Below are 57671 nucleotides of genomic sequence, written 5' to 3'. Positions count from 1 at the left end.
CAGGCGTCGTCCGGAGCTGCGATAAGTGCCTTGCCTCCACACTGAATCAGGAGACTGCCTCGCGATTTAGCGGGGTAGTTTCTCGCGTAGGTCCTCGACCTGACGTTCGAGTCGGTTCACCGCGTTCTCGTTGTTGAGGAAGGTGGTGAGGCCGGCGGCGAAGGCGATCGCGATCAGGACGGCGACAATGTTGAGGACGAGTGCGCCGACGGCGAGACCCCAGCCGGTCACGTTCGGTCGGCGGGCCATCCGTAGGCCGATGATGCCGAGAATGATCCCGATGATGCCCAGCACCAGCCCAACTGAAGCCAGGATCGCGGTCAGTACGCTGATCAGGGCAGCGACCCCGAACACCAGGGCGAATGTGGCGGCGGCGCTGGTCTTTGCGGTAGTGTCACGTCTGCCCGACCGGGAACCCACCTGCGAACTAGACTCAGTCATCTCTTTCCTTCCGCCCACTGGCCATCAGGTACTTTCGGCGACGCGTTTCCCCTTCTCCCTGCGCTTACACGCGCTCGTCACGCCGACAGGCCTGATCGCATGGGTAACCGCCGAGTGAGGTGGGCTGCAGGCCAGCGATTTGCCGGTCGGTGCCCCAGCGTCGTTCGCCGGTGCCGCTGAATTTGCCGGAGCTGGCTGCGACCGTGCACGGGAGCTTTGCCGGCCTAGGACCGGCGGCTGTGGGATCAGGCTGCCGAGCGGCGCCACCCGGTACCGGGTGGCGCCGTACACGCGTGTCTGTTTTCCGAGTTTCCCGCCGCTACTGGCGGCGGATGTTCTCCTTGGCTTCTTCGGCTTGCCCACGTAGTTCCCCGGCGGCGGACTGTCCCTGCTCGCGCACCGTCGAGGCGCCCTTAGCCGCCCGGTCTTTCACCGCACCGGCTGCTTCCTGCGCGGGCTGACGCAGGCTGTCCTGCATCTGGTGGGCAGTGGTGTTCACTTGCTGCTTGATGTCCCCGGCGTGCTCGGCGACCTTGCCTTTCGCCTGACCCGCCACCCGTCGTTCCGCCTCTGACGAGGGCAACAGGGACGAGATGAGAGCACCCAGCCCGAATGCGATGAGTCCGGCAGCCAGCGGATTGCCCTGAGTGGCTTCGCGTTGCTTTTGCGGGAGTGTCTGCACCGTCTCTTTGGCCTGGGAGCCGGCAGCGGCCACTTGATGGGCGGCCGATGAGGTCTTCGCCCGGCCGGTTTCTCCCGCGTGGGACGCGCTGCCCATGATCCGGTCCTTGATCGCGGATAGCCGGCCCCGCGTCTCGTGCATCTTCCGGTCAGCGACCCGACGTGGATCGACCTTGTCGGTCAACACGTCGACGTCGCTGCTGAGGCGGGTGCGGGTGATCTCGATGTCGGCGCGAATGTCATCTGGATCGACTGTCACCGTCATTCCTCCCTGCGTTTCGATGGTGGGTGAAAGCGCTCGGTGCCTGGCGGACCGTTTCGGTGGTACGGGGCAGACCGGCCTTGACCCGACGAACTCGGCCACGCGCCACGCTGAACAGGACGGCACCGACGACTGCCCACACCGCGGCGGCTGCCGTCGGAACCACAAGCGCCCGCCCTGGGTCAACCGATTGGTTGATGCGAGGGTCGACCGACCTCGGCACCGGCTGGGTGATCCGGCATCCAGCGGCGGCGGCGAGGCTGCCGCTATGGGGATCATCGAGGTGACGAACCTCCACAAGCGGTACGGGAACACGGTCGCTGTCGACGATGTGTCGTTCGTGGTCGAGGCGGGCGAGATCTTCGGGATTCTCGGTCCGAACGGCGCCGGCAAGACGACCACGGTCGAGTGTGTGAGCGGCCTGCGTACTCCCGATCGTGGCGGGATCTCGGTGCTCGGCCTCGATCCGCGGCGGGATCGGGCGGAGGTGCGGGAACGGGTCGGGGTCCAGCTTCAGGGGCACCAACTGCCGGACAAGCAGACGGTGGCCGAGGCGATGAATCTCTACCGATCGTTCTACCGCGTACCGGCGGATGGGAAGCGGCTGCTGGAGATGCTGGGACTCGCCGAGAAACGCCACACCCCGTACCGGAAGCTCTCCGGTGGGCAACAGCAGCGGCTGTCGGTCGCGCTGGCCCTGGTGGGTAGTCCCACCGTCGCGGTGCTGGACGAACTCACCACCGGGCTCGATCCACAAGCCCGGCGCGACACCTGGGATCTGGTCGAAGAGGTACGCGACTCCGGCGTGACGATCGTTCTCGTCACGCATTTCATGGATGAGGCGGAGCGGCTCTGTGACCGTCTCGCGCTGATCGACTCCGGGCGCGTGGTCGCCCTCGACACGCCTGCCGGCCTGGTCGCGCGCGCTGCCGCCGAGCAGCGGGTGCGGTTCCGGCCGTCGACACCGCTGGTGGAGCGGCTGCTGACCGACCTGCCGGAGGTGACCGGCGTGCAGCGCCACGGGCAGCAGGTGGTGGTGACCGGCACCGGGAACCTGCTACAGGCTGTCACCTCGGTCCTGATCCAGCAGCACATCATCGCCCAGGAACTCCGGGTCGAGCAGGCCAGCCTGGACGACGCCTTCGTCACCCTCACTCGAAAGAAGCTTTCATAGTGTCCGCCCTGTACAGACTCACTGTTGCCGAGGCGAAGCTGTTCCTGCGGGAGCCGATGGCGGTCGTCTTCGGGGTGCTGTTCCCGACCGCGATCCTGCTCGGGCTCGGCCTCGTCCCCGCACTGCGCGCGCCGTCGGAGGAGTTCGGCGGGGTACGGTTCGTAGAACTCTGGGCACCGAGCGCACTCGTGCTCGGGCTCGGCATCGTCGGGCTGCAACACATCCCGTCGGCGGTGGCCACCTATCGCGAGCGGGGCATCCTACGGCGGATGTCCACCACGCCGGTCCACCCCGGCACGGTGCTGGCGGCGCAGCTCATCGTCGCCCTGGCCGCTGCGGTCACGGCGGCGACACTGCTGATCGTCTCGGCCCGGCTGGTGCTCGACGTGCCTCTGCCTCGGCACCCGTTCATGTTCGCGGTCGCGTTCCTGCTCGGTTTCGGCGCGGTACTGGCGATCGGCATGCTGATCGCTGCGGTCGCGCCCACCTCTCGGGCCGCCACCGGACTGGCGACCGTCGTCTACATGGTGACCATGTTCGCCGGAGGGGTCTTCCTTCCGCGCTTCCTGCTGCCGGACTTCCTGATGCGGCTGGGCGACTACACCCCACCCGGCGCGCAGGCGCTCCTGCTCGGCTGGTCGGGTGATGCGGTGGCCGGCACGGCGGCTTCGCCGCAGCTCCTGCAACTCGGGATAATGGCGCTGGTCGCGGTCGTGGCCGGTGCTGCGGCAGCGAAGCTGTTCCGCTGGGAATGAGCCGAAGGTGCGAGCGTCGATGAGTGGTGACGCCGGTCCCGACTGGGACCGCTGGTACGAGAAGCTGCTCGTCCTGGTGCCCTGGCTGCTACTCCCCTGCTCGACAGCGATCGCCATGGCCCAGCCCAGCCAGACCTGGCACGACCGGGCGATCACCCTAGGACTGGTGGGGGCGGCGGCCGGGTGGGTGTATCTGGGACACACCCGAGTGCCGCGCGACCACCGCAAGCAGACCCTGCCGATGCTGGTCTACTTCGCCGGACTGCTCGCACTCTGCATCGCACTGATGGCTCGCGACGCGGTCTTCCTGCTCTTCGCCATCACCGGGTTCCTGCACGCGTACCAGCTACGACCGTGGCCGTTGGGGGTGGCCGGTGTGTTCGGCACCTCGGTCGCCATCAACACCATGGCGTCCGACGCACCGGCCGCGACGGTGCAGTCCCTCGGCACCTATCTGGGAGTGATCGTGGTGCAGACTGCGGCGATCAGCGCCGGCATCGTGCTGGCCGAGAAGAGCGCCGAGCAGCACGAACGACGCCAGCAGATGGTCGCCCGGCTGGAGGCGGCGCTGGAGGAGAACGCCGGGCTGCACGCCCAGTTGCTGGCCCAGGCCCGCGAAGCCGGTGTGCTGGACGAGCGGCATCGGATGGCCGGCGAGATCCACGACTCGCTGGCGCAGGGCCTGACCGGCATCATCACCCAGATGCAGGCAGCCCAGCGTGTCTGGCACTCGCCGCCACAGGCGCGTGAGCACGTCGACCGGGCGTTGGCCCTGGCCCGGGACGGCCTGGACGAGGCCCGCCGGTCGGTTCAGGCGTTACGGCCGCGCCAACTGGAGGCGGCCCACCTGCCAGACGCCCTCGGTGACCTGGCCCGGCGATGGGAAGACGACACCGGCATCACGGTACGGTTCGAGATCACCGGCGAACAGGTCGCGCTGAGCCCGGCCATCGATGTCACCCTGTTCCGGGTCGCGCAGGAAGCGCTGCACAACGTGGTCCGACACGCCCGCGCATCCCGGGTGGGACTGACCCTCTCCTACCTGACCGACGTGGTCCTGCTCGACGTCCGTGACGACGGGCGGGGTATGAACGGTGGCTCGGCTCAGGGGTTCGGCCTCAGGAGCATGATGCAGCGGGTCCGGAGTGTGGGAGGTGTGGTGGAGATCGAGAGCGCCCCTGGCGAGGGCTCGGCGATCAGCGTACGGGTGCCGGCGATCCCGATGGCGGCACCATGATCCGCATCCTGATCGCCGACGACCATCCGATCGTTCGTAACGGGCTCCGGGGAGCCTTCGCGGACCTGCCCGACGTCGAGGTCGCCGGCGAGGCCGCCAACGGTCGGGAGGCGGTGACCGAGGCGGTGCGGCTGGACGTCGACGTGGTGCTGATGGATCTACGGATGCCCGAGATGAACGGCGTGCAGGCCATCGCCGCCCTCGCCCAGACCGCACCGTCCATACACGTGCTGGTACTCACCACCTTCGACAGCGAAACCGACGTACTGCCGGCGGTCGAGGCCGGCGCCACCGGATACCTGCTCAAGGACACACCACCCGAGGACCTGATCCGCGCCGTCCGCGCCGCCCATCGCGGCGAATCCGTCCTCGCACCCTCGGCCGCAAGTCAACTCATCGGCCGGGTCCGCAAACCAACCGGATTGGCGCTGAGCAACCGAGAACTGGAGGTACTCCAACTGGTCGCCGACGGCGCCTCCAACCGGGAGGCAGCCAGACTCCTGTTCGTCAGCGAAGCAAGCATCAAAACCCACCTCCAGCACGTCTACGACAAACTCGGCGTCCGAGACCGAGCCGCCGCCGTCGGCGAGGGCTACCGACGCGGCCTACTGCGATAGCGCACCTCCCAGCGAAGAGGTCCCGTCACCGCCAGCCGGAGACCAGGGCGCAGAGAACTTGATGATCTTATAAGCCGGTCAGGCGCGTCTTGCTGCCACCACCCACGGCGCTACCACTCCAGTCCGTTGTATCCGAGATGACCCGCCGGGAGCACGCTTCTGGGGTCTCGGTCGTCTGAGCCGGCACCGGGACGGGGCGACAGGTGCCGTGTCGCCCCGTCCACGGCGGCGGTGGCGGTCGGTGCGGCATCAACGGCACCGACCGCTGTCATCAGGTCGGCAACAGGTTCTCGGGGAGGTCCTGGTAGGCGACCGGGCGGAGGAAGCGGTTGATCGCCATGGTGCCGACGGAGGTGGAGCGCGCGTCCGAGGTGGCGGGGTACGGGCCGCCGTGCACCGTCGCCGGTCCCACCTCGACGCCGGTCGGCTAGGCGTTGTAGACGATGCGGCCGGCACGGCGTTCGAGTACCGGCAGCAGGGTCGCGGCCAGCGCGTGGTCGTCGGGGTCGGCATGCAGGGTGGCGGTGAGCTGCCCGGCAAGGCGCCAGGCCGCCTGGATCAGATCGTCGGGGTTGGCGCAGCTCACGAGGACGGACGTGGCGCCGAAGACCTCTTCCTGCAGACGCGGCTCGGTGAGCAGCGTCTTGGCGTCGGTGTGATAGATGGCGGGTACGCCGGCGGCGGGGGTGGGGTTCGCGGTTCCCTGGGCGAGCAGACTGACCTGGGGGATTCCGGCCAGTTCCGTCTGTCCGGCCCGGTACGCCTCGGCGATGGCGCTGGTCAGCATGGTCTGTGCGGGCTGCTCGCGCAGCATTTCGATCAACGTCTCGCGGAAGGTGTCGAGTTCGGGTCCTTCCACGGCGAGCACCAGGCCGGGGTTGGTGCAGAACTGGCCGGCGCTGGCGGTGAGCGAGGCGACGTATCCGGCGGCGATGTTGCCGGTGCTGGCGGCGAGGCGGTGCGGCAGGAGGAAGACCGGGTTGATGGCGGACATCTCGGCGTAGACCGGGATCGGGATGGGGCGGCGTTGGGCCAGGCTGGTCAGGGCGGTGCCACCGGCACGGGATCCGGTGAACCCGACAGCGGCGATCCGTGGGTCGCTGACCAACTGCGCGCCGGTTGCGTTGCCGTCACCGAACACCAGAGAGAACACGCCGTCGGGCAGGTCGGCCTGCCGCGCGGCGTCGGCGACGCAGGCGCCGACCAGCTCACTGGTGCGGAGGTGGGCGAGGTGTCCCTTGACCACCACAGGGCAGCCGGCAGCCAACGCCGATGCGGTGTCACCGCCCGCGACGGAGAACGCCAGCGGGAAGTTGGAGGCGCCGAAGACCGCGACCGGGCCGAGTGGTATGAGCCGCGACCGCAGCTCCGGTCGGGGCAGCGGGGTCCGGTCTGGCTGGGCCGGAACGTGTCGGGGATCGCGCCATTCGGGCGTGTTGAGCAGGCTGGCGAACATGCGTAGCTGGCCGGCGGTGCGGGCCAGTTCGGTGCGGGCACGTGCCTCGGCGAGGCCGGTCTCCAGGACGACGGCGCTGACGATCTGTTCGCTGTGCTCCTCCAGGTTGGTGGCGATGCCGGTGAGGAAGTCGGCCCGGTGCCGGTCAGGCGTGGCGCGGTAGGCGTCGAAGGCCGCCTCCGCCCGCCGGCATGCCTCCGTCACGGCGGTGCCGTCGTCCATGCCGTACGGCGGATCGAGTTCCTCGCCGCTGTGCGGGTTCCGCGAGCGGCGGGGCGGTGCCTGGCCCCGGGCGCGGTCGGCACCGATGAACATCTCGCCGGTCAGCTGAATCTTCTTGGGCGCGGTCACGGCTGCTCCTTGCCCTCGGCGAGGCGGGCCGGGTCGGGCAGCAGCTCGCGCTCTCCGGTGTCGCGGTGCACGGCGAGCGCCCAGAACAGGAGGGCGATGCCGACGGCTCCGGCGTCCGGGGTGCCGACGGCGCGGTCACCGACGTAGCTGGCGCGTCCCATCCGGGGCCGCAGTCCGGCGGTGGCGTGGGCGTGCCGCGCCGCCGACCTGGCGACGGCGGGCCAGTCCAGCGGTGCGGGCATGTCGCGGATCTCGGCGAGGGTCGGCGCGAGGCAGTCGACCATGGTGCGGTCGCCGACCTTGGCCTCACCGACACGCTCGATGGCGGCGAGCCCGTCGGCCAGGCCGTCGCGGAGCGCGGTGTCGGTGTCGCCGTGTTCGGCGAGGTGGGGGGCGGTCGCCTGTAGCAGCAGCCCGATGAGTGGGCCGCTGGTGCCGCCCACGTGGTCGAGGAACCAGGTGGCGGCGATGCTGACCTCGGTGGCGAGGTCCGCGTCGTCGGGTATCCGGGCGACGGCGCCGCGCAGGCCGTCGCGGAGGTTGTCGCCGAAGTCGCCGTCGCCGGCGACCTGGTCGATTCGGGTCAGCTCGGCGTGTGCGGCCTCGGCCGCGTCGAGGTAGGTCCGCATCAGCATCGTCGGTCTCATTTCCGAAGGGCGGCGGTCCACGCTGGGGCGTTCCAGAGTTCGGCCCAGTCGTGGTCCAGCAGCGTGACGGTGATGGAGAAGCCGCGCATGTTTGCCTCCGACCCGGCCGGGAATGCGCCAAGCCGGAGGTTGGAAGGCGAGGAGAGGTGATGATCGAGGTACACCGCACCATCCGCACCCCTCCCGAACGCATCTTCGCGGTGCTCGCGGATGGTTGGAGCTACGCCAGCTGGGTCGTCGGCGCCGCCCACATACGGGCCGTCGACGCCGGCTGGCCCGCAGTGGGCACCCGCGTTCACCACCGGTTGGGCCCGTGGCCGCTGCAGATCAACGACCGGACCGTGGTAGGCGAGATGGAACCGAACCGGCTACTCGAACTCGAGGCGCACGCCGGGCCACTCGGCATCGCCCGTGTCCGCCTGACCCTGGAAAACATCTCCGACACCACCACCCGCATACGGATGGGCTGGATGGCGGTCTCCGGAGCCGCCCGCTACATCCCGGAAGCCGTACTGTCACTGATGCTGCGCCCCCGCAACTCGGAAACCCTGCACCGCGTGGACGACCTCGCCGTACACCGCGAACTCAACCCACCCCACGTCCGGCACTGACTGCCCCTTCGGTTACAGCCACTCCCCGCCGGGCTTCGTTCCATGAGCGGGCACCAGCCGGTGGGCTGGCCGTAGGCTCTTTGGTGTGAACCGGGTCGTGGGGCTCCTACTAGGTGGACTGCTGACCGGCTTCCTCGGTGCCGCCGTGCTCGCCTCCACCACTGGAGGGTACGGCGTCGGCGCGTTCGGTTTACGCTCCGAGACGTTCAGCCGGATCGAGTGCAAGGAGCATCGCGTCGAGAAGGGCGGCCGGGTCTGGCACTGCTTCGGTCAAAGCCCGGCCCAAGCGGCGGCGAACGACGAGGCGAAGCGGCGCGCGACAGTGGCCTGGGTCGCCGCCCACCCGGAGGAGCGCGGCCAGCCACCTCGGCCGCAGCAGCGAACCCGCATCAGCTTCGCCGCGCACGACGGCCAGAACGCCCCCGACCGGATCACCGCGACGCACGTAGCCGCTTTCGGCGATCGATGGATCGCACACTCCGCCGGTATCCGTGCCGCCGCTGTGGTACTCCTCCTCACCGGCGCTGCTCTGACGGCGTGCGCCTTCCGGAGAACGACATAGGTCACCTCGCGGAGGGCGTGCATGTTCATCCGAACCTTGAACCGCAGCAACTCGGTCCACTCGGCGACCGCGCGCCCGTGCGTGCTCGCCGCGAGCAGGAAACGACTGAGGTTGAGGGTGGGTGTGTGGCCAGAGTCCCGACGTTGCCGATGGTGGCGGTCATGACCATGTGCGCCAACACGCCCCCAAAAAATCGGCATGCTCCCGGGTGAGAGCTCAGTCGTGTGCGTTCGCCTCGAGGATCAGGTCTTGTAGGCCGGTGAGGATCAGGACTGCTTCGGCGGGAGCGCCGGGCGACACGGTGACGCGCAGGGTGTCCATGTCGTCGGTGAGGCGGTGTAGGAGCCGCACGCCGGCGCTGCTGAGGTGGCTGACGGCGGTGAGGTCGATGGTGAGCGGTAGGCCGCCGCCTCGGCTGAGTTGCAGGATCTCGGCGTGTAGTCGTTCGGTGGTGGCCATGTCCATCGGGCCGTGTACCTCGAGGGTTCTGCTGTGTGAGGTGTCGATAAGTCGCGTCGACATTTTCTCGGCCGTCGACGGGTGTTCTCCGGTGACGGTGGGACGTGTCGTGGCGTCGGCCACGACGGTCGGTCTTGCGAGGCGGCGGCGCATGCGCAGGTCGGTGCCGGTGTCGGTGCGGATGACGTCGAGGTGGTCGACGAGGCCACGGATCATCGCCAGGCCCCGTCCTCGCGTTCCGGCGTCGGGTGCCGGAGGTCGCCATCGTCCCCGGTCGGCGCAGCAGAGGTGCACGATTCCCTGCTCGTCGAGAGTGCCGTCCACGGTGAAGGTCGCTGGCGTGTGCGGGGAGTAGGCGTGTTCGATGGAGTTGCCGGCGGCTTCTCCGAGAGCGTGGATGAGGTCGCTGACGTCGGCGGCGCTGGCCCCGATCGTGGTCAGCCAGTCGGTTGCCTGCCGACGCAGGGTGCGTAGGGCGCTCGGGTCGGCGGGCAGCGTGAGGTGCAGGGATGGCACGGGTTGGGGCCGCCGGTGCGCGGCCAGGAGGGTGATGTCGTCGCGGTAGCCGCCGTCGGCGAGGGTGAGGCGTTCGGTGACCAGGGTGCAGATCCGGTCGGGTAGCCGGTCCGGCACGGTGGTGTTCTCGTGCAGGGTGTCACGTCGGGCCGCTGCCGCTGCGGCTGCCAGGGCGCGGGCGCCGTCGTCGAGGCTGCGGTGCGGCCGCTCGATCAGCCCGTCGGTGTAGAGGAGCACCACGTCATCGGCGTTGAGTGCCGTGGTGTGCACGACGGCCGGCTCGGAGCGGATCCCCAGCGGACCTGCCGGGGTCACCGGTATGTAGGTGGCGGCGCCATCAGCGTCGATCAGGAGCGGTGGGGGGTGAGCGTGGCTCGCGACCTCCAGCGTCCCGACGGCCGGGTCGAGCACGGCGATGCAGGTGGTGGCGGCCCGGGTGGCGATGCTGTGGCCGGCGAAGTCGTCGAGGGCGGTCAGGGTGTCGGGCAGGCTGCCGCCCGAACGCAGCGTCTGTAGTGTGACCGTGCGCAGTTGCCCCATGGCGGCGGCAGCGGCGGCGCCGTGCCCGACGACGTCACCGACGGCCAGGGCGACACGGCCGCTGGGCAGGGTGACGACATCGAACCAGTCGCCTCCAGCGACGAGGTCACTGTCGGTGACGAGATAATGAGCGGCGACCTGGACCTGGGGCAGGACGGGCAGCGTATCGGGCAGCAGGCTGCGTTGCAGTTCGAGGATGAGACCGGCGGCGTGACGGTGACGCCGCGCGGAGGTGGTGGCGGCGGACTCGGCGGCACGCCGAGCGACGACCACGTCGGTGGAGTCGACCGCCTGCACGACGACTCCTCGGACCGTGGTGTCCGCGTTGCGCCACGGCGCGATGTCGAAGGTGTAGAAGGTCTCTTCCAGCCGTCCGTCACCATGCCGGTCGGTCAGGATCCGCTGCTCGTAGCCGCGGGTGCGGATGCCACGCAGAGCCTGGTCGAGAAGCTCGAAGATGTGCTGACCGGCGAGTTCCGGCACCGCCTGCTTGAACGGCGCGCCGATCAGATCGCGGCGGTTACCGACTGCGGCGCGTACCTCGAAGTTCGCCGCCACCACCCGCAGTTCAGGACCCTCGAACACCCACACGAACCCCGGGAGCTGCTCGAACGCGTCGAGTACCCTGCCGAGGTCGCCGGAGGACCATGGCGACTTCGTGTCTGTCACGGAATCCGCGCCTCCTCACCCGGACAGAACCCTCCCCACGGTTCTTCCCTACCCAGGTGCGGTGGCTGACCCACCCATACACCCTGTCCGAGAGGCGTCACCGTCCGGCCTCCGCAGCAGCCTCGACCCCCGGTCCGCGACGACGTGACGGCCCGGCTGTCCGGAGCGCTGACCACGCGAGACCGGTGAGCCGGTCGACGCCGAACGCGTCCCCCGGCCGTACCAGGACATCGGTGATGTCGTCGGAGTACAACAGGACCGGTCACCAGCCTCCACAGCCTCCTCCACCAAGGTCGGTGGATCACCGCCATGGTGACGGGCAGATCAAGCTACGGTCAACCCAGCCCAGGAACGTCAGCAGGCGGCGTCAACGAGACGCATGCGCAGCTTGGTCAGGGCGCGACTGAGAAGCCGCGACACGTGCATCTGCGACACGCCGATCTGTTCGGCGATTTCGCTCTGCGTCAGGTTGCCATAGAAGCGCAGGGTCAGGATCGTGCGTTCGCGTCGGTCGAGGGTCGCCAGCGCGGGGCCGAGGGCGACGCGCAGTTCAGCGAGGGCGAGTTCGTTGTCCTCGCCGCCGAGGGTGTCGCCCAACTCCACGCCGCTGGTCCCGTCGCCGATGGGGGTCGACAGTGACACCGCGTTGTAGGCGCGGGCACCCTCCAGCCCTTCCAGGACCTCTTCCTCGGTGACCTGGAGATACGCGGCAATGTCCGCCACCGTGGGCGAGCGGCCAAGAGACTGTAGGAGAGCCTCGTTGGCCTGCGAGATCCCCATCCGCAGCTCCTGCAGGCGGCGGGGCACCCGAATGTCCCAGGTGCGATCCCGGAAGTGCCGCTTGAGCTCCCCCACAATGGTCGGGATGGCATAGCCGGCGAAGTCGACGCCGCGACTGGGATCGAACTTGTCCAACGCCTTGATCAGACCCATCGCGGCGGTCTGCATCAAGTCATCGCTAGGCGTCCCCCGACCGCTGTAGCGGCGGGCGAGATGATGCGCCAGCGGCAGCCAGGCCTCAATGGCCCGGTCCCGTGCCCTCGGACGCGACGGGTGACCCGCAGGCAGCACCGCCATAGCCGCCAACAACTCACTCGCACGCGATTCAGCCGAGGTGACATGCTCCGCGCGGTGCCTGGCCGGGGTGAGCTGATCCGTGGCAATGGTGATCATGCAGTGTCCTCCGGAGCATCATGGCCGCCTCGTGCTGGGAGCACCGACCGCATCAACCAATCGTAAGCCAAAAGTCCACGCCAGTCCAACCGAACGGCTGATGCCTAAACCTGTTGCACGCGCCTAAGGGCGCTCGAGGTTCGCCGGAGCGCCAGATTGCAGGGCCTGCCGTCCGGGCCTGTGTCAACTCCTGCAACTGCCTGGCACGTAGGTGGCGTCGTCGTAGTGGCGACGGCGACGCGCAGCCCACACATGCGCGTAACGTCCGCAGCAGCAGATCGAGGCGCTCGGCGGAGTCCGTGCCGAGCGGCCGCCCACGCCCTCGGCCGGTCCCGTGGCGGGCAGACCGCCAGGCTGCATCTGGCCTGCGAGCAGGGCGGCCTGTCGGCGCACGTCGCTGCCGCCGGCTGGTAGGCCATAATGGGTCGGAGTAACGAAACGAACGGATCGTGCATCACGCTGAAACGGCCTCTCTATCATGGCGGCGGCCGGAGGAGGAGGCGGCGGCGATGAGCGGTGACGGCGAACCACGGACGGCGTTGTCGTCCATGGCGCCGCCAACACTGCCGAAGCCTGCGTCGGCCTCGATGCGCGCGGATGTGTCGGTGTTGCTCATCGAGGACGATCCCGGTGATGTGCTTCTGACCCGGGAGTTTCTGGACGACAGCGGCATCAGCAGCCGTTTCGCGCAGGCCGGCAGCCTGGAAGAGGCGTCGGCTTTGCCGACGGTGCCGGATTGCGTCCTGCTCGACCTGCATCTTCCCGACGAGAGTGGTCTGCCGGCGCTGCGCCGGGTGCTGCACCGGTGGCCGGAGTCGGCGGTGGTGGTGCTCACAGGTCTGGACGACGCCGCTGTCGGGGCGGCAGCGGTCGCCGCAGGCGCCCAGGATTACCTGGTCAAGGGCCGGATCGACGGCGCCCTACTCGGCCGGACGGTGCAGTACGCGATCCGGCGTCACCATGCCGTGATCACCGAGCGGCAGCTGCGGGAAAGCCGCATGCAGGCGCGCGAGAACGTCCGCCTGCAGCGAGGGCTGCTGCCCACCCCGCTGGTCACCGACCCCGCGCTGAGAGTGGCCAGCAGATATGTGCCGGGACGAGGGCGCTCGCTGCTCGGTGGCGACTTCTTCGACGTCGTGCAGGACGAAGACGGCACCGTGCACGCCGTGATCGGCGATGTCTGCGGCAACGGTCCGGACGAGGCCGCGATCGGCGTCGGTCTACGCGTCGGATGGCGGACCCTGACACTGGCCGGGATCGACAAGACATCCCGGATGCGACTACTCGAACAGGTACTCGTCGCTGAACGGCCCCGTGAGGCCACGTTCGCCACCGCCTGCACGGTCCGCATCGACCCGGACCGCTCCAGGGCGGTGATCGTCAGCGCCGGCCACCCACCGCCACTGGTCATCACCGCCGGAACAGTTCAGGCCGCACCAGTTCGCCATGACCTGGGTCTGGGAATGTTCCCCGGCCGAGGCCGCTGGCAGGAAACGGTCGTCACGCTGCCGCCGGGCGCGGGCCTGCTGCTGTACACCGACGGCGTCTACGAAGGATTCACTGAGGACGGCACCCGACTCGGTGAGGAACGCTTCATCGAACGCGCTACCACCCTGAGCACCATCACCGACCCAGCCGACTATCTCACCGCTCTACTGGGCGACATCCAACGCAGCGACGACGGCCGCCACAGCGACGACACCGCACTGCTCTACCTAGCCTGGCCGTGACCCCGCCACCATCAACTGTGACAACCGACAGCCGGCGGGCGTCGTCCTCTTCCGGTATCTACCCGTGCCGAGGTAGACCCCTCGCATCTCCGGGTGTGTCTTTCCCCCTTGCAAGGATGATTGACGCTGGCGTCACGATCGTTCGGGAGCTGAATCTAATTGGCTCGGACGTCCGGCCTGCTGTTCAGAGCGGGTTGACCTCAACGACTTTCCGATTAGGAACTTGTACTCGAAGTGGGTCAGGTGTGAATCAGGCTCCCGATGTGACCCGGTAGGCGTCGAAGACCCCGTCGACCTTACGGACGGCGGCCAGCAGATGCCCCAGGTGCTTCGGGTCGGCCATCTCGAAGCTGAACCGGCTCACCGCCACCAAGTCCCGGGTGGTGGTGACGGTGGCGGAGAGGATGTTGACTTGGACGTCGGAGATCGCTCGGGCAATGTCAACGAGTAGCCGTCGACGGTCCAGCGCCTCCACCTGGATGGCGACCAGGAACGTCGAGGAAGAGGTCAGCTTCCAACTCACCTCGACCACCCGCTCGCCCTGGGCGCGCAGATCCTCGGAGTTGGCGCAGTCGTCACGGTGCACGCTCACCCCACCGGAACTCGTGACGAAGCCGAACACTGAATCCGGCGGGATCGGGGTGCAGCAGCGGGCCAGCTTGATCCAGACGTCGCTGACACCGCGTACGACCACACCCGGGTCGTGGCTGGAGGCCCGGCTGCGCGGCGGCCGGGTGGCCACCGCGGTCTCCGCGATGTCCTCGGCCGCACCCTCCTCGCCGCCGTAGGTGGCCATCAGCTTCTGCACCACCGACTGCGCGGAGACCTGACTGTCCCCCACCGCCGCGTACAACGACGCCACATCGGCCAGGTGCAGGTCCCGGGCGATCGCCATCAGGTTGTCGGAGGTGAGCATCCGCTGCAAAGGCATGCCCTGCTTGCGCATGGCCTTGACGATCGCGTCCTTGCCCTCCTCGATCGCCTCCTCGCGCCGCTCCTTGTTGAAGTACTGCCGGATCTTCGTCCGCGCCCGAGGGCTCTTGACGAAACCCAACCAGTCCTGCGTCGGCCCGGCCGTCTCCGACTTCGAGGTGAAGATCTCGATCACGTCGCCGTTGGACAGCGTCGACTCCAACGGCACCAACTTGCCGTTGACCCGCGCCCCGATGCACTTGTGCCCCACCTCGGTGTGCACCGCGTACGCGAAGTCCACCGGCGTCGACCCCGTCGGCAACGGGATCACGTCACCCTTCGGGGTGAAGACGTACACCTCCTGGCTGGACAGGTCGAACCGCAACGCGTCCAGGAACTCGCTCGGGTCCGCCGCCTCCCGCTGCCAGTCCAACAACTGCCGCAGCCACGTCATCTCGTCGATGTGCGCCGGCGGCCCGACGATCTGGGTGCCCTTCTCCTTGTACTTCCAGTGCGCCGCGATACCGAACTCCGCCGTACGGTGCATCGCGTACGTCCGGATCTGCATCTCCACCGGCTTGCCGGTCGGCCCGATCACCGTCGTGTGCAACGACTGGTACATGTTGAACTTGGGCATCGCGATGTAGTCCTTGAACCGCCCCGGCACCGGCTGCCAGTTCGCGTGGATCACACCCAACGCCGCGTAGCAGTCCCGCACCGTGTCGACCAGGATCCGCACACCCACCAGGTCGTAGATGTCGTTGAACTCGCGGCCCCGCACGATCATCTTCTGGTAGATCGAGTACAGGTGCTTCGGCCGCCCGGTGACCTCCGCCTTGATGTTTGCCGCCCTCAACTCAGGGTGCACCTTCTGCGTCACCTGCCGCAGCAACGCCTCCCGCTGCGGCTGGTGCTCCCCGATCAGCCGGTTGATCTCCTCGAACCGCTTCGGGAACAACGTCAAGAACGCCAGATCCTCCAGCTCCCACTTCAGGACGTTGAGACCGACACGGTGTGCCAGTGGCGTCCACAGGTTCAGGGTTTCCCGGGCGAGGCGCTCCTGCTCACCGCGAGCGACATAGGCGAGGGTTCGCATGTTGTGTAGACGCTGCGCGAGCTTGATCACCAGAACACGTGGATCCTTCGCCGCGACGGCGACCACGTTGCGGATCGCTTTCGTCTCGGCGACGTTGTCCAGCTCAACTTTGTCGATCTTTCCCACGCCGTCGACCAACAGCGTCACCTCGCTACCGAAGTCGGCGTACATCTGCTCGACGCTGTAGGCCGCGTCGTGCACCGTTCCAGACAGCAGCGCGGCCATGACCGTCTCTGATTCCATGCCTAGATAAGCCAGGATGGTCGCCACCGCGAGCGGATGGGTGATGTACGGGTCGCCTGACTTGCGGAATTGACCGGAGTGCCAGCGGGCCGCCGCGTCGAACGCCTGCTGGATGCCCCTCACGTCCGCCCGAGGGTGGTTCTCACGTAGTGAGGTCACCAAGGGCTCGAGTACCTCACTCACCGCTGGCGAGGTGTCGATGATCTTCGGCAGCCTGAGACGGTGGGCTATCCGCCGTAGTGGAGACCGGGTTTGCGGGTTCTGCGTGAGCGTCCGCGCCGCGAGTTGGCGCTCGGCAGCCAGTGCGGACTCATCGCGTGCCAGTTTGTGTAGCAGGGACGCGCCTCGCGGGTCTTTGGCGGCGTGCAGTGCCGTGGCTGCGGCGCGGCGCTGCGCCGAGTTGATTTTCTCGTCTCTGGCGAGATCGACGAGGTGGCGCCGGCCCAGGCTCTGGTTGATCTGTGTGAGAGCTTCTGCGGCCCAGATTCGTTGCGTCGCCTCGAATCCCTGGTCTTTGGCCACGGAGGTCAGGATCAGTGTGGCGTCGATGCCGTCGAGGCACGCCAACTGATTCATGATCCACTGGTCGCCTGCGGTTGAGCTGACATCGGCGGAGGTGGTGGTCAAGGCGGCCATGGCCCGCAGTGTGGTGGCCCTAAAGGCGCTGCTCTGTCGACGATCTGTGGCGATGACCGTCGCCAAGTGCAGCCCCTTCGCACGGTCCAGCCGCAGACACGTGGTCAGGGCGAGATAGCGGTCGTCATCGGGAGCACGCGAGTCACGGGCGAACGCGGACAACGTCCTGACCGCGTTTTCGGCTGTCGTGTCATCCGGCTCGGCGCCGTCCTCGATGACGGCCGTGACGAAGAGGGCCCCCGGTAGTCCGCCGGTGGCAGCCATCGATCGAAGGGCAGATGCCATCTGGTCGGGCTGAGTCCAGGCAGCCACGAGGAACCGGGCGTAGGACTGCCGCCATGCCGGTGGCGCGACCGCTCTACCGCTGGCCGTTCTCCCGAATAGGTCCCAGAAGGCAGCGTCGGCGCGGTCCGGGTCGCTGGGAACATACTGCGCGGCCAGGTACTCCTGGATCGTTTGGTGCAAGAACACGTAATCGTCTGCGCGGGCCACCACCACGCCGCTTCCGCGCAGGTAGTCCGCGAGTAGCTCACGCCACACGGCCTCCGGCACCGAGCTGCCTCGTAGCGTTGCTGTCCAGTGCTCGAGCTTGTCGACCGCTGAAGTGGCATCACCGTCGAGGCGATCGGCGGCCAGCCGCCCGATCAGAGTGTCACCGATGGCGATCAGGCGTTCTCCGGCCTGTTCGGCATCCGCGCCGTATCGCTGAAGCGCGCGACGCAACTGGTAACGCACGCCGCCGTCAGCGTCACTGTAGTGCCGGTCGCGCAGGAGGTGAACGAAGTCGCGGAAGATTCGGGAGCGGCGAGGCGGCAGCCGGCGTTCGGGATTCGCGACGAACAGCTGGCACAGCATGGTGGCCATCAGCGGGTTACGCGCCAACTCCTCAAGGCTCAGCCGACGAAGTTCCTTGAGGAACCTAGCGGCCGCCTCGGCGGGGTGAGTGATCTCCGCCCGGATGAACCAGGTCTGCGCGAACTGACGCCGCTGCTCCTCATCAAAGGGCAGCAGCTCGTACTGCAGGAGCACCCATGAACCCTCGAACCCGTCGTTGAACGTGGTTCCGGGACGAGTCGCGATGATGAAGCGGTGTGGGCAATCGGGGTCGCCGTGACGCGCGCGTAGAGCGGCGAGAACCTGTTGTCGCTTGCGGGGATCCATGATCTCGTCGAGGCCGTCGACCAGCACAAGCCATCTGCCGTTAAGGATGGGCCGCTCGGCGAAGAAGTCTGGCGGCCATGCCCCCTTGCCGTGGAGCGGGCTGTAGTCGCTGCGGACGCTTCGGGCGATGGCCTCACCGAGGCTGGCAGTAGAGAGCACGTCATTGGCCTGTACCCGGACAGGCACGTCCGTGATCTCGCCGTCTCGCTGGCGCCGGGCAATGTCACCGACGGTGTTCTGGAAGAGGCTGGACTTGCCTGCTCCCGCACCGGCTACCAGCACAGCATCGTGGTCACCGTCGAAGATGATCTCTGCAGAGTGAGGTGGCGCCGCAGCGGCGACAGCGTAGGAATCCGCCTCTCGCCGGGCAGCCTGCCGGACATAAACGGCGGACAGCGGTGGCATGGGTAACGTCGGTGACATCTGGTACGGATGAGTCGCGGCGGTACGCGCGGCGAGGGTCAGATAGGCACGCAGTTGAGGTCCGGGGAAGCGCCACTGCCCTGCGGTGACCTGCTCGTCATTGAGCACGCTAAGCCACTGGCGGTGTTCCACCTGCGCCGTCGCCAGCGCTAGCCTCGCGGGCTCGCAGCGGGTGATGATCTCGGCGATCGGAAGCATATGAGCACCACCGGTCGTGTTCGAGGTGCACACCATGCCGCACACAGCACCGGTGCGTCGATTCACCACCGGGCTTCCGCTGAAGCCCTTCGTCAGAGGGGTTCCCTGAGCTCGCAGCATCCGCAGCGCATCCATCTCGCCAAGACGGGACGCTCCCTCGTAAACGAGGCTTGCAGGTTGACCCGCGCGGAACATCCCATCTGGATGTCCATAAGTCCAAAGGGCATCGCCGACAGCCACGACCGGAGAGGGCAACACCGGCGAGATGTCTACGTCCACGGAACTGTGGCTGAGCTCCAACAGTGCCAGGTCCAGCCCCTCGGACGCACGGAAGCACCTCTGCGGGTCCGCCTTCAACATCAGTTGAGCGCCGACGGCCACAGCACGCCCTTTGACTACCTCCGGTAGGGCAGCCCCCTTCGCTGAGAGCACGTGCGCGCAGGTGGCGACGACACCCGGAGCGATCAGGAATCCAGTACCGCGGGCAGGCGGTGCGTTTCCGGACGGTGAGGGCACCTCGATGGCCACGGTGGCTGCTTGAAGAAGCTCCTCCCAGCCGGTGCTCGCTGATGTCACTAGAGCTGCGTGCGGTCCCACTCGAGGCTCACCTTGACACCCGCCGTGGACGACGCCTTACCTACGATGGCCACGAACGTCCCCGACTCCACTCCGAACTCGCAGGAGAACTCGACGGCCATGCGGTTGACCCCGGCCAACTTCAGGTGATCACCCACCTTGGTAGCGAAGGCCGCGAGCGCCGCAAGTGCCTCGTCGAGATCGGCAGGACGGGCAGCAACCTCAGTCTCATCACTGGTCATCCCCGGAGACATCTCGCTGCCAGCCAGGTAAAGGACGTGGCCATCTACGTTGAGAGGCACCATGACTCGTTGCTCGGCGGCAGCTACGGCCTCGTCCACAACACTCCCCTCACTCGCCAGTAACACTGCACATGCGAAGAGTAGCCACCCCAAGCAAGGGCTGCTGAGCCAGGCTGACCGCCATCACCTGAAGCGCCATAGGATCTTGGAGCCGGGCCTGGCGGCCGGCTCGCGCCCCGAGGTGATCCCGGCCGTCTGCCGGCGCCTCCCCTTTGATCAGTCGATCAGCCCATCTATAGCTGTACAGTCCCGGCGAGGGCGGCGTGCACGATTCGGGGCACCGACACAGCTATGAGCACCACCAGCGCAGCAGCGGCTGTGCCAGTCATCGGACTTAAGGACGCTGGCTCGAAGAGTTCACCAACGAGTTGCTGCGTCAGCAGTGCCGCTGGCAGCAAGGCCGGTTCACCGGGACCGACCGCAGTCCCCACAGCTACCTACTCACACCCGAGTAGGCGACCGGTGCGGCCGGATTGGCTCATCTGCTGCTTCCGTTCCCTGCTCCGCATGCTGGGGGTTCCGCCGGTCCGGCTCATTGCCTACGGCGCGCACTTGTCCCGGTTGGCACCGTTGAATTCGAGGACATCGTGCACACCGGCAGGTCAGGCCGCGTGAGTACACGTGTCACCTGTCGGTACAGCAGGCCCAACCTTGTTTGCAATCAGTTGGCAGGTCATCTCAGGCATTGGCCGGGCTAAGCTTGGCGACTCGCCTTGCTAGACCGTAGAGGAAGCCGGTACTGCTAATTCTGAGGCGAGGTCAACATCACGCTCGTCACGATGCGATGACGGTGGGGTGCGATGCGTCGATCGGATCCGTCCCTCGCGCCTCTTGAGTAGGCATGGAGCAATCAATTACGACGGCCCGGATGCCGCGTCCGGTCGACTCAGCCGCCGCCGTTGCGCGTTCCTGCAGGTTGGCGAGTAGGGCATCGCGCTTGCCGCGGGTTGGGTCGTTCTTCCAAGTTCCGGCGCGGAATCCATGGCCCGCGTCGAACCAGGCGACGAGAAAGAGCCCGGCTGCGTCGGCAGTCGGGATGAGGTAGCGCGCGACGAGTTGGGTCTCGAGAGCGTCCGAAACTTCGTCGTTCCAGCAGCCCTTCACCTCGATCACCACTTTGATGATGCGACTGGTGTCTCCGGTGGCCTGTGCCTGGACGAGGAGGTCACTGCGCTGGCCGATGCCGGTTGACTGGAGGCGTCGTGTCTGCACTTCGCGGTTGACGATCACTCCCGGAAGGTAGGCGCGGATCTGATGGTCAACGAGGTCGCTGAACTCGTCCTCTGACTTTGGTCGGCACATCGGCGGTGTCGCTCCGCACTTTTGGTGGTCCCACAGGAGGGTGGCCAGCGGCGTGACCCCTTGGAGGACGTCGTCCTGAAAGTGCTGAAGGGCCTCGATGACCATCGCAAGGAGGTGGACCTCGTTGCGCAGCACGCGGCGAGCGGGCAGAAGCGCGAGACGGACTTCATGAGGGCGCAGAGGATGCCAGTCTGCGCGGGCGAGTGCTGCTCGCGCCCGCGCAACAAGGCGCCGCAGGGACACATGGTCCGAGCGTCGGGCGGCAAGGTCGGCCAGCACAGCGACGGCTTCGGCGGTGCCCCGCTGAGCGAGTGCCGGCAGCATTCGATCCCGTGCATGGCCGATAATCTCTCGCGGAGCAACCCAGTGTGCGCCGGTTACCCTCGGATCCTCGTGCGGCGGGAAGAGTTCGCACGTGAGCTCCCACAGGGCCACGAGGTCGGCTGCGGCGAAGGCGTCGGCATCGAAGGCATGGCTTGCCGCCAAGTCTCCGAGGACTACGGTCGCGGTTTGTATATCCTGCTGAAGCCGGCCGTGCAACTCGTGCCACGCCTTGCTCCCCACGACTTGCAGCGCGGTGGTCGCGAAGCGCTGGAAGCGCGGCGTCGGCTCCATGCTCGCCGCGATCCTGTCTAGGGCGATGTCGGGGTCGAGGACGATGAGTCGGGCGAATGCGACCGATGCTGCCGCGTCGGTGAACGCGGGATCGTCGGCTAGAGCGGTCAGCCATTCGATCGCGTCTGATTCCAGGACTGGCGTCAAACGCTGTAACACGAACTGCGCAAAGTCAGGGGCGGCCTGCATCTCCTGCTCGACTGAGGCACGAAGTGTCTCGCCCGCTAGATTGAAGGCGCGGCGGAGAGAGCTCAGCAGAAGGCTGTCGTCGCCGTTCCTGGGCGTGTGGATCAGAGCGGGCGCCCAGAACGCCCACCGCGCTGCCGGGAGTTCGACGGTCCCGCGCTCAGCGGCAATAAGGGCGAATGCGCGGACACCGGCGAGTGCGGCGTCGCTGAACTGGTCCGTACCGACGAGCGACGCGCCGTTGTCGGTGCCTGCATGGAGATATCGTTCGGCAGCTTCGACTACCTGGCGGTGTTCGGCAGCGTTCAGGTATTTCCACCCGGGGAGTGCGCGTACATCGATCTCGAGCCCCTGCTGCGCGACCGGTCGGTCGGTTCCGTAGTGCGCCCAATAGCAGAAGTGAGTGAAGGAATCGGCCGGCTCTCCTGCAAGGGTCTCGATGAGACGATCGTGCAGCTGCGTCTCGCTGGGGGCAGGGCCTTCGGCGACCAACTCGGCTGTGGTCTGGAGTTCCTCGGGGTCCGGTATAGGGTTCAGCCACCGGTACGCAAGGGAGGATGCATCGATCGTATCGATCGCCTCCCGGTGGTCATCCCGACTCGGGTTGACACTGCCCAGCAGCCAAGCGCGCATGGTGTGTGGCTGCTGTTCGATCCGGGTGTCCAGTAGCTGCGTGACCCATTGCAGATCGTCCGGTTGCAGTAGGCTCGAGCGAACAAGCTCCCAAGCAAGAACGACGTCGTCCTCCGTCCCGATCACCTGAAGGACGAGTGATCGGCGAACCTCGTCAGGTAAGACAGGCAGGCTTCTTCCTCTGCCATGGATCAGTTTGCGGTCCTCAGTCAGGCAGAGCCGGATCAGACGCGCGACGTCGGCGCGAACGTTCGCATCATCACAATGAAGGAGCCCGATTTCAACAATGGCGTCCTGCAGAGCATCCGGGCAGACAGGACGTCCGCTGACCCGCGGCATTCCTGGCCGATCCCTACGATCGAGCCGCGCCAGCCACTGCACGGCTTCCCGCACCTCTTCGTTCGTTAGGGCGGATGCGGAAATCGCGTTAGGTAGCTCTATCGAAGCGAAGGCCCAGTAACTTCCGAACAAGTCGGGGTTAGCTGGCCTCCTGAGGTAGCGCAACAACTCCGATGGGGAGGTTCCGGACCTCAGGCGCGCGAAAAGTCCGACACCGAGAAGTTCACCCTCATCGTCTAACCGGTCATCCGCACGGTCGGCCAATGCTTGCAGTGGAGTATCGGCCCTTGGGGGAACGAGGTCGAGACTCATTCGACCTGCCGCATTTCGGAGCACGACCGGCTCGTCCTCGGACATAGCGAGGCTGACGAGCATATCGTTCAGACCGACGATTTGGTTGTCCGACACGATCCGCAGGGCCAGATACCTGGCGTCGAGGGTGCGGTCCCGATCGGTGAGGTAGGGGCCCACCAGTTCCTCGATACCCGGGTAGGCCAGCCCGGAAAGATCGAGAGGTACTGCCTCATGCAGCGAGTAGTCGTCCGCGAGCGCGAGAAGTCGACGCAGTAGCGACTGCCTATACTCGGGGTCGGTGAGTTCGACCTGACTGCCGATGAATGCCGCCGGGTCGTCGTCGAGCAGGTCCCCGAACCGACCGGGGTCGAGCGCGATGAGCCACGCCGCCACCGCCTGAACCTGAGGTGCGAGCAGCCCACCAGGCACCCGCAGCAGCGCGTCCAACTGTGCCTTCGTCAGCTTGAGATCCGACAGATGGCGGGCAGCCAGGTACTCGGCGACTGTCTGGTGAGTGAACTTCATGGTGCCGTCCGCCGCACCCTCGAACAAGGCGGTGCCTAGGACATCTGAGTACGGCGCCGGTACCGGTGTCTCAGGGAGAAGGCTGGCGTAGTCATCTTCCGACAGGGAGAACTCGTCATCCGGTTCGTGCAGTCTGAACACCTTGCGGGTGGTGAAGAGACTCAAGACTGCGAGACGCCCTGCACCGTCTCGGAGAGCCCGGTGCTCGCCAGTGTCTGCGGCCCCCTGCCGATGAGGGTTCTGCTCTTTGCACAAGCGGTCAATCGCGCGGTCGTAGAGATCACGCTGCCTGCTTGGTAGTGCGTCACCTGCGGCTTTGTATTCGTCGAGGAGGAACTCCAGCTCCTTCGGGTGCCGGGTGAGCGGTGTTGCCTTCGCGCTGGTGACGGCGTCGAGGAACGCCTGTCCGGACACGCCGAAGGCGTCGGCGAACGTCACCACGTCGCGGTCGGTCAGGGCGATCAGATCCAGCACGGTGAAGTCGTCGAGGGCTCGCTGGAGCACGTGGTTGACACCGGGAAGCCAGGCGCCCGTGCGACACGCAAGCACCAGCCTGACGCCTTCGGGAAGGTCGTTGACGACATCTTCGATCAGGTTCGCCAGTTGTGTCGTCGGCAACGTCGACTCATCCATGCTGTCCAACGCCAGCAGCCCATCCGCGCCATAGGGGCTGAGCTCGTCCAGCGCGCGCGTGATCTTCCCGTGAAGATCACCATAGGCGCCCAGGGTGATGACGCGCGCCCACTCGCCGAGTGAGTCGACGAGACGCCGGATTTCGACCGTCTTACCTGCTCCCGGCGGCGCGAGCAGGACCGTGCAACGGCCGGTGACACCGTCGGCAAGACTCAGTTGATTCGCGTCAGACCGACGGACCCCGCCCCGCTGCTGCTCCGGTTCATCCAGAACCGGGGGAGAGGTGTCGGGATCCGGGTCATGTCGATGATCTTAATACTCCGGCGTCATTTGCCAGGACTCACGAAGACCGTGCGATGGCTGCGGGCCCAGACGCCGGCCCGCCGCCTGGCTGTGCAACCGCACCGGCGGTATTAAGTCGGTACCTCCGTCACCGTTCATGATCGCCTTCTTGACTAGCTCGCCTGGTCAAAGTCCTACGATCGCGTGGCCCCCGCCCGGGGGAATTCGACTATTATGCCCGGCAATACCCAGAACGCACTAAACGTGCACAGGTGACACGTCGAGTCCGGACAGGTCGACGGTCACCGCGCGACTGCCTGAGCAATACGGGCCGACCTACGCGTGAACCGAAGCAGGCGGCGGTCGGAGCGGGTCGCGCACGCGGCGATCGCGAGCCTGATCTGGATTCGATGGGGCCGTCTCGGACTTTCGATCATGTGCTGAACAGGCATTATGTCGAACAGACGAGCACCCGGGGAGCACCTAGAGTCCACTGTGGCTGGTTCTCATCGCGCCCTCGGTTGCGTTTTCGCAGGTCAGTGCGGTGTTCGGTAAGAGCATGATTGGGAGTTTCCAGCCTTCCTGCGGTCTTTTAATCCATAGGTTCAGGGTTCGAGTCCCTGGCGGCCCACCTCAGACGGATACCGAACGGAGGGGCCAGTGCGGCGAAGCCGCAGGCCACGGCCGATATCTCGGGTGTTTGCATCGCGACTCGACGCCGCAACCCCGGACAGCTCGCTGCCTCCGGGGGCAGGGCGAAGCAAGTGGCCAGAATTCTGACCAGTCACTAGAATGGTCGCTATGGAGACCATTCCGATCACGGAAGCCAAGGCCCGGATCGCCGAGCTTGCCGACCGGGTCGCTCGGGAGCACGACCACTTCACGATCACCCGCAACGGACGTGCCGACGTGATGCTGATCTCGGTCGCCGAGTACGAGTCGATGCGGGAGACGCTCGACCTGCTCTCCGACGACGAGGCCCTCGCGGATCTGCGCCAGTCGCGGGAGGATTTCGTGGCCGGCGACACGTTCTCGATGGACGAGGTTCGCGCCGAGTTGGAACGGCGTCGCGGTAGGGCAGCCTGATGCCGTCGCAAGGCGAGCGGCGGGACGACACGGGCGAGGTCAGCCCGTACACGGTGATGTTCTCCCGGCAGGCCCGCCGGAACCTGCACGAGGATCTGCCGCTGGAGGTCGCGGTCGCGGCGACGGAGACCATCCAGCACGCGATAGCGGTCAACCCCTATCGGGCGGGCAAACCACTCGACGAGCCCTTCGACGGCTTTCACTCCGCCCGCCGCGGCACCTACCGGGTCATCTACCGGATCAACGAGGCCAAGCGTGTCGTGGAGATCCACTCGATCCGCCACCGACGCGATGCCTACCGCTTCTAGGCCACAGTTGGAATCGCGCTTCATTGGGCTGGCCTGTGCGAAACGCCGGGCCCGGTTGAGGGGCGACGGCGCGCAGGCCGTTCACCCTCGTTCGCGGGCAGGAAGAGCCTGAACGCCGCGACCACCGATCCGTGTTGGCGGGCGCTGGGGTGAGCAGCCTCTACTTGTCGAGGTAGTGACCGTGGCAGGCGGCGATTTCCAGGTCGCCCCCACGGATGCGGTAGATGAGCCGGTGTTCGTCGTTGATGCGGCGAGCCATCTTCACGTCCCGACGCAACCAGCCGTCGTAGTCCTCCCAGGCGTGGGGAGTGAACACGATGCGCAGCCTCACGCGGCTTCCTTGCCGGGTTTCGGAGAGGAGGACTTCGAGTCGAGTGGATGCTCCTCGAGTAGGCCGCCATCGGCCTGGGCGATGCTCTCCAGCAGTCGGCGGGCGTTCGAGGCGGAACCGAGAACATGCAGCGTCTCGTTCATCGCGTTCCACTCGTCGAGCGACACCATGACGACAGCCTTGCCGCCGCCGCGTGGGATGACGCACTCCTCGGCATCGTCGATCACCGCATCGACCACGGCGGCGAGATTCTTGCGAACATCGCTGATTGTCAGCACCTTCATTCTGGCCCCCACGAGCAGAACGTACGGTCGAACGTACGCTCAATGGTACGTCTAGGTTGCAGGCGTCGGCGGGGATGCCACCTGCCCGGACGATTAAACATCCCTTGAACTGGCCAAACGTCCCGGTAGCGGGTCGCCGGTGCGTCCCGGAATCCGCCGGCTGCCACACGCGCTAACGGCAGAGGGCGTCGATCTGCGTGTCGAAGTCGGGGAACTCCGCCCGCGCCGCCGCGACCACCTCGTCCGCCGATCGACGGCGATCCGGTGCGAAGCGCTGTGCGATCTCGGTGAGGCGCGGGTCCGGCTGCGGCTCGTGCTCGTGCTCCGGGTACTGCGCCGCCTCCCAGGGACCGAATCCGTCCGCCAGCAGCCACAGGTAGCTCCCCAGGTCCGGCGCCACGACCCCGGTCTCGCCCTCCGATCCGAGGAACACCACCGGCTGTCGTTCGATCGGCTCACCGGCGCGGACCAGCCAGAACGCGGCGTAGCCACCGGTGCCGTCCTGCCCGAAGACGCGGTACTCGGCCCCGTCCAGCTCGGGGTTGCCGGTCCAGGAGCGCCACCAGTCGGCGGTCTCGTCCGGGTCCAGGAACTGCGGGTACGGCTCGAAGTCGACGCCGGCTCCGTCGCGGTAGTCGAATTCCCCCGCGTGCGCTTCGGCCAGCGCAGCGGGCAGGCTACGACGGTTCTCTTCCACGGCAGCACCCTAACCACGACGACCGACATCCTCTCGGCCCGTCAATGTCGACCCGCGCCACGCGGAGACCCGGCTAACCAGCCACAATGGGGCACCACCAAGATCGGCTTCTTGCTATGCTGCCGCCCTCAGATGCGTGGGGACGCCGGGCAGCACGTCTGCCGATCCGATGGTGTCCTTTCTCCGCACCACTTTTCTTGTGGTTTCCGAGGAGGAGACGGTGGCCCTGACCGGGCAACTGCCGGCCGTGCGTACGGCGCGGAACTCGACTGTTCTGACCTTGACGATGTGCCTCGTCGGCACGCTTGCCGCAGTGCCCGGCACGGCGATCGCCGCCTCCCCCGAGCCGACTGCGAAGTTGGTGCTGCCCGCCGAGGCGCGGGCCATCCCGCGCGCCACCCGGATCCTCAACGCCGGCGACACCGGATTCCTGTGGGCACAGGAGGGTGACGATCGTCTGTTGTGGACGGTGTACGCAAACGGCACGACCACCGCGCTCGACCAGCGGCTGCCCGCACCGGTGCAGTACGACTTCCAAGGCTGGTGGCCGTCTGCCCCCTCGTTCCACCCGGGTTGGTACGGAGCGGGTTCGGACACGGTGGCCGTCTACTCGGCCGAGCCGTCGCCACGGGTGACGCTGCTGCGGGGTGCCTCGAACGGCCGCACGGTGACGTTGCCCGAGGGACGGTCCTACCAGGGCACCTTCGGTGACACCATTCTGACCCGCACCGACGACCTGGCGTACCACCTGCTCCGGGACGGTGTGGAGACGCCGGTCTCCGGCTTTCCCGGTGGTGTCACGGAGGCCGCGGTCGAGGACGCCGACGCCCGTTCCGTCATCGTTCGCTACCGGCTCGCCGATCCGGTCGACGAGTGGCGCAAGTGGGGCCTGATCGACGTCGCCAGCGGTGTCTTCACCCGGCTTCCGGACCGGCTCGACCCGTTCGACGCTTGGGAGGTGAGCGGCTTCCGGCTCGCCACCGAGTCGATCCTGAGGCTGCGCAGCGGGCGTTCCCTACTGGACGTCCTGGACCGGGAGGACTTCTCGGCACCGACCCACACGGTCACCACGGGCCACCTCGACTACCAGGCCGCGCACGGGCTGGTCGGTGCAAGCCTGCTCTCGGTCGATCCGATCGCCACGGGCAACAACATCTATCGTGGGCAGCGGCTCTGGGCCGAGCGCGTCGACGGAACGCGACGCCCGGCCACGGTCATGAACCCGGCCGCGCACCAGATCGTCCAGGCACCGGACGGGTCCGCCCTGGTGGCGGGTGCGCGGGAGTACGTCGAGGAGGGCGACCTGGACTGGGGGATCTGGCGGATCTCGCCGACCCCGGACAGCTCGGTCACCCGGCACCGGATCACGTCGGTGCAGCCGGTGCCGGCGCAGATCCACGGGCTAGCGCTCGGCAGCGGCATCCTCAGCACGGCCGACAACAGCACCATCTACAGTCCCAGCGACTTCCTCGGCACCTACCGCAGCACCTGGTTGACCACGCCGACCGGCGGAGGCGTACCGGCCGTCGAGCGCGCCACCCGGGACGCGCTGGTCGGTGGCCGCGACGGCTCCTGCGGCACGTCCGACAACCCCCGCTGCATCACGATGTTCGCCGACGGCACCGGCCATCACGGTCGCGCCAATGCGACCTACCGCGACGTGACGATGCTGTACGCGAACGGGTCCGCCGCGTCGGGCCCGAGCATCGAGACGAAGCACTTCGCCCCGAGGCTCATCGACCTCTCCGGTCGGTACGCGGTGATCGACGGTGGCACGTACAGCACCCAGTACATCGGCGAGTTCCGGCCCGGGGCGGCGGGTGTCGTGCTCCAGAACCGGTCATTCGTCGGGGCCGCCGTCTGGGGTTCGACGCTGTGGAGCGGCTCGGCCGCCTCCGGTGTGGTGACCGCCACCCAGCTACCCACCGGCACCGTCCTGGAGAGTTTCACCACCAGCAACGGATGCTCGGCCACCCGGCTGCAGGCCGTGGGGCGCTGGGTGTACTGGGCGTGCGTGGACTACACGTACAGCGAGCGGGGCTCGGGTGTCTGGGACCGGGTGGCCAAGCGCCACCTGCCCGCCCCGGCACGTGACGTGCTGCTCGGCGACGGCTACCTGGTCGAGCAGGTGAACGGCGGGCTCCGGCTGGTCGACCTGAACGGCCAGCGCCCGGCCCGGATGCTGGTGGACGCGGACGACCTCGGTCCGGGTGCCGCGCCGCGTACCGCCTGGACCGTTGACCGGTTCGGCGGTGCGGTCGCGTACGCCGACCGGCGGCAGCAGGTCCACATCGTGCCGACCGGCATCCCGGCATCGGCGTTGAGCGTGATCGACTCGACCGTGTCCGACGAGGTCGATGCCTGGTCCGGTCAGTGGTGGCTGTCGAAGCCTGCCGCCTCCTGGCAGTTCGTCGTCCGTGACGCGGCGGGCACCGCCCTGCGTACGCTGTCCGGCTCGTCGGTCCGGGGCCTGCTGCGGGTGGCCTGGGACGGCCGGGACTCCGCCGGTAGGCCGCTGGCCGACGGTGCCTTCGCGTGGACGTTGACCGCCCAGCCCGCTGACGGCGTGGGTCCCGCCCTGACCGTCGCCGGCCCACGACTCGCCCCGCCGCCTCCGGCTCCCGCACCACCGACGGCAACGAAGAAGCCGTCGATCTCGGGCACCCTCGCGGTCGGCTCGACGGTGAAGGCGGCACCCGGCACGTGGAGCCCGGCCCCTACCTCGTACGCCTATCAGTGGTCGGCCAACGGCACCGCGATCAAGAGCGCGACCGGAGCGTCCCTGAAGGTCACGCCGTCGATGGTGGGCAAGCGGCTCACCGTCACGGTGACCGCGAGGCTTGCCGGCCATCCGTCCGGTGTGGCCACCTCACCCGCGTCGGCCGTGGTCGCCAAGGGTAAGGCGTCGAAGGCGACGAAGAAGCCGTCGGTCAGCGGTACCCCGAAGGTGGGCCGGACGGTGAAGGCACTGGTCGGCACCTGGTCGCCGAAGGTCGACTCCTACCGGTACGAGTGGCGGCTCAACGGCAAAGTGATCAAGGGCGCGACGGGGAAGACGCTGAAGCTCAAGTCCTCGATGCGCAACAAGAAGCTGACCGTCGTGGTGATCGCCCGCAAGGCGGGGTACGTGGACGGCAGGTCGACCAGCAAGGCGGTGACCGTACGCCGCTGAACCAGTGGCTCCCGCGCCCTAGGTAGCGGGGTCGGCCGGGCCGACCCACCCTGACCGGCCGGGCATACCCGATCGGGTATGCCCGGCCGGGCGCTCTTTCCGCCGCCCGGCGGTGTCTTATCGAAACTCTCTCACCTCCGCAGACTCGTCTTCGATGAGACAAGCGGGGGAGAGAGGGGCGGTACCGGTGAGCAGAGCCGTGGCCACGGAAGACATCACGCAGCTACCCGAGCTGCCCCTGAAGCGTCAGTGCCCGTACCAGCCGCCGGAGGAATACCGGGAGCTGCGGGAGCGCGGGACGGTCACCCGGGCGCGGCTGTTCGACGGCCGTCCGGTCTGGGTCGTCACCGGGTACGCGGCGACCCGGGCGATCCTGGCCAGCCCGGACACCAGTGTGGACGTCCGGCAGCCGGCCATGCCGGTGCCGGTGCCCGGCATGGCGGGGCTGCGGCAGAGCGGTTCGGCGACCATCGAGGCGTTGCTGCGGACCGATCCGCCGGCGCACTCGCGGCAGCGGCGGGCGGTGCTGCCCAGCCTGACCTACAAGCGGATCAGCGCCTGGGAACCGGAGATCGTCCGGTACACCGACGCCTACCTGGACCGGATGCTGGCCGAGTCGCCGCCGGTGGACCTGCTCGACGTGTTCGCCAAGCCGCTGGTCGCGGAGGTCCTGGGTCGGCTGCTCGGGGTGCCGGAGGCGGACGTCGCGCATTTCCAGACGGTGACCTACAAGCGGTTCAACCCGGTCCGGTCGATGACCGGCTACCTGACCCACCTGCTCACCGAGGGTCGGGACACGCTGCGGGACGGCCAGTTGCGGGATCTGGTCGAGCGGATCGACGAGGGCGAGCTGACCGTCGAGGAGGCGACCGGCCTCGGCATCGCCATCGTGCTCGCCGGACAGGACATCACCGTCAACACGCTGGGCATGAGCGTGCTCACGCTGCTCACCGAGCGTACCCAGCTCGACCTGTTGCAGGCCGAGCCGGAGCGGTGGCCGGACGCGGTCGAGGAGCTGCTGCGGTACCTGTCGCTCACCGGTGCCACGGTCCGCGTCGCCACCGCCGACCTGGAGGTGGACGGCGAGCTGATCCGGGCCGGGGAGGGCATCGTGCTGCTGCTCCCCGGGGCCAACCGGGACGCGGAGCGGTTCGCGGACCCCGACGTGCTGGACGTACGGCGGGCGGCACGCGGTCACCTGACCTTCGGCTTCGGCATCCACCAGTGCGTCGGCCAGCACCTGGGACGGCTGGAGCTGCTGATCGCGCTGCGGGCGCTGTTCACCCGGATCCCGGGGCTGCACCTGGCCGTACCGGTCGAGCAGATCCCGGTCAAGCAGGGCGTGGTGTTCGGGCTCGGCCGGCTGCCGGTGCGGTGGTGACCCGATGACGGTCCTGCTCACCGTCGCGGCGGAGCGCTGTCTCGGCGCCGGGCACTGCGTCCGGCTCGTGCCGGAGGTGTTCGACGAGGACGACCACGGGACGGTCGTGCTGCTGGTGGCCGAGCCGGAGCCGGATCGGGTCCCGGCCGTGCGGGAGGCCGCACAACTGTGCCCCAACCGAGCGATCTCGATTCAGACGACTCAGCAGGAGCGTGAACGGTGACCAGCTTCAGTGCCCGGATGGAGGCCAACGTCGCGCAGTTCGGCGAGCGGACCGCGTTCACCTACGTGGCCGACCCGATGCGTGACGACGCCCCGATCAGCTACTCGTACGCCCAGATCCACGACGCGGCCCGCCGGGTCGGCGCGCTGTTCCAGGACCGGCTGGCCGCCGGCGACCGGGCGATGCTGCTCTATCCGCCGGGCCCGCAGTTGGCCCTCGCCGTCCTCGGCTGCCTGTACTCCGGCGTGATCCCGATCGTGGTGCCGGTGCCGGACGGGCAGCAGCACCGCAGCCAGCGGCTCACCGCGATCGTCCGCAACGCGCGGGCCGCCGCCCTGCTCACCGAGGAGCGGGTTGCCGGTGACGTGGCCACCTGGGCGGAGGCGGCCGGGGTGGGCGACCTGCCGCGTCTGGTGACCGACGCGACCGCGCTGCCCGACGTCGGACAGTTCCGTGCCCTGCCCGACGACCCGGACCGGATCGCCTTCCTCCAGTACACCTCCGGGTCCACCAGCCAGCCCCGGGGCGTCGTGGTGACGCACGGCAACCTGGCCGACAACGCCGGGGTCTACCAGCGCATCCTCGGCGCGCCGTCGGACGCCCGGCACGGCGGCTGGCTGCCGATGCACCACGACTTCGGCCTGATCGGTCTCTTCCTCTCCCCGCTGTACGTCGGCAGCACCACCGTGCACATGCCCGCCTCGGTGTTCCTGCGGCACCCGCAGAGCTGGTTGTTCCTGGTGGACCGCTTCGACGTGCAGATCTCCCCGGCACCCAACTTCGCCTACGAGATGTGCCTGAACCGGATCGCCGAGGAGAGGCTCGCCGGACTGGACCTGTCCCGTTGGCGGGTCGCGGTCAACGGCGCCGAGCCGGTCCAGGCGAGCACGCTGGCCCGCTTCCGCGACCGGTTCGCGCCCTACGGCCTGCGGCCGGAGGCGGTCGGCCCCGGCTATGGGCTGGCCGAGGCGACGCTTGCGGTCTCCTGCGTCGGGCAGTACCGGCTTCCCCGCATCACCCGGGTCGACGCCGCGCACCTGGGCCGGGGGCAGGCCCGACCGGTCGGGCCGGACACCGACGAGGCCACCCGTGACCTGGTCGGCTGCGGCGCGACGTCCGAGATGGACATCCGCATCGTCGACCCGGAGCGCCACGTGCTGCTCCCCGACGGTGAGGTGGGCGAGATCTGGCTGCGCGGACCGAGCGTCGCGCGCGGGTACTGGGAGAACCCCGAGGCCACGGCCGCCGTCTTCGACGCGGAGACCGCCTGTGGCGAGCGCGGTTTCCTGCGCACCGGCGACCTCGGGGTACGCCTCGACGACGAGCTGTACATCTCCGGGCGGATCAAGGAGCTGCTGATCATCCGGGGCCGCAACCTGTATCCACAGGACCTGGAGGCCGAGGCGCGCACCGTGCATCCCGCGCTGGCGCTCGGTGTCGGTGCCGCGTTCAGCGTGCCGGTGCCCGAGGAACAGGTGGTCCTGGTGCACGAGGTACGGGCCGGCCGGGCGACGCCGGAGGAGTTGGCCCGGATCTCGGCGGCGGTGCGGCACCGGTTGTCCCGCGAGTTCGGCGTGGAGGCGAGCGTGCTGCTGGTCCGCCCGGGCGGGGTGTCCCGGACCACCAGCGGCAAGATCCAGCGGGTCGCGGTCCGTCGCGCCTTCCAGGAGGGCTCGCTCACCGGCACGTACGCCGACCTCACCCCGGAGGTCCGCGCCCACCTGAAGGCCACCGACCGGGATCGTGAGCTGGCCGGGGTGGCCCGATGAGCGCCGTCACCACCATCTCGCCGGGCCTGCTGGACGCCGCCCTGGCCACGGCCGAGCCGTTCCGCCCGGACCGGGTCGCCGAGCTGGACCGGACCGAGACGTTCCCCACCGACGCCGTACGTCTGCTGGACGAGCTGGGGGTTCCCGACTGGTACGTGCCGGCGCGCTTCGGCGGCGCGTCGACCGATCACACGCAGCTCGTCGAGGTGGTCCGGACGATCGCCCGGCACGACCTGACCGCCGCGATCGCGCACGCCAAGACCTACCTGGGTGCGGTCTGCGTCTGGGTGGCCGGTGACCCGGAACGGGCCGAGCGGCTCGGGGCGCGGATCCGGGCCGGTGCGGTGGTCTCCTGGGCGCTGACCGAGCGCGGGCACGGCAGCGACCTGGTGGCCGGCGGGCTGACCGCCACCGAGTGCCCGGACGGGTACCGCCTGGACGGCGAGAAGTGGCCGATCAACAACGCCACCCGGGCCGGGACGGTCTGCGTGCTCGCCCGCACCTCGGCCGACGCCGGGGCACGCGGCCACAGCCTGTTCCTGGTCGACAAGGACCGGCTCGCCCCGGGCAGCTACCGGACGTTGCCGAAGGCGCGTACGCACGGCATCCGGGGCGCGGACATCAGCGGCATCGCCTTCGACGGTGCGGTGGTGCCACCCGAGGCGCTGGTCGGGCGGCCCGGTGCGGGCCTGGAGATCGTGCTCAAGGCGCTCCAGTTGACCCGGGTGATGGCGGCCGGGCTCTCGCTCGGCGCCGTCGACCACGCCCGGGAGCTGACCCTGCGGTTCGTGCGGGAGCGGGAGCTCTACGGTCGTCGGCTGATCGAGCTGCCGCACGTGCGGCGCAGCTTCGGGGAGATCTCCGCCGCCGCGCTGGTGGCGGAGTCGGTGGTGCTGTTCGCCGGGCGGGCGGCCGGCGCGCTGACCGGCGAGATGAGCGTCTACTCGGCGGTGGCGAAGGCGCTGGCGCCGACCCTGGTCGACGAGGCGATCGCGCGGTGCGGCGAGCTGCTCGGCGCCCGCGCGTTCCTGACCACCGTGTACGCCGACGGCGCGTTCCAGAAGCTGGAACGGGACCACCGCATCGTGGGCATCTTCGACGGCAACACCTTCGTCAACCGGCACTCGCTGATCACCCAGTTCCCGCGTCTGGTGGCCGGCTGGCGGCAACAGGTCCGGGACGTCGCCGGGCTGCGGGGCGTCGAGGTCGGTGCACCCACCGACCCGGGTCGCCTGGAGCTGTTCTCCCGCACCGGATGCAGCCTGGTGCAGAGCCTGCCCTTCCTGGTGGAGCAGGTCCGCACGACGGCGCCGGAGAGCGTGGTGCGGCTCGCCGCGTACGTCCTGGACTCCGCCGAGCGGCTGCACGACGAGATGGCCGCCCTGCCGCCGCAGGGCGTGACGGCCGGCGTCGAGGCGTTCGACCTGGCCCGACGGTACGAGTGGTGCCTGGCCGCCGCCGCCGTGCTGCACCGGTGGTCCGCCGAGCCGGCCCGGCCGGAACTGGCCGCCACGCTGGCCCTGATCGTCGACCGGATCGGCGGTCACCGGCCCGACCCCGCCGCCTTCGACCGGCTCACCGACGACCTCAAGGAGCTGTCATGACGGCCCCCGCCCGGCTGGACGAGCTGGAACACCTGCTCGGCGACCCGTCCGACGACGGCAACCCGCTCGGCGGCACGGCCGCGCTGGTGGCCGACGAGAAGGACGAGGTGTTCGGCGCCGCCGAGCGCGCCCTCGACGCGTACTGCCTCAACGCCGAGTTCGTGCCGCGCCGCCACGGCGGGCGGCTGGCCGGGGCCGACGACCTGATCCAGGTGCTGCGGACGGTGTTCCGGCGGGACCCGTCGCTGGGGCTCGGCTACGGCGTCAGCTCGTTCATCTCGTCGGTCAACGTCTGGGCCGCCGGCTCACCGACGCAGACCCGATGGGTGGCCGACACGCTGCTCTCCAACCAGAAGATCGCCTCGGCCTACCACGAACTGGCGCACGGCAACGACTTCTCCCGCGCCGAGTTCGCGGCCCGGCCGGGTACGACCGGCGGGTGGCGGCTGACCGGACGCAAGGAGGTGGTCACCAACGTCACGCGGGCACGGGGGCTGGTGCTGCTGGCCCGCACCGACGAGCGGCCGGGCAGCCGCAGCCACTCGCAGATCCTGGTCGACAAGCAGACGCTGCCGGACGGCGTGATGCGTGACCTGGCCCGCTACCCGAGCGTGGGCATGCGCGGCGTGCAGTTGGGCGGCATCGAGTTCACCGACTGCCCGGTGGACGACGAGGCGGTGGTGGGTCGGCCCGGTCAGGGCATCGAGACCGCCCTGCGCTCGTTCCAGCTCACCCGCACCGCGATCCCCAGCATGCTCGCCGGTGTCCTCGACTCGGGTCTGCGGTCGACCATGGACTTCGCCGCCGACCGGCGTCTCTACGGCCACCGCGTCGCCGACCAGCCCGAGGTGCGGCGGCTGCTCGTCGACGCGTACCTGGATCTGCTGATCTGCGACAGCCTCGGCCTGGTCGCGGCCCGCGCGCTGCACCTGCTGCCCGGCCAGACCAGCATGTACGCCTCCGCCGTGAAGTACCTGGTGGGCAAGCGGCTGATGGACGCGATGCACCAGCTCTCCCTGGTGCTCGGGGCGCACTTCTACCTGCGCGAGGGCCGGTACGCGATCTTCCAGAAGCTGCTGCGCGACCTGGCACCGGCCGGGTTCGGGCACGCCGCCCGTGTCGCCTGCCTGGGCACCATGCTTCCCCAGGTGCCGCTGCTGGCGCGGCGCGGCTGGGTGCATCCGGAGCCGGCCGACCCGGCGCTGTTCCGGATCGGCGAGGAACTGCCCGAGCTGCCGTTCGCGCGGCTAAGGGTCTCCGCCGGCGGGCTGGACGGCCTGGCCGGATCGCTGGGCGCGGCCGTGGACCGGCTCACCGGCGACGGGCCGGAGCAGCAGCGACTCCGCCGGCTGGCCGGGCAGTTCACGGCCGAACTCGGCGACCTCGCCGAGGCGGGGGCCGCGCTGCACCCCTCCGACCTGGGCGTGGACGCCCGCGTCGAGGTGCTCGACCTGCCCGCCCGGTACGCCACCGTGCTCGCCGCCTCGGCCTGCCTGAACGTCTGGCTGGCCCGGGACGACGACCCGGCCTGGGTCACCGGGGCGCTGGACCGGCTGGCCCGCAGCCTCGGCCGTCCGGGCGACGACCGCGCCGGCGACCACCGCGAGCCGCTCTATCAGGAACTGGCCGCCCGGCACGCGGAGCGACGCAGCTTCGACCTGTCCCGCCGACCGCTGCCGGGATGACCCGGAGGCCAGTCCGCACCGCCAACCATCCGAGGAAGGAAACCCACATGGCATCCACCGCCGAGGGCGCGGGCGACCTGCGTTCCTGGTTGACCCGCTGCGTCGCGGAGTACCTGCGCCGGCCCGAGGACGAGATCGACCCCACCGTCCGCCTCGCCGAGTACGGCCTGGACTCGGTCTATGCGCTCGCTCTCTGCGGCGACATCGAGACGCACCTGGACATGCGGCTCAGCGAGACCCTGGTCTGGGACCACCCGACCATCGACGAGCTGACCGCGCACCTGACCGAACTGATCGCCGGACAACAACCCGCAGGTGCCCGGTGACGTCCATCGAGGCGGTCTCCGCCTATCTTCCGTCGGCGGTCGTACCGATCGAGGAGATCGGTGCCCGACTGGCGATGGACCCGAAGCAGGTGGCGACGTTCCGCCGCTTCTACGGCCTGTCCGAGGTGCGCTACGACCCGGACGGCGACCTGACCCAGATGATGATCAACGCGGCCGGCAAGCTGACCGCGCTGACCGGACGCGAGAGCCAGGTCCGGTACGTGCTCCAGGCCCGCACGTTGCAGACCGTGGCGCCGTACCCGGAGAACCCGCTGCACCAGGTCCGCACCGCGCTCGGCCTGGAGCACGCGGTCTCGTTCGCGGTCACCCAGCACGCCTGCGCGTCGGGGCTGCTCGCCGTGCACCTCGCCGGTGAGCTGCTGGCCGCCGACGGGGACCCGGACGCGTTGGCCCTGGTCTTCGCCGGGGAGAAGGCGTTCACCCCCACCGCGCAGCTCATCCCGAACACCACCTTCATGGGCGAGGGCTCGGCCGCCGTCCTGGTCGGGCTCAGCGGCGACCACGACCGGCTGCTGGGCTACGCCACCCGGACGTACGGGCAGTTCAACGCCGGTCTGCGAATGGACGCCGCGCGGGCCGCCGAGTTCGAGGCGATCTATCAGGACGGTCTGGCCGAGGTGGTCCTGGCGGCGGTGGCGCAGGCCGGTGTCGCGCTCTCCGACGTGGACCTGATCCTGCCGCACAACGTGAACCGGCTCTCCTGGGTGCGGCTGTGCAAGCAGCTCGGTTACCCGGTGGACCGGGTGCTGCTGGACAACGTCGCCTCGACCGGCCACTGCTTCTGCGCCGACTCCTTCATCAACTACCAGACGGCCCTGGAACTGGAGCGGCTCGCGCCGGGCGACCGCTACCTGATGGTCGCCGTCGGGCTCGGCGCGACCTTCTCCGCCATGGTCTTCGAGCACTAGGAGGCATGATGACCACACCGTTCATACCCCGGCTCAAGACCGCGGTGACCGGCGACCCGGAGGCGCGTTTCGTCTTCCTCGGCAACTTCGAGGTGGAGGACGTGTGGGGCGAGGACGAGCCGGGCCTGCCCCGGATGGCGTTCGGCTCCGGCAGCGCGGTGGTGAACCGGATGGACGAGTTCGCGCTGCTGTTGGCCGGGGCGGGTGACCGGGTGCTGCTCAAGGCCGCCCCCGACCCCGACTACCTGGCCTTCCTGACCGGCCTGGGCGTCGAGCTGCCGGAGATCCACACCGTGTCGGCGCAGAACCCGCAGCACACCGTCAGCCAGGACGTACTCGCCGACTCCGAGCTGCTGCGCCGGATGGCCCAGTGGGCGGAGCAGGGCGCGTACCTGTCGGTGCACGGCGTCTCGGTGCTGGAGGAGGAGATCGCCGCCCGCACCGGCATCCGGATCGCCGGCAGCTCCGCGCAGACCTGCAAGGCCGTCAACAGCAAGGTCTACAGCCGGCAGGTCGCCGACGAGGTGGGCCTGCGGCAGCCGGCCGGTCGGGGTTGCGTCACGATCGCCGAGTGGTCGGCGGCGGTCGCCTGGGCCAAGGAGATCCTCTCGGACGGCCGCCGGGTGGTGGTGAAGGACGCGTACGGGGTCTCCGGCAAGGGGATCGTCGTGGTCGACGACCCGCGCCGGCTGGACCAGATGGACCGGATGGTGAGCCGCAAGGCCCGCACCACCGGCTCCGACCGGGTCGCCCTGGTGGTGGAGGAGTTCGTGGCCAAGCGGGCCGACCTCAACTACCAGATGACCGTGGGGCGCGACGGCGACGTCCGGTTCGACTTCGTCAAGGAGGCGATCACCGAGTCCGGCGTGCACAAGGGACACCGCATCCCGGCCCGGCTCGACGACCGCCAGGAGGCGGAGATCCGGGACGCGGCCCGACTGCTCGGCGAGCGGCTGCACGCCGACGGATACGTCGGAGTGGTCGGCGTCGACGCGATGGTCGGCGACGACGAGCGCCTCTTCCCGGTCACCGAGATCAACGCCCGCAACAACATGTCCACCTACCAGCTCCCGTTGCAGGAGCGCTTCGTCCCCGCCGGCTGGGTGGCGCTGGCCCGGCAGTACCCGCTGCGGCTGCCCGAGCCGCTGCCGTTCAAGCGGCTGCACGGGGCGCTCGGCGACGTCCTGCTCACCCGGGCCGGTGAGGAGGGCGTCCTGGTGAACAACTTCGCCACGGTCAACGCCGCCGCCGGTGGCGACGGCGACTTCGACGGCCGGCTCTACGCGCTGGTCGTCGCGCCGACCGAGGAGCGGGTGCGCCAGCTCGACGAACACGTGGCCGGCGTGGTCGCCGGCCTGACCGAAAGGACCGGATCATGACCGCCGAGCACGAGGTGCAGGGCATCGGCATCACCGAGTTGGCCGAGCGATTCGGCACGCCGATGTTCGTCTACGACGGCGAGCAGCTGCGGCGGCAGTACCAGGGCCTGCGGGAGCGCCTGCACCCCGCCGTGGACATGTTCTTCTCGCTGAAGGCCAACCCCAACCTGTCGGTCTGCGCGGTGCTGCACGGCTACGGCGCCTGCGCGGAGGTGTCGTCGCTGACCGAGCTGATCACCGCGCGGCGGGCCGGGGTGGCACCCCGGGACATCATCTTCCTCGGACCCGGCAAGAGCCGCGACGAGTTGGCCGCCTGCCTGCGCGAGCAGGTGTACGCGGTGGTCGTCGAGTCCTTCGGCGAGCTGGAACTGCTCAACGAGGTGGCCGCCGAGCACGACGTCGTCGCGCCGGTCGCGCTCCGGGTCAACCCGGAGTTCGCGGTCAAGGGCGGCGGGCTGACCATGGGCGGCAAGCCGCGCCAGTTCGGCATCGACGAGGCGCAGCTCCTCGCCGCGCCCGACCTGGGCGCGTACCCCCACATCCGGGTGATGGGCGTGCACGCCTACCTGGGCACCCGCATCCTCAGCGAAGAGGTCATCGCCGAGAACACCGCGCGGATCCTGGAGCTCGCCGAGCGGCTGGCGCTGCGGCACGGCTTCCCGCTGGAGATGGTCGACATCGGCGGCGGGCTGGGCGTGGCGTACTTCGAGGGCGAGACCGACCTCGACCCGGCCCTGGTGGCCGAGCGGGTGAACCCGGTGGTGGAGGCGTTCCGCGACCGGCACCCGGACACCCGCGTGATCATGGAGTTGGGTCGGTACCTGACCGCGCCCTCCGGTGTGTACGTGGTGGGCGTCCGCTACGTCAAGGAGTCGATGGGCCAGCGCTTCGCCGTCGCCGACGGTGGCACCAACCACCACATGGCGGCCGTCGGGACCGGCTCCTTCGTCAAGCGCAACTACCCGATGGTCCTGCTCAACCGTCCGGCCGAGCCGGCCGTGGCGGAGTGGCAGGTCACCGGCCCGCTCTGTACGCCCAACGACACCATCGGCAAGAACGTGCCGCTGCCGACGGTCCGTCCCGGCGACCTCATCGGGGTGCTGCGCTCCGGGGCGTACGGGCCGACCGCCTCCCCCGTGCACTTCCTCAGCCACGGCTACCCGGCCGAGGTGCTGGTCCACGAGGGACACGCCTACCTGGTCCGGCACCGGGACGACCCGGAGGACCTGCTCAGCCGACAGCCGACGCACGACGAGCTGGCCGCACCGGCCCGACTCGTGTCGACCGTCACCAGCAACGGACACCCCTCGAACGAAAGGATTCGCGTGTCATGACCGAGACGATTGTGCAGGGTCAGCCCCCGGCGCCGGTGGTGGACGAGGCCGTGGTGGCCAGCGTCCGCACCGCACTCGCCGCCGTCCTCAAGCGGGACGTCGCCACCATCACCCCGGACACCCGCCTCTTCGACGACCTCGGGCTCGACTCGACCAGCGTGCTGGAGTTGCTGCTCGAACTGGAGAACGAGCTCGGTGCCGAGTTCGACCCGGACGACCTGGAGCAGCGGCACTTCGAGACCGTCACCACCCTCTCCGAGTACGTCAACGAGCACGTGAGCCGCTGACCGTGTTCACCACAGTCGCACCACGGCTCGCCGCCGACCGGACCGGCCTCCTTCGGGAGCTGCCGGTCCGGCCGGCGGCGTCCGCCGCCCGCACCTTCCGCGGCAACGGGCCGATCGAGGACGACGGCCTGGACCGCTACCTCGCCGACATGGTGGGCGCCTACGGCCGCTCCTACGACCCGGAGTTCCTCGCCAAGGCCCAGGTCACCTCGTACACGACGATGGCGTCGACGGTGGTGGCCGAGCTGACCCCGGGCGTGGACACGCTGCGCCGGATCGTCCTCGCGTTCGCCACCCCGGACATCGACTCCCGGGCCTCGGCCGGGTGCTACCTGGTCGAGGCGGCACCCGGTCGCCCGACCGTGTTCTGCGTCAGCGACCAGGGCGTCACCGCGCCGTTCACCGCGCTGCGGCTGGCCGCCGACCACCTGCGCGACGCGGCAGCCGATGCGCGTACCGCCCTTGTCGTCCTCGACCAGCGCAACCTGCCCTGGGAGGTGGACGCGACCGAGCGGGTGCCGACCGAGGACGTCGCGGTGGCGTACGCCTTCCGACCGACCGCGCCCGGCGAGACCGGCGTGCTGCTCGGTCAGCGCACCGAGGTCGACCCGGCGGCGGCAGCGGCGCTGCTGGTCGACGTCCTGGACGAGATCTCGGCCCGCGACGGTCGGCCGTTCGCGCTGGTGGCCGGCTACGACGTGCCGGTCACCGCCGAGGTCGCGCTGCGGGCCGAGCGGGTGCACCGGGTGGGGCGGGGCACGCTCTGCACCGGGATCTGGACCACCGCCCGGCAGCTCACCGGCCGGACCGTGCTGGCCGAGTACGACCCGGTGCTGCGCTACCTCACCGTGCTCGCCTGGGACCCGACGTGGTGACCGCGCAGGCGGTGGTCACGCTGGCCGACTGTCGGACGGTGGCCCGCCGGGACGGACTGGTGGCGGGCTGGACGGCGTTGCTGACCGCGACCGGCGCACCGGAGACGGTGCACGGGCCGCGCGGACACGGGCTGTGCCCGCCGGGGTGGCAGGCCCGCTCCGGTGGGGCGGACGACCGGCCCGCCGGCTGGGTGCTCGGCCTGACCTGGATGCGACTCGGCGTCTCGCAGTGGCTGCTCGACCAGGCCAGGGAGTACCTGACCGGCCGGACGACCGGTGGGGTGCCGCTGATCCAGCAGCAACTGGTCCAGGGCAGCCTCGCCGAGATCGTCACCGAGCAGCAGGGCGTCGCCGCGGTCCTCGACGCACTGGAGCACGACCCGGACCCGTCCCTCGCCGCCTACCTGCACCGCCAGCTCACCGACGCCGACCGCGCGTCGTTGCGGCTGCTCGGTGCCGGCGGCTTCCTGACCGACGGGCCGGGCGGGATCGCGCACCTGTCCGAACTGCTCGCCGACGCGTACCTCGACGGAGTTGACCATGGCGATCATCGAGCCGGATGACCGGCTGCGGGTGCTGCGCGAGCACGCCCGGGAGTGGGCCGCGGAGCTGCGGCCGTACGCCTTCGACCTGGAGCGCGACCCGGACACCGTCTATCGGCACCTGGACCTGCCCGCGATCAACTACGTCGGGAAGACGATGATCCCGGCGCACCTGCAACCGGACCCGATGCGGATCGGCAGGTACACGTACTACGGCAGCACCGCCGTGGAGCGGGTGGTCGCCGCCGAGGAGATCGCCTTCGGCGACGCGGGGATGTTCCTGGCCTCACCGGGTGCCTCGCTCTCCGGCGTGCTGGTCGGGATGCTCGGCGACGAGGCCCAGCAGGAGTGGTATTTCGGGCGGGTGCGGTCGCGTCCCACCTGGACGTTCTTCGCCCTGACCGAGCCGGCACGCGGCTCCGACGCGATGTCGCTGAGCACGCAGCTCCGCAAGGCGCCGGACGGGTCGGCGACCCTGCACGGCGAGAAGCGGTACGTCGGCAACGCCACCCGTGCCGAGGTGGGCACGGTCTTCGCGCGTACCGGCTCGGGGCCGCTCGGGGTGGTCGCGGTGCTGGTGGAGACGTCGGCTCCCGGCTACCACGCCCAGGCGCTGGACACCGTCGGCCTGCGGGGCGCGCAGATCAGCGCGATCCGCCTCGACGGCGTACCGGTGGCGCCCGGCCGGATCCTCGGCGCCCATCTGCCGGCCTCGGCACGCGGCATGTGGAGTGCACTGCGGACGTTCAACCTGCTGCGCCCCGGAGTGGCCGCCATCGCGTTGGGGATCGCGCGGGCCGCCATCGAGTATGCTCGATCGCAGTCCGGACGGGGTCGCGACGAGCTGGACCGGCTGGGTCATCGGGTACACACCACACGCCAACTGATCCTGCGCGCCGCTCACGAGGTGGACCGGGACGCCCGCAACGGCTACTACGCCTCGGCCGCGAAGGCGCAGGCCGCCCAGCTCGCCGAGGAGGCAACCCAGCAGGCGTTGCGGATCCTCGGCCCGGGGTCCCGGTTCGCGCATCCCTGGCTGGACAAGCTGGCCCGCGACGCCCGGGGGGTCGAGTTCATGGAGGGCACCCGCAACGTGCAGCGGCTCACCGTCTGTCACGCACTGACCAAGGGCAGGTTCGACGATGACTGAGTACCGCCGCCAGGTGCTGCGCCAGGCCTCGCCGATGGTTCTCGGCGACCTGGTGGGCGTCCTGGTCCCGCTCGTGGTGGTCGCCCTGATGAGCCGGATGGGCGACGACTCGCTCTACATCCGCTCGCTGTTCACCCCGATCATGTTCGTGATCATCGCCCTGCACGCCGGGCTCGCCGTACCGAACCAGGTCGCGTCGGCGCTCAGCGGCGACGACGCCGGGAGCCGCATCCGGGCGCTGGCCGGGTTCGCCCGGATCGGCGCCGTGGCGTCGGTCGTGGTGCTGCTGCTGCTCGGACTCGCCGCACCCGGGATGGGTCAGTTGTTCGGGGTCGACCCGGGGGCGCAGAGCGACTTCGTGTGGTTCGTCCGGTGGGTCTGCCTGGCCGCGCTGCTCGGGCTCGGGTCGGTGCTCTGCGGAGCCACCCTGCGGGGCGCGGGACGCCCCCGGGAGGGAGCGGCGGTACTCCTCGCCGCCGCCGCCGTGGAGATCGTCGGCGTGGCCGCGCTCGGCCTGCCCGGCGGTCTGGGCCTGGGCCTCTGGTCGGTGCCGATCGCCATCGCCGCGTCCGGCGTGGTCGGCAGCGCGCTCGGTGGCTACCTGCTGTGGCGTACCGGCGTGTGGCAGCCCGGCACGTCGCTGGCCTGGCGACCCGACCTGTTCGGCCTGCTGGCCGGCGTGGGTCTGCCGGTCTTCGCGTCGTACGTGGCGATCTTCGCCAGCAACTTCGCGCTGACCTGGGTGGTGAGCGCCTTCGGCGCGACCGTGGTGTCCGGCTTCGCGGTGGCGTACGTGGTGCAGAGCGTGGTGATCGTCGCCGGTGTGGCGATCGGCGCGGCCACCGCGATCGTCGCCAACCAGTACCGGGGCGCCGGGGAGAGCCACCGGATGCCGGGCGTGCTGCGCGCCGGCCTCCAGGTGACCGCCGCGTTCTACGTGGTCTGCGCCCTGGTGGTGTGGACCGGCCGGGACTGGCTGGCCCGGGTGACGGCGGCCGACCCGGCGGTGGCCGCCGAGGCGTCCCGCTACCTCGGCATCGTCGCGCCAACCTTCGTGCTGATGGGCCTGGTCCTCGCCGCGCTCACCGTGCTGGAGCAGGTCGGCGGCGGGCCACTCGCGATCGCCCTGAACGTCGTCTACTTCGGCGGCATCGTGGCGGTCGGCGGCTACCTGGCCCGGTCCGCCAACGGGCCGGAGCCGCTGTACTGGACGATCGCGATCGCCAACCTGTTCGGCATCGCCGCCGTGTTCGCCACCGTCCTCTTCGTCCGCCGACGAGCGGGCACCCCGACCCCGGAGACCACCGACCACGACCAGGACGAGAAGGAGGCGGCGGCATGGCGCGAATGACCCGGCAGGCGGTACGCATCGACGGCGAGCGGGGCGTACTCGCCCCCGCCACCCTGGGACAGCGCAGCATCTGGGTGGACATCGACCGGCAGATGCCGGACACCTCCTTCTACAACTCGACGGTCTTCACCCCGGTGCCCGAGGGGGTGGACCTGCCGGGCGTGCTCGCCGCGCTGGGCGCCCTGGTCCGCCGGCACGAGGCGCTGCGCACCCTTTTCCACCACGATCCGGCCGGGGACCTGATGCAGCAGGTGATGGCCGCCGGGGAGCTGCCGGTGGAGATCTGCGAGGCCACCGCCGAGGATCCCGATCCACGGGCGCTCGTCGACGACCTGGAGGCACAGGTCCGGGGGCACCGGTTCGACCACACGACCCAGTGGCCGATCCGGCCCGCCGTCGGTGTGCTGGACGGCGCACCCCGAGTGGTGATCACCTGTGTGTCCCACGCGGCCACCGACTACCTGGGCACCCGGGTGATCGGTGCCGAACTGGCCCGGCTGCTGGCCGGCGAGGAACTGCCGCCGCCCGCGATGCAGCCGGTCGAGTTGGCCGAGTTCGAGCAGAGCGAACCGGGGCGCCGGGTCCAGGAACGATCGTTGGCCCACTGGCGGGAGCAACTGGCGACCGCCCCACCGGCGATCTTCACCCCTCGGGAGCCGGAGTCCCCCCGGTACGCCGTCGCGACGCTCAGCACCAGCGCGGTCAAGCTGGCCCTGGACGCCATCGCCACCCGGTACGCCACGGGCAGCTCCGTCGTGCTGCTCACGGCCACCGCGAAGGTCCTCGGTCGACGTACCGGCCACGACCGGGTGCCGATGACCCTGATCGCCGGCAACCGGCACCGGGCGGAGCTGCGGGGCTACGTCGGCAACCTGGTGCAGGACGTGCCGGCCACGATCGACGTCTCCGCCGAGGACTTCGCCGTGCTGGTCAAGAGCTGCTGGGGTACGGCCATGAAGGCGTACCGAAGCGGCATCAGTGACCGGCAGGCGATCAGCGCGTTGCGCGGCACGCTGGCCGCCACCGCCGACCCGTCCTGCTACTTCAACGACCTGCGACAGGCCGGGCCGGACACGGGCCCGATCGAGGAGGTGACCGCCGAGCGGCTGCGTGCCGCGCAGGCGACCGGCCGGCTCACCTTCGGCACCGGGTACGAGGTGGACGAGCTGACCTTCTTCCTCAAGGTGATCGAGGACGGGCCGGACCGGCTGGAGCTGACCGTACGGGCCGACACCGCCCGGCTCAGCCGCGACGACGCCGCCGGGATCCTGCGGGAGATCGAGGAGTTGCTGGTGACGGTGGCGGCGCAGGAACGGGTCCTGGCGGCCACCGGAGCACCGTGATGCGGCTCGACGGCGTCGTCCACGTCTGGCGGATTCCGCTGGGCCGTCCACTCGAAGGTGATCCGGATCCGGCTGACCTGCTGGATCCGCACGAGCGTCGCCGGGCCGACCGGCTCGGCGACGCCCGGGTGCGCCGCCGCTACGTCCACGCCCACGCCACCAGCCGGTTGATCCTCGGCGGGTATCTCGGCGTACCTCCGGAGGGGGTGGTCTGGCACCGGGGGCGGCACGGTAAGCCGGCGCTGCTCGGACAGCCGGAGACGAAGGTCAACCTGACGCACTCGGCCGACCTGGCCCTGCTGGCGGTCACCACCGGCCGGGAGGTCGGGGTCGACGTGGAGCGTCTCGCCCGGCCGGACCCGGACGGCACGCCGTCACCGGTGGGTCGGCTGGCGACGCGGTTTTACCCGCCGGGCGAGGCGTCCCGGGTCGGCCGCGCTCGCGGTCCGGCCCAGGACTGGTGGTACCTCCGCTACTGGACCCGCAAGGAAGCCTGCGTGAAGGCCAGCGGTGGGCGGCTGGTGCAGGGACTCCGGGTACGGGTCGCCGGATCGCAACCGTACGGTCGCGGCCTGCGGTGCCGGGGTGGGACGGGTCTGCCAGGTCCGTGGGTGGTGCGGGATCTCACGCTCGGCGACGGGCACCTGGCGTCGGTCGCGTTGACCGGGACCGCCGACTACCGGGTGGTGGTGCGGACCTGGCCGGGGTTACGCCGGTTCGGCCTGGATCAGCCGTTCCCGCAGGGCGATCGCCACCGCGAGCGTGCGGTTCGGTGAGTCCAGTTTGGTCATGATGTTGCCCACCAGCCTTTTGGCCCCGTGTTCGGAGACACCGAGCCGACGGCCGATCTGCCGGTTGCTCAGCCCTTCGGCGAGCAGCGCCAGCGTCTCCCGCTCGCGAGCGGTGAGCACCGGTGCCCGGACGCGGTCCCGTCTCGTCCGGCCGGTCGCCAACCTGAGCAGGTGCCGGCTCAACTCGGTGGGCACCACCAACTGGCCGTCGGCCACCTGCGTCAACGTCCGGTGCAGGGACTCCGGGGTCAGGTCCGTGGCCAGGAGGTAGCCGTCCGGCGTCAGCCAGCGCACGATGTCCACCTGGTCCGGCTCGTCGAGCAGCACGAGGAGCTTGTGCTGCCGCCCGTCGTCGTGCCCCAGCAGCGAGTCGGCGCGACTCAGCGCCCGGGGCGAGGCGATGACCACGTCCGCCCCGTCCGGACCGGCCCGTAACCGCACCTCCGGCACCTGCTGCACGACGGCTGCCACCCCGCGCCGGGTCACCTCGTTGTCGACCACCACGGCGATCGTCAGGGCGTCGGCCGGCACTGCCGGCCGGTATTCGGCGGACATAACCGGCCAGATCATCTGCTGCACCATTTCCCCCGTTCGCTTCCGCTCGTCGAAATAGCGTCGCAGGGCCACCATAAACATTCGGGATGGGCCGCAGTAGTGGTAGCTACGGAGGTGGTGCACGCACCGCGCGAAGGGGGCAGACGACCTACGACCAAAGTAGTAGACGTAACTGCCGTCGTTGGCGGAGCCGAATTACCACCCGACTGACCGAGAATAGACGCATCGATAATTTGTCGCTATTCGAGGGGCGCCGATGTCTGTTCAGTCGATTGCGGATCCGCTGTCGGGCGGTTCACTGTCCCGCGTCGTCGGCCTCTCATTCTCGGAGAGCCGGCCGGTGGTGCAGGCCGTCTTCCAGCTCCGCTTCCTGACGGGCGCGCTGCTGGCCGCACCGCCATTTCATCCGACCGCGGTACGGGACCTGACTATCGGCGCGCTGGCCTGGCTCTGCGCCACCTGGCAGGTGTATCTGCTCAACGGCCTCTGCGACCGCACCGAGGACCGGCACAACGGCTCGGGCCGACCGCTCGCCACCGGTGCGCTGTCCGCCGCCTCCGCCGGTGGGGCGGCGGCCGCCCTCAGCCTGCTCGCGATGGCCCTCGGCCTGCTGGTCTCCCCCGGCTTCGCCGTCCTGGTGGCGGCCATGTTGGCGCTCGGCTGGCTCTACTCGGCGGCGCCACGACCGCAGAAGTCCAACCTGCCCGGCTTCGTCGGCGTGGTGGTGGCCGGCGGCCTGGTCACCTACCTGGCCGGCTGGCACGCGGCCGGTGGCGGCGTACCGGACCCACGGGCGGTGGCGGTGGCCGTGGCGCTGTCGTTCTGGATGGGCCTGGTGGGGATGACGAAGGACCTGCCGGACGTGGCCGGCGACCGGCTGGCCGGTCGGCACACCCTGCCGATCGTGCTGCCCGAACGCGTCGCACGCCGGCTGCTCGCGACCGGCGCGCTGCTCGTCGCGGCGGGACTGGCGACGGTCGCCGTCGCCGAGCCGACCCTGGTGCCGCCGGCCGGGCTGTTGCTGGCCGGGGCGGTGGTGCTGGGCGTCTGCGTGCTGACCCGGACCAGCCACGGCGACCGGAACCGCCGACGCCGCCCCTACCGGGCCTTCATGGTCACCCAGTACGCCGTGCACCTGACGGTGATCGCCCAGTGCCTCGCGAGCTGAGCGACCGCCCGCCGGTTCCGTCGCCGGTCCCGCCGGTTCAGCGGGAGAGCCGTTGCCCGTCGGAGATGATCCGGCGGGCGACCGCCTTGCGGATGGCGTCCACCCGGGACACGGCGTTGAGCTTGGCGTACGCGTTGGTCAGGTGCCGCTTCACGGTGGCCTCGGTGATACGCAGCCGGGAGGCGATCTGCTGGTTGCTCAGCGCGCTCGCGGCGAGGACCAGGACCTCCCGCTCCCGCTGGGTCAGCGCCGTGCCCGGTCCGCCCGAGCCGGGCGGACGGCGGTCCAGTTGCTCGACCGTGCCGCGCGAGACCGCCAGCAGGACGTTCGCCGACGGCCGGCGCACCGACCGGACCGCCGCCAGCAACTCGTCGCGCAGGATCGTCTTCAACATGTACGCGCTGGCGCCCGCCTCCAGCACCTCACGGACCAACTCGGCGTCGTCGTGCATGGTGAGCACGATGATCTGCACCTCCCGGCGCTGGTGCAGCACCTGCCGGATGGTCTCCGTGACCCCCGCCCCGGGCATCTCCACGTCCAGCAGCAACACGTCCGGCTGGTGGGCGACGACCAGCTCGACCGCCTCCGGGCCACTGCCGCCCTCACCGACGATCCGGATGGTCGGGTCCGTGCCGAGCACCTCCTTGAGGCCCTCGCGGAAGAGGTTGTGGTCGTCCACCACCGCCACGCGGATGGTGTCCGGGGTGTTCATCCTTCCGGGCCGTAGAGCGGCACCTCGACCGCGACAACGGTGCCGCTGCCGGGTGCGGAGGTGATGGTGAACCTGCCGTTGAGCAGGTCGGCGCGCTCGGCCATGGACCGGAGCCCGAAACCGGCGGTCTGGGCGTCGATCAGGTCGAAGCCACGACCGTCGTCGATCACCTCGGCGTTGATCGCGTCCTCCGTGGCGACGATCGTGATGCGCAGCTCGGTGGCCTCGCCGTGCCGCACCGCGTTGCGGGCGGCCTCGCGCAGGATGAGGTACAGCTCCTCACCGACCTCGCGGGGCATGACCTTGACGTCGCCGGTGACGGTCAGCCCGGTCGAGATGGTGGCCGGCACGCTGGCCGAGAGGTAACCGCGCAGGGCCGGCTCGATGCCGTCCGCGCCGAACGAGCGGCGCAGTTCGGCGGTCAGCTCCTGCACGGTCTGCAGGGCCTCCCTCATCTCGTGCATCGCCGCGCCGACCTTGGCGTCGGCCCGGGGCCGGTCGTGGGTGCCGTAGTGGCGGGACAGGTCGAGGTTCTGCAGGGCGAGGCCGATCGAGTGACCGAGCCGGTCGTGCAGGTCGCGGGCGATCCGGCGACGCTCCTCGCGGCGCGAGGCCTGCAACTTCTCGATCAGGTAGTTCACGTAGGCCAGCGAGGAGAGCGACACCCGCCGGGAGATGGCGTCGTGCAGGGCGAGGGCGATGGCCGCGACCCGGGCCGGATCGGTGACGACGTACCGGCGCAGGATGATCGGCAGCGCGACCTCGAAGAGCAGCGCGGCGGCCCGTAACGACTCGATCGGGTGGATGTTGCGCAGCGCCCGGTCCACGCCGATCTCGGTGGGCAGCAGCGCGTGGTCGACCACTTCGTCGATCCCGTCGACGTCGGCGGACGGGTCGAACGAGGACGCCGGCAGGTCGAATTGCTCCGCCACGTCGGTGACGATCGCGTGGACGTTGCGCCGCAACTGACCGAGGACCGGAGCATTACGGGTCAGCGCGATCGAGGCCGACTCCAGACGCCGGTGATGCTCCCGAAAGATCTCGTCGGCCAGCCCGTCGTGCGTACTTTTCTGATCACCCACGTGCTTCCCTGTATTCGATTCCACTAATTAGGCCCACAAATATTCCTGTTACGTGTCCCCGCGGTGGATCCGATTACCGGCGTGTTTCGTGGGAGCGCTCCCGAGGCGATCACTCTAACAGGAGAGATGGGTCACAGCAAGCAAGGTGCGGGCCCACCGTCACCGATGCCGCGCGCCCGTCGACCACCCCGCCGCGACGAACCACTGCGGACGGCTGGCCGGAAAGCGGATTCCCGAACGCCGAACTCAGCGACGATAAGACCGTTTTGGACCGACCGGTCGGCAGATATTCGGAAACCGATGCGTGCGACCCGAGAAGTGATCGATCAAATTGATGATCGGCCTTCGTCGAACGGTGAACATTGATTGGCCGAAAGGGGGAGCCGGGTGCCCGACGATCCCGGCGGCGCACCGCCTTTCGTCCCTTGTGGACGGCGAGTTCCGCCACACGGCGCGCCGAGCCGACGGACTGTCGCAGGCGTACGCCATGCTGCGGCCATGAACTCGTCGCCGCAGTGGCTCAGCCGCTACCGCAGGGGCCAACGGGAACAGGTCTGGCACGAGCTGCACCAGTGGGGCAGCGCGATCCGGCTCCACCCCGAGCTGGTCGAGGAGGCGCAGTCGGTCTGTGACGAGATGGCCCGTCGGGCCCGGCAGAACGTCGAGGTCGTGGTGGCGCGGCTGACTGCCGCCGGCTACCGGTTCCACGAGAACGACGACGAGGAGACCCCGGTGTCGTGCCCGCACGCCCCGCCGACCGCGCAGGCCGACGCGTACGCCGGCTGGCTGCGGGACCGGTTCGGCGCGGTGCCGATGACGCTCTGCTCCTGGGTGCGGCTGGTGGGCGACGTCTGGCTGGTCGGCACGCATCCGGAGTGGCCCACCTCGGCGTCGGCCGACCCGCTGGTGATCGAGCTGGAGGGATCCCGCCACCCGGACGGACCGTCCCTGCGCGACTACCACGACGAGGAATGGGCCGACTGGCAGGAGGAGCAGGCGACCGACGAGGACCCGGGGGTGTTCGTGCTCCCGGTCGCGCCGGACCGGCTGCACAAGGAGAACACCAGCGGTGGCGGGCCGTACGGCTTCGTGCTGCCCGACGGGTGCGTGGACGGGTTGTTCGTCGGGGAGACGACCACCTCGTTCGTCGCCTACCTGAACCAGGTCTTCGGCAGCGGCGGCTTTCCCTGGCCCACCGGGTCGGAGGGCGAGTGGCAGGTGAAGCGGAGCCTGGCCGAGGGCCTGCTACCGCTCTGACCGCTCCCGGCGTCACCCCCGGGCGCGTGCGAGACCGTCGAAGAGCAGATCGAGGGTGAACTCGAACTCGACCTGACTGTCGCACCAGCCGAGCGTCGGATCGTCCGCGTCGTGCGCCTCGGCCGCCACCATCGCCGTCAGGTGGGGCAACCGCTCCGCCATCGCGGCCATCTCCGCTTCGGCGACGTCGACGTCCATCGCGCCACCGGCCGCCGCCGGGCGGAACACCTCCTGGGCGAAGCCGAGCGCGAGGCTGCCGAACGCGTGCAGGGCACGGTGGGCGATGCGGTACGAGAATCCGCCGTCGCGCAACGTCGCGATGATCTGGTCGTAGTAGGCGTACACCCCGGACGGCACGGTCGGGCGGGAGCCGAGCAGGCCGGGCGCCCACGGGTGGCGCAGCATCACCGCGCGGGCGGCGAGGAAGCGCTGTCGCAGACGCGTACGCCAGTCGTCGCCGGCCACGGTCGCGTCGGCGCCCTCCACCGCGGCCTCGATCTCGGCGATGACCGCCTCCACCAGGCCGTCGAGCAGACCCTCCTTGCCCGGCAGGTGGTAATAGAGCGACATCGCCTCGACGCCGAGCCCGGCGGCCAGGCGACGCATCGTCAGCGCCGCCAATCCCTCCGCGTCCACCAGCGCGATCGCCGCCGCGAGGGCGCGCTCACGGCTCAGCGGCTCCCGAGGTCTTCTCGCTCTCATCCAGCCCCCACTTCCCTTTACCTTACATCGTATGGTTGCCTTACGCCGTAAGGCACCGTTCTCTCGACTGCCTTCCCCGAACCCCGCACCGCCCGCGCCGACACGCGTCCCGAAGGAGCCCTCCCATGCATCCGCTGATCCGCACCGCCCGCGCGACCGGGTTGTTCTACCTCAGCCTCGCCATCGCCGGCGCACTGGGTTTCCTGACCGTCCGGCCCCGGATCTTCGCCGCCGGTGACGCCGACGCGACCCTGGCCCACCTGGTCGGCAACGAATCCCTCGCCCGCGTCGGGATCGCCCTCGAACTGCTCGCGGTGCTCGCCCAGACGTTCACCGCCGTCTGGTTCTACCGCCTGTTCCGCACCGTCGACACCACCGGCGCCGGCAGCATCGCCGCGTTCGGCATGGTCAACGCCGTCGCGATCCTGGGCAGCGCGGCGATGCTCGCGACCGCCGTCGAGGTGGCCACCGATCCGTTCGGCGACGCCGCGCACACCGTGCAACTGCTGTACCTGCTCAGTGGTCACCTCTGGACGGTGGGCGGGATCTTCTTCGGCCTCTGGCTCATCCCGATGGGCTGGTGTGTGCTCCGCTCCGGCTGGCTGCCCCGCGCCCTCGGCTGGACCCTCGTCGTCGGAGGCGTCGGCTACGTGCTCAACGCGTTCGCCGCCTACCTCGTACCCGGTGCCGGGCTCCTCGCCGACCTGCTCGTCGTCCCGGCGACCGTGGGCGAGTTCTGGATCCTCGGCTACCTGATCGTCCGGGGCGTACGGCGGTCGGCGCTGTCCGAACCGGCGCAGGTCGCCGCCGTCACGCCCGCCTGAAAGCGCCATCTGCTCGGCGGACGCGGACGTCCGGCCGGCGGCGCGCCGACGCGCGGACCGGCCGGGCCGCCGTGTCGTTGATCCGGTTGTGCCCGCCGCCCGCCGGCCACCACGGTGGGGGCGCCGACGACCGGAAGGGACGCCGATGACCAGTGAACGCGAGACCGTGGAGGTCGACCCCACGTTGTTCCAGGCCGTCTACGACTCACCCGCGTCGCTGCCCGGCCGGCACCGGTGGACCACCCCGGAAGCCGACGTCCGACGGATCGAGAAGCTGCTCGGCATGCCGCCGCGCACCATCGGCGCACCGCTCTGGGTCAGCGGCGACCACCCGGACTGTCCCACCTGCGGTCGCCGGATCACCTGGTACGACATCGTCGCCTCGGCGCTGAAGGGCGTCCACGATCCGGCGATGATCGCCACCGTGATCCTCGGCGACCGTCGGTACGTCAACACCGGCCTGCCTGCCGCCATCGCCGGCGTCCGCTGCACCGACTGCCGCTCGCCGATCGACGGACTACGCAGCTTCAAGTGCCACAACTGGGCGTACGCCTTCGACGAGCTGGCCGCCGTACGGCAGCGCATGACCGGCATGTAAGGAGGGGTCCCCTGCTAACGCCTCGTGCATTGCAGGGGACCCCTCCTTACCTCGGTGCGCCTCAGTCGGCGGCGGCGCGGCGGGCGGGTCGGCGGCCCGGAGGTGCGGTCGGCTCGTCGCCGAAGTCGGGCACCGTCGGCATCGGCCGGCGGGCCGGGGAACCGGCGACCACCCGCACCTGCTCGCCGTGGTGCCACAGCTCGACGGCGGCGTCGGCGGGAGCGTCGGGCAACTCGTAGCGGGCCTCGTCGGCGGTGAGGGTGACCAGCAGCCGGTGCCCGTGCCAGCAGAGGCTGAACGCGAGCCGGTCGATCCGGTCCGGCAGCCGGGGATCGAACGAGAGCAGCTCGCGGTCGTCGCGCATGCCGCCGAAGCCCTGCACCAGGGCCAGCCACGAGCCGCCCAGCGACGCCAGGTGCAATCCGTCACCCGTCTTGTCGCCGATGTCCAACAGGTCCTGCAACACCGACTCGGCGAACAGGTCGTACGCCAGGTCGAGGTGACCCAGTTCGGCGGCGAGCACCGCCTGCGGCGCGGCGGACAGCGACGAGTCCCGGACCGTACGCGCCTCGTAGTAGGCGAAGTTGGCCGCCTTCTCCTCGGCGGTGAACTCCCCGGGGCAGCGCAGCATGGCCAGCACCAGGTCGGCCTGCTTGACCACCTGGCGACGGTACAGCTCCAGGTAGGGGAAGCTCAGCAGCAGCGGATAGTCGTCGTCGCCGGTGTCGTCGAAGTTCCACTCCGGTTGGGTGGTGAAGCCGGCGGCCTGCTGGTGCACCCCGCGCTTGGCGTCGTACGGCAGCACCATCGCGTCGGCCGCCGCCCGCCAAGCAGCCACCTCGGACGGGTCCACCCCCAGCCGATCGGCCGCCTCCGGATAGCGCTCGACGGCGTCCGCCGCACCGCGCATGTTCCGCCGGGCCATCAGGTTGGTGAAGGCGTTGTCGTCGACGAGTGCGGCGTACTCGTCCGGGCCGGTGACGCCGTAGACGTGGAAGCCGCCGTCGTCGGTGAAGTGTCCGAAACCCTGCCACAGCCGGGCGCTCTCCACCAGCAGTTCCAGCCCGGCTCCGGCCCGGAACTCCTCGTCGCCGGTGGCAGCGGCGTGACGCAGCACCGCGTCGGCGATGTCGGCGTTGACGTGCAGCCCGGCGGTGCCGGCCGGCCAGTAGCCGGAGCACTCCTCGCCGCCGATGGTCCGCCACGGGAAGGTGGCGCCGGTCAGCCGCAGCTCCGCCGCGCGTTCCCGTGCCTGGGGCAGGTGCGCGTACCGCCAGAGCAGGGCCGAGCGGGCCACTCCGGGGGCGACGTACGTCAGCACCGGCAGCACGTACTGCTCGGTGTCCCAGAGCACGTGTCCGTCGTACCCGTTGCCGGTCAGCCCCTTGGCCGGGATGCTCAACGCACCGTCCGGCCGGCCCGCCTGGATCAGGTGGAACATGGCGAACCGGATGGCCTGTTGCAGCTCCTCGTCGCCGTCGAGCACCACGTCGGCGGTCTGCCACGCGGTGTCGAGGGCGGCCCGCTGGTCGGCGAGCAGGCTGTCGAAGCCCGCCGCACGGGCGGCGTCCGCCTCGGCGGTCACCTGGTCGGCGAGTTCCTCGGCGTCGGTGCCGTCGACCGGCACCCACTCGTACGCCGCGTACTTGGTGAGGCGTACCCGCCCACCGGGCGCGACCGTCCCGGTGAGGGTGAGCCGGATCCGGTCCTCGGTGGCGTCGGTGCTGGTGGCGATCTCGTCGGGGGCTGACAACCGGTGTGCCACGGCGACGGCGATCCGCTGGTCACTCTGCTCGGTGCGGTGCACCAGGACGCCGTCGGTGCCGTCGGCGTGGTGATGCTCGGCGACCAGCGGGTCGTGGATGGTCGCCGCGGCCCGGGGGTCGTCGTCGCGTTCCGGAACCCGCTCGTTGGCCAGCAGGTCCGCGCAGATCCGCAGTTCGACCGCCTCGTCCAGAGGTTCCACCGTCCAGTCGAGGGCGGCCACCCGGCGACGTGGCAGCGACACCAGCCGGGTGCTGCGGACCCGCACCCCGTGCCCGGCGCGCGAGGTCCACTCGGTGACCCGCTCCACCACCCCGGCCCGCAGGTCGAGCACCTGCTCGTGGGAGCGCAGCGTGCCGGTGCGGACGTCCAGCGGTTCACCGCCGACCCAGAGCCGGACGAGAGTGGCGTTCGGCACGCTGACCAGCGTGTCGCTGAGCTGCGGAAAGGCGTACCCGTCCTCGGGGTAGTCGAGCGCCCGCCGCTCGTGGAACCCGTTGAGGTAGCTGCCCGGCATCTCGCAGGGGTCGCCCTCGTCCAGGGTCCCGCGCCAGCCGACCCAGCCGTTGCTCAACGCGAAGATCGATTCGGTCTCGCCGAGCCGGTCGAGGTCGTCCTGGGTACGGACGATCCGCCACCGGCCGTCCGGTGCCGATGACGGCCGGTCGGGGGTGCTCTGCACAGCGCCTCCTGGGGTGCGACGACGAGCCCTGCGGACCGTCATTTCCCCACCGGCCCACTCACCACACCAGCAGCAGCGCCCCCAGTGTGCCGAGCACCAGGTACGGCCCGAACGGCAGGTGGCTCGACCAGCGGGCCCGGCCGCTGACCAGCAGGACCAACGCCACCAGGCCGGAGAGGACCAGCGCGAGCAGCAGTCCCGTCACGAGCAGGCTCCAGCCGTACCAGCCGAGCAACGCGCCCGCGCCGAGCGCCAGCTTGGCGTCGCCGATGCCGAATCCGCGTGCACCGAGCAGCAGCGTGGTGGCCGCGAAGAAGAGGGCCAGCCCGAGCCCGGCGGCGGTGGCGCGCCACCAGGGCGCGACCCCGGCACCGGTCAGCGCGGCGAGGCCGAGCAGCAGCCAGGTGCCGGCGGCGGCCGGCCAGGTGAGCCGGTCCGGCAGCCGGTGCACCGCGAGGTCGACGAAGACCAGGGGGATCGCGAAGGCGAGCCACCACGCGGCGGCAGCCAGTTCGGCGACCGGTGGGCGGGTCAGCAGCAGGGCGAGGACGCCCACGGCGGCCAACTCGACGGTGCCCGGTGGCGCGCCGACCCGCACGCGGCATCCGGCGCAGCGGGCGGTCGGTCCGAGCGCAGGCCACGGCCGGGCCAGGCTGATCGGGGCACCGCAGGCGTCGCAGCCGGCCCGGCTACCGACCTCGGCGGGTACGGCGAAGCGCGCGATCGCGTACCGCATCAGTGGGGTGATCGCCAGCGCGGCCAGGAGGCGCGGGCCCGGCCGGCGGGTGGTGGAGGCGTCCGACGGTGGCCGGTGGTCGGCCGGTGCCCGGTCGCGGACCGGCGGGCTCGGGTCGTGCCGGCTCATGCGGCAGACTGCCCGGTCGAGCCCACCACGGACCGTAGTGTGTCCACTCGGATCGGGTGGTGGCACGAATGTCGGGCCGGGACTCCTCCGGCTCTCGCGGAGTGTCGGCCGAAACGCGCCGGAGAGACTGATGCAATTCCCATGGAATGCAATTGGCGCGAACCCGAGTCCGATATGACCGGGGACAGATCGGACCACATGCCATTTCCCGCCATATGACGAACGGCTGATCGACCGCTCCACGAACGACGGAACGGCGTGGCCGATCGCCCGCGCCCGGCCGACGCTCCGCGCGTCGCGACCGACGCCCGCAACCTACCGGTAACCACCCGACACCACCACCATCCATGACTCAGCGTGTTCGGTTGAATTGCCTCT

General features: G+C 69.7%; 49 protein-coding genes. 30 read left to right on the top strand and 19 right to left on the bottom strand.

What is annotated here, in order from left to right:
- Positions 1-66 precede the first annotated feature (66 nt).
- Entirely contained in the window at positions 67-354 is a 288-nt protein-coding gene (locus tag ABZ738_RS18945) for a hypothetical protein (protein WP_357214737.1), read from the bottom strand.
- A 406-nt stretch (positions 355-760) separates the two neighbouring features.
- Positions 761-1387 (bottom strand): DUF3618 domain-containing protein, encoded by a 627-nt coding sequence (locus ABZ738_RS18940; RefSeq protein WP_357214734.1) that lies wholly within the window; start codon positions 1385-1387, stop codon positions 761-763.
- Between the two features lie 265 nt (positions 1388-1652).
- On the opposite strand from ABZ738_RS18940, the gene ABZ738_RS18935 reads away from it, so the two are divergent.
- Genes ABZ738_RS18935 through ABZ738_RS18920 form a run of 4 tightly spaced genes read left to right on the top strand, consistent with a single transcriptional unit; the run spans position 1653 to position 5167 of the window.
- Positions 1653-2558, top strand: a complete 906-nt coding sequence (locus ABZ738_RS18935; protein ID WP_357214774.1) for an ABC transporter ATP-binding protein — start codon at positions 1653-1655, stop codon at positions 2556-2558.
- On the top strand, positions 2558-3313 hold the full coding sequence (locus ABZ738_RS18930) for an ABC transporter permease (RefSeq protein WP_357214731.1): 756 nt from the start codon (positions 2558-2560) through the stop codon (positions 3311-3313). Before ABZ738_RS18935 ends, ABZ738_RS18930 begins: the two co-directional genes overlap by 1 nt.
- Before the next feature lie 19 nt (positions 3314-3332).
- Positions 3333-4550 carry a sensor histidine kinase gene (locus ABZ738_RS18925; RefSeq protein ID WP_357214728.1) on the top strand — a complete coding sequence of 406 codons (1218 nt, stop codon included), beginning with the start codon at positions 3333-3335 and terminating at the stop codon, positions 4548-4550.
- Positions 4547-5167, top strand: coding sequence for a response regulator transcription factor (locus ABZ738_RS18920; protein ID WP_357214725.1), 621 nt, complete (start codon positions 4547-4549; stop codon positions 5165-5167). Before ABZ738_RS18925 ends, ABZ738_RS18920 begins: the two co-directional genes overlap by 4 nt.
- Before the next feature lie 271 nt (positions 5168-5438).
- On the opposite strand, the gene ABZ738_RS18915 is transcribed toward ABZ738_RS18920, so the two are convergent.
- The 3 genes from ABZ738_RS18915 to ABZ738_RS18905 are packed head-to-tail and all read right to left on the bottom strand — an operon-like array spanning position 5439 to position 7609.
- Complete coding sequence (locus ABZ738_RS18915; RefSeq protein WP_357214722.1) at positions 5439-5579, bottom strand: hypothetical protein; 141 nt, start codon at positions 5577-5579, stop codon at positions 5439-5441.
- Between the two features lie 15 nt (positions 5580-5594).
- Positions 5595-6974 carry an aldehyde dehydrogenase (NADP(+)) gene (locus ABZ738_RS18910; protein ID WP_357214719.1) on the bottom strand — a complete coding sequence of 460 codons (1380 nt, stop codon included), beginning with the start codon at positions 6972-6974 and terminating at the stop codon, positions 5595-5597.
- On the bottom strand, positions 6971-7609 hold the full coding sequence (locus ABZ738_RS18905; protein WP_357214716.1) for a DAK2 domain-containing protein: 639 nt from the start codon (positions 7607-7609) through the stop codon (positions 6971-6973). The genes ABZ738_RS18910 and ABZ738_RS18905 overlap by 4 nt, the downstream gene beginning before the upstream one ends.
- 161 nt (positions 7610-7770) lie before the next feature.
- Between ABZ738_RS18905 and ABZ738_RS18900 the strand changes: the two genes are divergently transcribed.
- Both ABZ738_RS18900 and ABZ738_RS18895 read left to right on the top strand, forming a co-directional pair.
- Entirely contained in the window at positions 7771-8232 is a 462-nt protein-coding gene (locus tag ABZ738_RS18900) for an SRPBCC family protein (protein WP_357214713.1), read from the top strand.
- Between the two features lie 85 nt (positions 8233-8317).
- On the top strand, positions 8318-8794 hold the full coding sequence (locus ABZ738_RS18895) for a hypothetical protein (protein ID WP_357214710.1): 477 nt from the start codon (positions 8318-8320) through the stop codon (positions 8792-8794).
- A gap of 216 nt (positions 8795-9010) precedes the next feature.
- Here the strand turns inward: ABZ738_RS18895 and ABZ738_RS18890 are convergent, their stop codons facing one another.
- Both ABZ738_RS18890 and ABZ738_RS18885 read right to left on the bottom strand, forming a co-directional pair.
- On the bottom strand, positions 9011-10978 hold the full coding sequence (locus ABZ738_RS18890) for a SpoIIE family protein phosphatase (protein WP_357214707.1): 1968 nt from the start codon (positions 10976-10978) through the stop codon (positions 9011-9013).
- Positions 10979-11332: 354 nt separating this feature from the next.
- The gene (locus ABZ738_RS18885) at positions 11333-12055 is read right to left on the bottom strand and encodes a SigB/SigF/SigG family RNA polymerase sigma factor (protein ID WP_357214771.1); all 723 of its coding nucleotides are present in this window, start codon (positions 12053-12055) and stop codon (positions 11333-11335) included.
- A 545-nt stretch (positions 12056-12600) separates the two neighbouring features.
- Here ABZ738_RS18885 and ABZ738_RS18880 point away from each other — a divergent pair.
- Positions 12601-13881 carry a SpoIIE family protein phosphatase gene (locus ABZ738_RS18880; RefSeq protein ID WP_357214704.1) on the top strand — a complete coding sequence of 427 codons (1281 nt, stop codon included), beginning with the start codon at positions 12601-12603 and terminating at the stop codon, positions 13879-13881.
- 250 nt (positions 13882-14131) lie between these two features.
- On the opposite strand, the gene ABZ738_RS18875 is transcribed toward ABZ738_RS18880, so the two are convergent.
- The 3 genes from ABZ738_RS18875 to ABZ738_RS18865 form a co-directional block, all read right to left on the bottom strand.
- A complete protein-coding gene (locus ABZ738_RS18875; RefSeq protein WP_357214701.1) occupies positions 14132-19078 on the bottom strand; it encodes a RelA/SpoT family protein in 4947 nt (1648 codons plus the stop codon).
- Positions 19079-19125: 47 nt separating this feature from the next.
- A complete protein-coding gene (locus ABZ738_RS18870; protein ID WP_357214698.1) occupies positions 19126-19467 on the bottom strand; it encodes a CU044_2847 family protein in 342 nt (113 codons plus the stop codon).
- A 735-nt stretch (positions 19468-20202) separates the two neighbouring features.
- Complete coding sequence (locus ABZ738_RS18865; RefSeq protein ID WP_357214695.1) at positions 20203-23955, bottom strand: hypothetical protein; 3753 nt, start codon at positions 23953-23955, stop codon at positions 20203-20205.
- A gap of 1083 nt (positions 23956-25038) precedes the next feature.
- On the opposite strand from ABZ738_RS18865, the gene ABZ738_RS18860 reads away from it, so the two are divergent.
- Positions 25039-25323 (top strand): type II toxin-antitoxin system Phd/YefM family antitoxin, encoded by a 285-nt coding sequence (locus tag ABZ738_RS18860; RefSeq protein WP_131051885.1) that lies wholly within the window; start codon positions 25039-25041, stop codon positions 25321-25323.
- Complete coding sequence (locus tag ABZ738_RS18855; RefSeq protein WP_131051886.1) at positions 25323-25631, top strand: type II toxin-antitoxin system RelE/ParE family toxin; 309 nt, start codon at positions 25323-25325, stop codon at positions 25629-25631. The genes ABZ738_RS18860 and ABZ738_RS18855 overlap by 1 nt, the downstream gene beginning before the upstream one ends.
- Before the next feature lie 160 nt (positions 25632-25791).
- Here the strand turns inward: ABZ738_RS18855 and ABZ738_RS18850 are convergent, their stop codons facing one another.
- The 3 genes from ABZ738_RS18850 to ABZ738_RS18840 form a co-directional block, all read right to left on the bottom strand.
- A complete protein-coding gene (locus ABZ738_RS18850) occupies positions 25792-25962 on the bottom strand; it encodes a type II toxin-antitoxin system YoeB family toxin (protein WP_357214690.1) in 171 nt (56 codons plus the stop codon).
- Positions 25959-26246: a type II toxin-antitoxin system Phd/YefM family antitoxin gene (locus ABZ738_RS18845; protein WP_357214687.1), complete on the bottom strand. Its 288-nt coding sequence runs from the start codon at positions 26244-26246 to the stop codon at positions 25959-25961. Before ABZ738_RS18845 ends, ABZ738_RS18850 begins: the two co-directional genes overlap by 4 nt.
- Before the next feature lie 172 nt (positions 26247-26418).
- Complete coding sequence (locus ABZ738_RS18840; RefSeq protein WP_131051887.1) at positions 26419-26943, bottom strand: SMI1/KNR4 family protein; 525 nt, start codon at positions 26941-26943, stop codon at positions 26419-26421.
- 220 nt (positions 26944-27163) lie between these two features.
- Here ABZ738_RS18840 and ABZ738_RS18835 point away from each other — a divergent pair, with 220 nt between their 5' ends.
- The 17 genes from ABZ738_RS18835 (at position 27164) to ABZ738_RS18755 (ending at position 47069) form a co-directional block, all read left to right on the top strand.
- A complete protein-coding gene (locus ABZ738_RS18835) occupies positions 27164-30115 on the top strand; it encodes a FlgD immunoglobulin-like domain containing protein (protein ID WP_357214684.1) in 2952 nt (983 codons plus the stop codon).
- A 199-nt stretch (positions 30116-30314) separates the two neighbouring features.
- Entirely contained in the window at positions 30315-31496 is a 1182-nt protein-coding gene (locus ABZ738_RS18830; RefSeq protein WP_131051889.1) for a cytochrome P450, read from the top strand.
- Positions 31497-31500: 4 nt separating this feature from the next.
- Entirely contained in the window at positions 31501-31719 is a 219-nt protein-coding gene (locus tag ABZ738_RS18825) for a ferredoxin (protein ID WP_131051890.1), read from the top strand.
- A complete protein-coding gene (locus ABZ738_RS18820) occupies positions 31716-33488 on the top strand; it encodes a fatty acyl-AMP ligase (RefSeq protein WP_357214681.1) in 1773 nt (590 codons plus the stop codon). The genes ABZ738_RS18825 and ABZ738_RS18820 overlap by 4 nt, the downstream gene beginning before the upstream one ends.
- A complete protein-coding gene (locus tag ABZ738_RS18815; protein ID WP_357214678.1) occupies positions 33485-35092 on the top strand; it encodes an acyl-CoA dehydrogenase family protein in 1608 nt (535 codons plus the stop codon). Before ABZ738_RS18820 ends, ABZ738_RS18815 begins: the two co-directional genes overlap by 4 nt.
- A complete protein-coding gene (locus tag ABZ738_RS18810) occupies positions 35089-36777 on the top strand; it encodes an acyl-CoA dehydrogenase (RefSeq protein ID WP_357214675.1) in 1689 nt (562 codons plus the stop codon). The genes ABZ738_RS18815 and ABZ738_RS18810 overlap by 4 nt, the downstream gene beginning before the upstream one ends.
- Positions 36778-36824: 47 nt before the next feature.
- The gene (locus tag ABZ738_RS18805) at positions 36825-37103 is read left to right on the top strand and encodes an acyl carrier protein (RefSeq protein ID WP_131051894.1); all 279 of its coding nucleotides are present in this window, start codon (positions 36825-36827) and stop codon (positions 37101-37103) included.
- Positions 37100-38032 (top strand): ketoacyl-ACP synthase III family protein, encoded by a 933-nt coding sequence (locus tag ABZ738_RS18800; protein WP_131051895.1) that lies wholly within the window; start codon positions 37100-37102, stop codon positions 38030-38032. The genes ABZ738_RS18805 and ABZ738_RS18800 overlap by 4 nt, the downstream gene beginning before the upstream one ends.
- An 8-nt stretch (positions 38033-38040) precedes the next feature.
- Entirely contained in the window at positions 38041-39411 is a 1371-nt protein-coding gene (locus tag ABZ738_RS18795; protein ID WP_357214670.1) for an ATP-grasp domain-containing protein, read from the top strand.
- Positions 39408-40745, top strand: coding sequence for a type III PLP-dependent enzyme (locus ABZ738_RS18790; RefSeq protein ID WP_131051897.1), 1338 nt, complete (start codon positions 39408-39410; stop codon positions 40743-40745). The genes ABZ738_RS18795 and ABZ738_RS18790 overlap by 4 nt, the downstream gene beginning before the upstream one ends.
- Entirely contained in the window at positions 40742-41032 is a 291-nt protein-coding gene (locus ABZ738_RS18785) for an acyl carrier protein (RefSeq protein ID WP_131051898.1), read from the top strand. Before ABZ738_RS18790 ends, ABZ738_RS18785 begins: the two co-directional genes overlap by 4 nt.
- Before the next feature lie 2 nt (positions 41033-41034).
- Positions 41035-41907: a hypothetical protein gene (locus ABZ738_RS18780; protein ID WP_357214666.1), complete on the top strand. Its 873-nt coding sequence runs from the start codon at positions 41035-41037 to the stop codon at positions 41905-41907.
- On the top strand, positions 41901-42470 hold the full coding sequence (locus ABZ738_RS18775; RefSeq protein WP_236145605.1) for an acyl-CoA dehydrogenase family protein: 570 nt from the start codon (positions 41901-41903) through the stop codon (positions 42468-42470). The genes ABZ738_RS18780 and ABZ738_RS18775 overlap by 7 nt, the downstream gene beginning before the upstream one ends.
- Positions 42448-43599, top strand: a complete 1152-nt coding sequence (locus ABZ738_RS18770) for an acyl-CoA dehydrogenase family protein (protein WP_131051900.1) — start codon at positions 42448-42450, stop codon at positions 43597-43599. The genes ABZ738_RS18775 and ABZ738_RS18770 overlap by 23 nt, the downstream gene beginning before the upstream one ends.
- Positions 43592-44950, top strand: coding sequence for an MATE family efflux transporter (locus tag ABZ738_RS18765; RefSeq protein WP_357214661.1), 1359 nt, complete (start codon positions 43592-43594; stop codon positions 44948-44950). The genes ABZ738_RS18770 and ABZ738_RS18765 overlap by 8 nt, the downstream gene beginning before the upstream one ends.
- Positions 44938-46293 carry a condensation domain-containing protein gene (locus ABZ738_RS18760; RefSeq protein WP_357214658.1) on the top strand — a complete coding sequence of 452 codons (1356 nt, stop codon included), beginning with the start codon at positions 44938-44940 and terminating at the stop codon, positions 46291-46293. The genes ABZ738_RS18765 and ABZ738_RS18760 overlap by 13 nt, the downstream gene beginning before the upstream one ends.
- Positions 46293-47069, top strand: coding sequence for a 4'-phosphopantetheinyl transferase superfamily protein (locus ABZ738_RS18755; protein ID WP_131051903.1), 777 nt, complete (start codon positions 46293-46295; stop codon positions 47067-47069). Before ABZ738_RS18760 ends, ABZ738_RS18755 begins: the two co-directional genes overlap by 1 nt.
- Here ABZ738_RS18755 and ABZ738_RS18750 read toward each other — a convergent pair.
- Positions 47001-47654, bottom strand: coding sequence for a response regulator transcription factor (locus ABZ738_RS18750; protein WP_357214654.1), 654 nt, complete (start codon positions 47652-47654; stop codon positions 47001-47003). The two genes, ABZ738_RS18755 and ABZ738_RS18750, sit on opposite strands and share 69 nt — an antisense overlap.
- A gap of 241 nt (positions 47655-47895) precedes the next feature.
- Between ABZ738_RS18750 and ABZ738_RS18745 the strand changes: the two genes are divergently transcribed.
- Positions 47896-48807, top strand: coding sequence for a UbiA family prenyltransferase (locus tag ABZ738_RS18745; protein ID WP_357214651.1), 912 nt, complete (start codon positions 47896-47898; stop codon positions 48805-48807).
- A gap of 37 nt (positions 48808-48844) precedes the next feature.
- Here ABZ738_RS18745 and ABZ738_RS18740 read toward each other — a convergent pair whose 3' ends face one another.
- On the bottom strand, positions 48845-49519 hold the full coding sequence (locus ABZ738_RS18740) for a response regulator transcription factor (protein WP_176092284.1): 675 nt from the start codon (positions 49517-49519) through the stop codon (positions 48845-48847).
- Positions 49516-50601, bottom strand: a complete 1086-nt coding sequence (locus ABZ738_RS18735; RefSeq protein ID WP_357214647.1) for a sensor histidine kinase — start codon at positions 50599-50601, stop codon at positions 49516-49518. Before ABZ738_RS18735 ends, ABZ738_RS18740 begins: the two co-directional genes overlap by 4 nt.
- Positions 50602-51099: 498 nt before the next feature.
- On the opposite strand from ABZ738_RS18735, the gene ABZ738_RS18730 reads away from it, so the two are divergent.
- On the top strand, positions 51100-51858 hold the full coding sequence (locus tag ABZ738_RS18730; protein WP_357214644.1) for a hypothetical protein: 759 nt from the start codon (positions 51100-51102) through the stop codon (positions 51856-51858).
- A 12-nt stretch (positions 51859-51870) separates the two neighbouring features.
- On the opposite strand, the gene ABZ738_RS18725 is transcribed toward ABZ738_RS18730, so the two are convergent.
- Positions 51871-52560, bottom strand: coding sequence for a TetR/AcrR family transcriptional regulator C-terminal domain-containing protein (locus ABZ738_RS18725; protein ID WP_357214641.1), 690 nt, complete (start codon positions 52558-52560; stop codon positions 51871-51873).
- A 125-nt stretch (positions 52561-52685) separates the two neighbouring features.
- Here ABZ738_RS18725 and ABZ738_RS18720 point away from each other — a divergent pair, with 125 nt between their 5' ends.
- Both ABZ738_RS18720 and ABZ738_RS18715 read left to right on the top strand, forming a co-directional pair.
- Positions 52686-53384 (top strand): DUF4386 domain-containing protein, encoded by a 699-nt coding sequence (locus ABZ738_RS18720; protein ID WP_357214638.1) that lies wholly within the window; start codon positions 52686-52688, stop codon positions 53382-53384.
- A 145-nt stretch (positions 53385-53529) separates the two neighbouring features.
- Complete coding sequence (locus tag ABZ738_RS18715; protein ID WP_357214635.1) at positions 53530-53982, top strand: hypothetical protein; 453 nt, start codon at positions 53530-53532, stop codon at positions 53980-53982.
- Between the two features lie 61 nt (positions 53983-54043).
- On the opposite strand, the gene ABZ738_RS18710 is transcribed toward ABZ738_RS18715, so the two are convergent.
- Both ABZ738_RS18710 and ABZ738_RS18705 read right to left on the bottom strand, forming a co-directional pair.
- The gene (locus ABZ738_RS18710) at positions 54044-56428 is read right to left on the bottom strand and encodes a glycosyl hydrolase family 65 protein (RefSeq protein WP_357214632.1); all 2385 of its coding nucleotides are present in this window, start codon (positions 56426-56428) and stop codon (positions 54044-54046) included.
- 58 nt (positions 56429-56486) lie between these two features.
- Entirely contained in the window at positions 56487-57164 is a 678-nt protein-coding gene (locus ABZ738_RS18705) for an A24 family peptidase (protein ID WP_357214768.1), read from the bottom strand.
- Positions 57165-57671 lie beyond the last annotated feature (507 nt).

The organism is Micromonospora sp. NPDC047793, assembly GCF_040642635.1.
Classification (GTDB): domain Bacteria; phylum Actinomycetota; class Actinomycetes; order Mycobacteriales; family Micromonosporaceae; genus Micromonospora.
Note: the sequence above shows the minus strand (reverse complement) of the source record. Positions and strands in the feature narration are given on the sequence as shown.

Bases quoted from the DNA above. Each gene is read 5' to 3' on its own strand.
- ABZ738_RS18940 (WP_357214734.1), bottom strand. From the start codon at position 1,387: ATGACGGTGACAGTCGATCCAGATGACATTCGCGCCGACATCGAGATC.
- ABZ738_RS18935 (WP_357214774.1), top strand. From the start codon at position 1,653: ATGGGGATCATCGAGGTGACGAACCTCCACAAGCGGTACGGGAACACG.
- ABZ738_RS18925 (WP_357214728.1), top strand. From the start codon at position 3,333: ATGAGTGGTGACGCCGGTCCCGACTGGGACCGCTGGTACGAGAAGCTG.
- ABZ738_RS18920 (WP_357214725.1), top strand. From the start codon at position 4,547: ATGATCCGCATCCTGATCGCCGACGACCATCCGATCGTTCGTAACGGG.
- ABZ738_RS18905 (WP_357214716.1), bottom strand. From the start codon at position 7,609: ATGCTGATGCGGACCTACCTCGACGCGGCCGAGGCCGCACACGCCGAG.
- ABZ738_RS18900 (WP_357214713.1), top strand. From the start codon at position 7,771: ATGATCGAGGTACACCGCACCATCCGCACCCCTCCCGAACGCATCTTC.
- ABZ738_RS18885 (WP_357214771.1), bottom strand. From the start codon at position 12,055: ATGGCGGTGCTGCCTGCGGGTCACCCGTCGCGTCCGAGGGCACGGGAC.
- ABZ738_RS18865 (WP_357214695.1), bottom strand. From the start codon at position 23,955: ATGGATGAGTCGACGTTGCCGACGACACAACTGGCGAACCTGATCGAA.
- ABZ738_RS18860 (WP_131051885.1), top strand. From the start codon at position 25,039: ATGGAGACCATTCCGATCACGGAAGCCAAGGCCCGGATCGCCGAGCTT.
- ABZ738_RS18855 (WP_131051886.1), top strand. From the start codon at position 25,323: ATGCCGTCGCAAGGCGAGCGGCGGGACGACACGGGCGAGGTCAGCCCG.
- ABZ738_RS18845 (WP_357214687.1), bottom strand. From the start codon at position 26,246: ATGAAGGTGCTGACAATCAGCGATGTTCGCAAGAATCTCGCCGCCGTG.
- ABZ738_RS18825 (WP_131051890.1), top strand. From the start codon at position 31,501: ATGACGGTCCTGCTCACCGTCGCGGCGGAGCGCTGTCTCGGCGCCGGG.
- ABZ738_RS18815 (WP_357214678.1), top strand. From the start codon at position 33,485: ATGAGCGCCGTCACCACCATCTCGCCGGGCCTGCTGGACGCCGCCCTG.
- ABZ738_RS18810 (WP_357214675.1), top strand. From the start codon at position 35,089: ATGACGGCCCCCGCCCGGCTGGACGAGCTGGAACACCTGCTCGGCGAC.
- ABZ738_RS18805 (WP_131051894.1), top strand. From the start codon at position 36,825: ATGGCATCCACCGCCGAGGGCGCGGGCGACCTGCGTTCCTGGTTGACC.
- ABZ738_RS18795 (WP_357214670.1), top strand. From the start codon at position 38,041: ATGACCACACCGTTCATACCCCGGCTCAAGACCGCGGTGACCGGCGAC.
- ABZ738_RS18790 (WP_131051897.1), top strand. From the start codon at position 39,408: ATGACCGCCGAGCACGAGGTGCAGGGCATCGGCATCACCGAGTTGGCC.
- ABZ738_RS18785 (WP_131051898.1), top strand. From the start codon at position 40,742: ATGACCGAGACGATTGTGCAGGGTCAGCCCCCGGCGCCGGTGGTGGAC.
- ABZ738_RS18770 (WP_131051900.1), top strand. From the start codon at position 42,448: ATGGCGATCATCGAGCCGGATGACCGGCTGCGGGTGCTGCGCGAGCAC.
- ABZ738_RS18765 (WP_357214661.1), top strand. From the start codon at position 43,592: ATGACTGAGTACCGCCGCCAGGTGCTGCGCCAGGCCTCGCCGATGGTT.
- ABZ738_RS18760 (WP_357214658.1), top strand. From the start codon at position 44,938: ATGGCGCGAATGACCCGGCAGGCGGTACGCATCGACGGCGAGCGGGGC.
- ABZ738_RS18755 (WP_131051903.1), top strand. From the start codon at position 46,293: ATGCGGCTCGACGGCGTCGTCCACGTCTGGCGGATTCCGCTGGGCCGT.
- ABZ738_RS18750 (WP_357214654.1), bottom strand. From the start codon at position 47,654: ATGATCTGGCCGGTTATGTCCGCCGAATACCGGCCGGCAGTGCCGGCC.
- ABZ738_RS18745 (WP_357214651.1), top strand. From the start codon at position 47,896: ATGTCTGTTCAGTCGATTGCGGATCCGCTGTCGGGCGGTTCACTGTCC.
- ABZ738_RS18740 (WP_176092284.1), bottom strand. From the start codon at position 49,519: ATGAACACCCCGGACACCATCCGCGTGGCGGTGGTGGACGACCACAAC.
- ABZ738_RS18730 (WP_357214644.1), top strand. From the start codon at position 51,100: ATGAACTCGTCGCCGCAGTGGCTCAGCCGCTACCGCAGGGGCCAACGG.
- ABZ738_RS18725 (WP_357214641.1), bottom strand. From the start codon at position 52,560: ATGAGAGCGAGAAGACCTCGGGAGCCGCTGAGCCGTGAGCGCGCCCTC.
- ABZ738_RS18720 (WP_357214638.1), top strand. From the start codon at position 52,686: ATGCATCCGCTGATCCGCACCGCCCGCGCGACCGGGTTGTTCTACCTC.
- ABZ738_RS18715 (WP_357214635.1), top strand. From the start codon at position 53,530: ATGACCAGTGAACGCGAGACCGTGGAGGTCGACCCCACGTTGTTCCAG.
- ABZ738_RS18705 (WP_357214768.1), bottom strand. From the start codon at position 57,164: ATGCGGTACGCGATCGCGCGCTTCGCCGTACCCGCCGAGGTCGGTAGC.